51 protein-coding genes and 3 pseudogenes (2 of these 54 cut by a window edge) are annotated in these 56,544 nt (G+C 70.0%); 43 read left to right on the top strand and 11 right to left on the bottom strand.

Translation table 11 applies throughout. The annotated features are described in order from the left end of the window. The 6 genes in view from paaZ to paaE are tightly spaced (at most 10 nt apart) and all read left to right on the top strand, a layout consistent with a single transcriptional unit that may run on beyond the window. Positions 1-1,016 carry the 3' end of a phenylacetic acid degradation bifunctional protein PaaZ gene (gene paaZ, locus ACTWQN_RS24145; RefSeq protein ID WP_443205828.1) on the top strand. Its footprint begins 1,027 nt before the window's first position, so the window shows 1,016 of its 2,043 coding nt (coding positions 1,028-2,043); its start codon lies beyond the left edge, outside the window; its stop codon occupies positions 1,014-1,016. 2 nt (positions 1,017-1,018) lie between these two features. Beyond that, positions 1,019-1,987, top strand: a complete 969-nt coding sequence (paaA, locus tag ACTWQN_RS24140) for a 1,2-phenylacetyl-CoA epoxidase subunit PaaA (protein WP_443205827.1) — start codon at positions 1,019-1,021, stop codon at positions 1,985-1,987. Beyond that, on the top strand, positions 1,984-2,295 hold the full coding sequence (paaB, locus tag ACTWQN_RS24135) for a 1,2-phenylacetyl-CoA epoxidase subunit PaaB (protein WP_443205826.1): 312 nt from the start codon (positions 1,984-1,986) through the stop codon (positions 2,293-2,295). Before paaA ends, paaB begins: the two co-directional genes overlap by 4 nt. Before the next feature lie 10 nt (positions 2,296-2,305). Next, positions 2,306-3,190: a 1,2-phenylacetyl-CoA epoxidase subunit PaaC gene (gene paaC, locus ACTWQN_RS24130; protein WP_443205825.1), complete on the top strand. Its 885-nt coding sequence runs from the start codon at positions 2,306-2,308 to the stop codon at positions 3,188-3,190. Beyond that, positions 3,184-3,690, top strand: a complete 507-nt coding sequence (gene paaD, locus ACTWQN_RS24125) for a 1,2-phenylacetyl-CoA epoxidase subunit PaaD (RefSeq protein WP_443205824.1) — start codon at positions 3,184-3,186, stop codon at positions 3,688-3,690. Before paaC ends, paaD begins: the two co-directional genes overlap by 7 nt. Position 3,691: 1 nt before the next feature. After that, on the top strand, positions 3,692-4,795 hold the full coding sequence (gene paaE / locus ACTWQN_RS24120; protein WP_443205823.1) for a 1,2-phenylacetyl-CoA epoxidase subunit PaaE: 1,104 nt from the start codon (positions 3,692-3,694) through the stop codon (positions 4,793-4,795). Between the two features lie 36 nt (positions 4,796-4,831). Here paaE and ku read toward each other — a convergent pair whose 3' ends face one another. From ku to selA, 3 genes are all read right to left on the bottom strand, one after another. Continuing rightward, positions 4,832-5,791 (bottom strand): non-homologous end joining protein Ku, encoded by a 960-nt coding sequence (gene ku, locus ACTWQN_RS24115; RefSeq protein WP_443205822.1) that lies wholly within the window; start codon positions 5,789-5,791, stop codon positions 4,832-4,834. Positions 5,792-5,863: 72 nt separating this feature from the next. Continuing rightward, on the bottom strand, positions 5,864-7,657 hold the full coding sequence (gene selB, locus ACTWQN_RS24110) for a selenocysteine-specific translation elongation factor (RefSeq protein ID WP_443205821.1): 1,794 nt from the start codon (positions 7,655-7,657) through the stop codon (positions 5,864-5,866). Then, positions 7,657-8,946, bottom strand: coding sequence for an L-seryl-tRNA(Sec) selenium transferase (gene selA, locus ACTWQN_RS24105; RefSeq protein ID WP_443205820.1), 1,290 nt, complete (start codon positions 8,944-8,946; stop codon positions 7,657-7,659). The genes selB and selA overlap by 1 nt, the downstream gene beginning before the upstream one ends. 152 nt (positions 8,947-9,098) lie before the next feature. Here selA and ACTWQN_RS24100 point away from each other — a divergent pair, with 152 nt between their 5' ends. The 4 genes from ACTWQN_RS24100 to ACTWQN_RS24085 all read left to right on the top strand — a co-directional run bounded on the left by ACTWQN_RS24100 (position 9,099) and on the right by ACTWQN_RS24085 (position 13,644). Continuing rightward, entirely contained in the window at positions 9,099-10,868 is a 1,770-nt protein-coding gene (locus tag ACTWQN_RS24100; protein WP_443205819.1) for an SDR family oxidoreductase, read from the top strand. 12 nt (positions 10,869-10,880) lie between these two features. Next, positions 10,881-11,762: a metal-dependent hydrolase gene (locus ACTWQN_RS24095; RefSeq protein WP_443205818.1), complete on the top strand. Its 882-nt coding sequence runs from the start codon at positions 10,881-10,883 to the stop codon at positions 11,760-11,762. Continuing rightward, entirely contained in the window at positions 11,762-12,811 is a 1,050-nt protein-coding gene (locus ACTWQN_RS24090; protein WP_443205817.1) for a PDR/VanB family oxidoreductase, read from the top strand. The genes ACTWQN_RS24095 and ACTWQN_RS24090 overlap by 1 nt, the downstream gene beginning before the upstream one ends. A 206-nt stretch (positions 12,812-13,017) precedes the next feature. Beyond that, positions 13,018-13,644 carry a pyridoxamine 5'-phosphate oxidase family protein gene (locus ACTWQN_RS24085; RefSeq protein ID WP_443205816.1) on the top strand — a complete coding sequence of 209 codons (627 nt, stop codon included), beginning with the start codon at positions 13,018-13,020 and terminating at the stop codon, positions 13,642-13,644. 40 nt (positions 13,645-13,684) lie between these two features. Here ACTWQN_RS24085 and ACTWQN_RS24080 read toward each other — a convergent pair whose 3' ends face one another. Continuing rightward, the gene (locus ACTWQN_RS24080) at positions 13,685-14,017 is read right to left on the bottom strand and encodes a helix-turn-helix domain-containing protein (RefSeq protein ID WP_443205922.1); all 333 of its coding nucleotides are present in this window, start codon (positions 14,015-14,017) and stop codon (positions 13,685-13,687) included. A 130-nt stretch (positions 14,018-14,147) separates the two neighbouring features. Beyond that, positions 14,148-14,474: pseudogene (locus ACTWQN_RS24075) on the bottom strand (AraC family ligand binding domain-containing protein); the annotation flags it as partial. Positions 14,475-14,617: 143 nt separating this feature from the next. Here ACTWQN_RS24075 and ACTWQN_RS24070 point away from each other — a divergent pair. From ACTWQN_RS24070 to ACTWQN_RS24015, 12 genes are all read left to right on the top strand, one after another. After that, a complete protein-coding gene (locus tag ACTWQN_RS24070) occupies positions 14,618-15,028 on the top strand; it encodes a DUF2000 family protein (protein WP_443205815.1) in 411 nt (136 codons plus the stop codon). A 174-nt stretch (positions 15,029-15,202) separates the two neighbouring features. Then, on the top strand, positions 15,203-18,469 hold the full coding sequence (gene fdh, locus ACTWQN_RS24065; protein ID WP_443205814.1) for a formate dehydrogenase: 3,267 nt from the start codon (positions 15,203-15,205) through the stop codon (positions 18,467-18,469). A 5-nt stretch (positions 18,470-18,474) separates the two neighbouring features. Continuing rightward, positions 18,475-19,335, top strand: coding sequence for a 4Fe-4S dicluster domain-containing protein (locus ACTWQN_RS24060; RefSeq protein WP_443205813.1), 861 nt, complete (start codon positions 18,475-18,477; stop codon positions 19,333-19,335). Beyond that, entirely contained in the window at positions 19,332-20,237 is a 906-nt protein-coding gene (nrfD, locus tag ACTWQN_RS24055; protein WP_443205812.1) for an NrfD/PsrC family molybdoenzyme membrane anchor subunit, read from the top strand. Before ACTWQN_RS24060 ends, nrfD begins: the two co-directional genes overlap by 4 nt. Before the next feature lie 58 nt (positions 20,238-20,295). After that, positions 20,296-20,820, top strand: a complete 525-nt coding sequence (locus ACTWQN_RS24050; protein WP_443205811.1) for a PadR family transcriptional regulator — start codon at positions 20,296-20,298, stop codon at positions 20,818-20,820. Then, positions 20,817-21,512 (top strand): ABC transporter ATP-binding protein, encoded by a 696-nt coding sequence (locus ACTWQN_RS24045; protein ID WP_443205810.1) that lies wholly within the window; start codon positions 20,817-20,819, stop codon positions 21,510-21,512. The genes ACTWQN_RS24050 and ACTWQN_RS24045 overlap by 4 nt, the downstream gene beginning before the upstream one ends. Beyond that, positions 21,509-23,857 carry an FtsX-like permease family protein gene (locus ACTWQN_RS24040; RefSeq protein WP_443205809.1) on the top strand — a complete coding sequence of 783 codons (2,349 nt, stop codon included), beginning with the start codon at positions 21,509-21,511 and terminating at the stop codon, positions 23,855-23,857. Before ACTWQN_RS24045 ends, ACTWQN_RS24040 begins: the two co-directional genes overlap by 4 nt. A gap of 224 nt (positions 23,858-24,081) precedes the next feature. Then, the gene (locus tag ACTWQN_RS24035) at positions 24,082-24,930 is read left to right on the top strand and encodes a siderophore-interacting protein (RefSeq protein ID WP_443205808.1); all 849 of its coding nucleotides are present in this window, start codon (positions 24,082-24,084) and stop codon (positions 24,928-24,930) included. Positions 24,931-25,386: 456 nt separating this feature from the next. Beyond that, the gene (locus tag ACTWQN_RS24030) at positions 25,387-26,007 is read left to right on the top strand and encodes a transglycosylase family protein (protein ID WP_443205807.1); all 621 of its coding nucleotides are present in this window, start codon (positions 25,387-25,389) and stop codon (positions 26,005-26,007) included. A gap of 585 nt (positions 26,008-26,592) precedes the next feature. Next, the gene (locus tag ACTWQN_RS24025; protein WP_443205806.1) at positions 26,593-26,769 is read left to right on the top strand and encodes a hypothetical protein; all 177 of its coding nucleotides are present in this window, start codon (positions 26,593-26,595) and stop codon (positions 26,767-26,769) included. Positions 26,770-26,831: 62 nt separating this feature from the next. Continuing rightward, entirely contained in the window at positions 26,832-28,178 is a 1,347-nt protein-coding gene (locus ACTWQN_RS24020) for a MurT ligase domain-containing protein (protein WP_443205805.1), read from the top strand. After that, positions 28,175-28,900: a type 1 glutamine amidotransferase gene (locus ACTWQN_RS24015; protein ID WP_443205804.1), complete on the top strand. Its 726-nt coding sequence runs from the start codon at positions 28,175-28,177 to the stop codon at positions 28,898-28,900. Before ACTWQN_RS24020 ends, ACTWQN_RS24015 begins: the two co-directional genes overlap by 4 nt. A 32-nt stretch (positions 28,901-28,932) precedes the next feature. Here ACTWQN_RS24015 and murJ read toward each other — a convergent pair whose 3' ends face one another. Then, positions 28,933-30,561, bottom strand: coding sequence for a murein biosynthesis integral membrane protein MurJ (gene murJ / locus ACTWQN_RS24010; RefSeq protein ID WP_443205803.1), 1,629 nt, complete (start codon positions 30,559-30,561; stop codon positions 28,933-28,935). 112 nt (positions 30,562-30,673) lie between these two features. On the opposite strand from murJ, the gene ACTWQN_RS24005 reads away from it, so the two are divergent. Further along, positions 30,674-31,147 carry a YkvA family protein gene (locus ACTWQN_RS24005; protein WP_443205802.1) on the top strand — a complete coding sequence of 158 codons (474 nt, stop codon included), beginning with the start codon at positions 30,674-30,676 and terminating at the stop codon, positions 31,145-31,147. A gap of 3 nt (positions 31,148-31,150) precedes the next feature. Here ACTWQN_RS24005 and ACTWQN_RS24000 read toward each other — a convergent pair whose 3' ends face one another. Next, positions 31,151-31,582 (bottom strand): DoxX family protein, encoded by a 432-nt coding sequence (locus tag ACTWQN_RS24000; RefSeq protein WP_443205801.1) that lies wholly within the window; start codon positions 31,580-31,582, stop codon positions 31,151-31,153. Positions 31,583-31,805: 223 nt separating this feature from the next. Here ACTWQN_RS24000 and ACTWQN_RS23995 point away from each other — a divergent pair, with 223 nt between their 5' ends. From ACTWQN_RS23995 to ACTWQN_RS23985, 3 genes and pseudogenes are all read left to right on the top strand, one after another. Continuing rightward, positions 31,806-33,116: an Nramp family divalent metal transporter gene (locus ACTWQN_RS23995; RefSeq protein WP_443205800.1), complete on the top strand. Its 1,311-nt coding sequence runs from the start codon at positions 31,806-31,808 to the stop codon at positions 33,114-33,116. Positions 33,117-33,415: 299 nt separating this feature from the next. After that, a pseudogene (locus ACTWQN_RS23990) lies at positions 33,416-34,524 on the top strand (NDMA-dependent alcohol dehydrogenase). 13 nt (positions 34,525-34,537) lie between these two features. After that, a pseudogene (locus tag ACTWQN_RS23985) lies at positions 34,538-34,729 on the top strand (aldehyde dehydrogenase family protein); the annotation flags it as partial. Between the two features lie 18 nt (positions 34,730-34,747). On the opposite strand, the gene ACTWQN_RS23980 reads toward ACTWQN_RS23985, so the two are convergent. Beyond that, the gene (locus ACTWQN_RS23980) at positions 34,748-36,010 is read right to left on the bottom strand and encodes an RNA-guided endonuclease InsQ/TnpB family protein (protein ID WP_443205799.1); all 1,263 of its coding nucleotides are present in this window, start codon (positions 36,008-36,010) and stop codon (positions 34,748-34,750) included. 152 nt (positions 36,011-36,162) lie between these two features. On the opposite strand from ACTWQN_RS23980, the gene ACTWQN_RS23975 reads away from it, so the two are divergent. Genes ACTWQN_RS23975 through ACTWQN_RS23945 form a run of 7 tightly spaced genes read left to right on the top strand, consistent with a single transcriptional unit; the run spans position 36,163 to position 43,406 of the window. Further along, the gene (locus ACTWQN_RS23975) at positions 36,163-37,146 is read left to right on the top strand and encodes an LLM class F420-dependent oxidoreductase (RefSeq protein WP_443205798.1); all 984 of its coding nucleotides are present in this window, start codon (positions 36,163-36,165) and stop codon (positions 37,144-37,146) included. Beyond that, a complete protein-coding gene (locus tag ACTWQN_RS23970) occupies positions 37,143-38,261 on the top strand; it encodes an NDMA-dependent alcohol dehydrogenase (protein WP_443205797.1) in 1,119 nt (372 codons plus the stop codon). Before ACTWQN_RS23975 ends, ACTWQN_RS23970 begins: the two co-directional genes overlap by 4 nt. Positions 38,262-38,288: 27 nt before the next feature. After that, positions 38,289-39,578 (top strand): phenylacetate--CoA ligase family protein, encoded by a 1,290-nt coding sequence (locus ACTWQN_RS23965; protein WP_443205796.1) that lies wholly within the window; start codon positions 38,289-38,291, stop codon positions 39,576-39,578. Between the two features lie 12 nt (positions 39,579-39,590). Next, positions 39,591-40,184 carry a UGSC family (seleno)protein gene (locus ACTWQN_RS23960; RefSeq protein WP_443205795.1) on the top strand — a complete coding sequence of 198 codons (594 nt, stop codon included), beginning with the start codon at positions 39,591-39,593 and terminating at the stop codon, positions 40,182-40,184. Then, positions 40,181-41,278 carry a hypothetical protein gene (locus ACTWQN_RS23955; protein ID WP_443205794.1) on the top strand — a complete coding sequence of 366 codons (1,098 nt, stop codon included), beginning with the start codon at positions 40,181-40,183 and terminating at the stop codon, positions 41,276-41,278. Before ACTWQN_RS23960 ends, ACTWQN_RS23955 begins: the two co-directional genes overlap by 4 nt. Then, the gene (locus tag ACTWQN_RS23950; RefSeq protein ID WP_443205793.1) at positions 41,275-42,378 is read left to right on the top strand and encodes a zinc-dependent alcohol dehydrogenase; all 1,104 of its coding nucleotides are present in this window, start codon (positions 41,275-41,277) and stop codon (positions 42,376-42,378) included. Before ACTWQN_RS23955 ends, ACTWQN_RS23950 begins: the two co-directional genes overlap by 4 nt. Positions 42,379-42,389: 11 nt before the next feature. Beyond that, entirely contained in the window at positions 42,390-43,406 is a 1,017-nt protein-coding gene (locus ACTWQN_RS23945) for an amidohydrolase family protein (protein ID WP_443205792.1), read from the top strand. Here the strand turns inward: ACTWQN_RS23945 and ACTWQN_RS23940 are convergent, their stop codons facing one another. From ACTWQN_RS23940 to ACTWQN_RS23930, 3 genes are all read right to left on the bottom strand, one after another. Next, complete coding sequence (locus ACTWQN_RS23940) at positions 43,407-44,222, bottom strand: IclR family transcriptional regulator (RefSeq protein WP_443205791.1); 816 nt, start codon at positions 44,220-44,222, stop codon at positions 43,407-43,409. 124 nt (positions 44,223-44,346) lie between these two features. Further along, a complete protein-coding gene (locus ACTWQN_RS23935; RefSeq protein ID WP_443205790.1) occupies positions 44,347-45,012 on the bottom strand; it encodes a response regulator in 666 nt (221 codons plus the stop codon). A gap of 7 nt (positions 45,013-45,019) precedes the next feature. Next, positions 45,020-46,327 carry a GAF domain-containing sensor histidine kinase gene (locus ACTWQN_RS23930; protein WP_443205789.1) on the bottom strand — a complete coding sequence of 436 codons (1,308 nt, stop codon included), beginning with the start codon at positions 46,325-46,327 and terminating at the stop codon, positions 45,020-45,022. A gap of 592 nt (positions 46,328-46,919) precedes the next feature. Here ACTWQN_RS23930 and ACTWQN_RS23925 point away from each other — a divergent pair. The 10 genes from ACTWQN_RS23925 to ACTWQN_RS23880 all read left to right on the top strand — a co-directional run. Continuing rightward, positions 46,920-48,398 (top strand): ABC transporter substrate-binding protein, encoded by a 1,479-nt coding sequence (locus ACTWQN_RS23925; RefSeq protein WP_443205788.1) that lies wholly within the window; start codon positions 46,920-46,922, stop codon positions 48,396-48,398. Next, positions 48,395-49,411 (top strand): ABC transporter permease, encoded by a 1,017-nt coding sequence (locus ACTWQN_RS23920; RefSeq protein ID WP_443205787.1) that lies wholly within the window; start codon positions 48,395-48,397, stop codon positions 49,409-49,411. Before ACTWQN_RS23925 ends, ACTWQN_RS23920 begins: the two co-directional genes overlap by 4 nt. Beyond that, positions 49,398-50,264, top strand: coding sequence for an ABC transporter permease (locus tag ACTWQN_RS23915; protein WP_443205786.1), 867 nt, complete (start codon positions 49,398-49,400; stop codon positions 50,262-50,264). The genes ACTWQN_RS23920 and ACTWQN_RS23915 overlap by 14 nt, the downstream gene beginning before the upstream one ends. Beyond that, positions 50,261-51,358, top strand: a complete 1,098-nt coding sequence (locus ACTWQN_RS23910; RefSeq protein WP_443205785.1) for an ABC transporter ATP-binding protein — start codon at positions 50,261-50,263, stop codon at positions 51,356-51,358. The genes ACTWQN_RS23915 and ACTWQN_RS23910 overlap by 4 nt, the downstream gene beginning before the upstream one ends. After that, positions 51,355-52,425 (top strand): ABC transporter ATP-binding protein, encoded by a 1,071-nt coding sequence (locus ACTWQN_RS23905; protein WP_443205784.1) that lies wholly within the window; start codon positions 51,355-51,357, stop codon positions 52,423-52,425. Before ACTWQN_RS23910 ends, ACTWQN_RS23905 begins: the two co-directional genes overlap by 4 nt. Positions 52,426-52,684: 259 nt before the next feature. Further along, entirely contained in the window at positions 52,685-53,239 is a 555-nt protein-coding gene (locus ACTWQN_RS23900) for a UGSC family (seleno)protein (RefSeq protein WP_443205783.1), read from the top strand. Then, the gene (locus ACTWQN_RS23895) at positions 53,236-54,315 is read left to right on the top strand and encodes a hypothetical protein (RefSeq protein WP_443205782.1); all 1,080 of its coding nucleotides are present in this window, start codon (positions 53,236-53,238) and stop codon (positions 54,313-54,315) included. Before ACTWQN_RS23900 ends, ACTWQN_RS23895 begins: the two co-directional genes overlap by 4 nt. Then, the gene (locus ACTWQN_RS23890; protein WP_443205781.1) at positions 54,312-54,557 is read left to right on the top strand and encodes a hypothetical protein; all 246 of its coding nucleotides are present in this window, start codon (positions 54,312-54,314) and stop codon (positions 54,555-54,557) included. The genes ACTWQN_RS23895 and ACTWQN_RS23890 overlap by 4 nt, the downstream gene beginning before the upstream one ends. Continuing rightward, complete coding sequence (locus tag ACTWQN_RS23885; protein ID WP_443205780.1) at positions 54,554-55,669, top strand: zinc-dependent alcohol dehydrogenase; 1,116 nt, start codon at positions 54,554-54,556, stop codon at positions 55,667-55,669. The genes ACTWQN_RS23890 and ACTWQN_RS23885 overlap by 4 nt, the downstream gene beginning before the upstream one ends. A 130-nt stretch (positions 55,670-55,799) precedes the next feature. Next, positions 55,800-56,544, top strand: the 5' portion of a protein-coding gene (locus tag ACTWQN_RS23880; RefSeq protein WP_443205779.1) for an SDR family NAD(P)-dependent oxidoreductase. Its footprint extends 188 nt past the window's final position; 745 of the gene's 933 nt are visible here — the first part of the coding sequence; its start codon is at positions 55,800-55,802; its stop codon lies off the right edge, out of view.

Genomic DNA, 56,544 nt, shown 5'->3' with positions numbered 1-56,544 from the left:
GCGAAGAGGTCCGGCGGTCGCTGAAGGCGTTGCTGGAGGCCGGGAGCCTGGTGCACGGCGCTCCGGACCGGGTCGAGGTCGTCGACGCCGATCCGGAGCGCGGTGCCTTCCTGGCGCCGCTGCTGGTGCGCTGCGACGACCCGGGCCAGCCGCAGCCGCACGAGGTGGAAGCGTTCGGCCCGGTCAGCACCGTGCTGCCGTACGAGACCACCGCGCAGGCCGTCGAGTTGGCCCGGCGCGGCAAGGGCAGTCTGACCGGTTCCGTGGTGACCGCGGACCCCGCGTTCGCGCGCGAGGTGGTGCTGGGCGCGGCGTCGCGGCACGGCCGGATGCTGGTGCTCAACCGGGACAACGCCAAGGAGAACACCGGGCACGGCTCGCCGTTGCCCGCGCTGGTGCACGGCGGGCCAGGACGGGCCGGTGGCGGTGCGGAGATGGGCGGCATCCGCGGGGTGCTGCACCACATGCAGCGGACCGCGGTGCAGGCCGATCCGGCGGTGCTGACCGCCATCACCGGCCAGTGGACGGCCGGAACCCCGCGCAACATCACCGAGGAGCACCCGTTCCGCAAATACCTGGACGAACTGCGCATCGGTGACACGGTGATCGCCGGGCCGCGAACGGTGACGTTGGCGGACGTCGAGCACTTCGCCGAGTTCACCGGCGACACCTTCTACGCGCACACCGACGAGGAGGCGGCGAAGGCCAACCCGTTCTTCGACGGGCGCGTCGCGCACGGCTACCTGGTGGTGTCCTTCGCCGCCGGGCTGTTCGTCGATCCGGATCCGGGCCCGGTGCTGGCCAACTACGGGCTGGAGAACCTCCGGTTCCTCACACCGACCTATCCCGGTGACGAGCTGACCGTGACGATGACCGCGAAGCAGATCACGCCGCGCCTCGGCGCCGAGCACGGCGAGGTGCGCTGGGACGTCGACGTGACCAACCAGGACGGCGCCTCGGTGGCCAAGTACGACGTGCTCACGCTGGTGGCCAAGCGGCCGGGGGAGCAGGGGTGACGATGACGAGCACGGTTGACCGGTTGGACGACGTCGGGTTGCAGCAGCACTTCGACGACCGGATCGCCCACGACCAGCGCATCGAACCACGGGACTGGATGCCAGAGGGGTACCGCAAGACCCTGGTGCGCCAGATCGCCCAGCACGCGCACTCCGAGATCATCGGCATGCAGCCCGAGAGCAACTGGCTGGGCCAGGCCCCGAGCCTGCGTCGCAAGGCGATCCTGCTGGCCAAGGTGCAGGACGAGGCCGGGCACGGGCTCTACCTGTACTCGGCGGCCGAAACGCTCGGCGTGGACCGCTCGGAGCTGACCGAGAAGCTCATCACCCGGCGGCAGAAGTACTCGTCGATCTTCAACTACCCGACGCTGACCTTCGCCGACATCGGCGTCATCGGCTGGCTGGTGGACGGCGCGGCGATCTGCAACCAGGTGCCGTTGTGCCGCAGTTCGTTCGGGCCCTACGCGCGGGCGATGGTCCGGATCTGCAAGGAGGAGTCCTTCCACCAGCGGCAGGGCTACGAACTGCTGCTGACGATGATGCGCGGTACCGCCGAACAGCGGGAGATGGTGCAGGGCGCGACGAACCGCTGGTGGTGGCCGTCGCTGATGATGTTCGGCCCGCCGGATGTCGACTCGCCCAACACCCAGCAGTCCATGGCGTGGCGGATCAAGCGGCACACCAACGACGAGCTGCGGCAGCGGTTCGTCGACATGACCGTGCCGCAGGCCGAGGCGCTCGGTGTCACGCTGCCAGACCCCGCGCTGCGCTGGAACGAAGCCCGCGAGCACTACGACTTCGGCGAGCCCGACTGGTCGGAGCTCAAGCGGGTGATCGCCGGAAACGGGCCCTGCAACGAGGAGCGCCTGGCCCGGCGCCGCGCGGCGCACGAGGAGGGGCAGTGGGTGCGCGATGCGGCCGCCGCCCACGCCGCCAAGCAGGCCGCCCGAGAGACGGAGGTCGCGCGATGAGTTCGGAAAACAGCGCGGGCGCGCCGCGGTCCTCGTGGCCGCTGTTCGAGGTTTTCGTCCGCGGCAAGCGGGGTTTGAACCACGTGCACGTGGGGTCGCTGCACGCCCCGGACGAAGAAATGGCGCTGCACAACGCGCGCAACCTGTACACCCGGCGCAACGAAGGTGTGAGCATCTGGGTGGTGCGGGCGGATGCGATCACCGCGTCCAGCCCGGACGAGAAGGACCCGTTCTTCGCGCCCAGCGGCGACAAGGTGTACCGGCACCCCACCTTCTACCGCATTCCCGACCACGTTCCGCACATGTGAGGTCGGCCTGATGTCGTTCGACAACGCCTACGAAGCATTGACCGCCGTCGAAGGAGAATCCCGCTGGGCCTTCGGTACCGGTTTCGACGATCCACTGTCCGGAGTGGACACCGCCCTGCCCGACGGGGTGGACGGTGCCGCGCTCGGCAGGTACTGCCTGATGTTGGGCGATGACGCCCTGATCGCCGCGCAGCGGCTGATCGAATGGGTGACCCGCGCGCCGGAGCTGGAGGACGAACTGGCGTTGGCCAACATCGCGCTGGACCTGCTCGGCCAGGCGCGACTGCTGCTGGCTCGGGCCGGTCAGGCCGACGGCAGCGGGCGCGGCGAGGACGAACTGGCGTACTTCCGCGACGAGCGGGAGTACCGCAACGTGCGGCTGGTCGAGCTGCCCGGTGGCGACTTCGCCCAGACCATCGCCCGGCTGCTGGTGTTGGCCACCTGGCGCCTCGCCCTGTTCGCCCGGCTGGCCGAGTCGCGGGATCCGGTTCTGGCGGCGATCGCGGCCAAGGGCGTCAAGGAACTGGCCTACCACCGCGAGTACGCGGCGCAGTGGACGACTCGGCTCGGTGATGGCACCGAGCTCTCGCACGCTCGGATGCAGCGCGGACTCGACGAGGCGTGGCCGCTGGTCGACGAGCTGTTCGCGCCGAACGCCACCGACCGCGAGATGGTCGCGGCCGGGGTCGGCGCGGATCCCGCGCAGACCCGTGCCGAATTCGACGACGTGCTGGCGCAGGTCGTCGCGGCCGCGACGCTGCGACGCCCCGAGACGTCGGCGCTGGCCGGGGTCGCCGGGCGGCTGGGCCGCGACGGCATCCACACCGAACACCTGGGCCATCTGCTCGCCGAGATGCAGATCCTGGCCCGAGCGCACCCGGAGGCGACGTGGTGACGGGTACCAAGTACGCACGTGCGGTCGCGGAGTCGGTCACCGATCCGGAGCTGCCGGTGTTGACGCTGGCCGACCTCGGGGTGCTGCGCGATGTCGAGCTGACCGACGATGGGGTGGTGGTCGTGTCTATCACGCCCACCTATTCCGGTTGCCCGGCGATGCACGAGATGCGCAGCGACCTCAACAGTCGGCTGCACGAAGCGGGTTTCGCCGACGTCGAGGTGCGCACCGTGCTGGATCCGCCGTGGACCACCGACTGGATCAGCGCGATGGGGCGGCAGAAGCTCGCCGACTACGGCATCGCCCCACCGGGCGCCGCACCGCAGCGGGCATCCGGTCCGGTGCCCCTGACGTTGACCCCGCCACGCGCCCGAATCCGCTGCCCGCAGTGCGGTTCGCCGGACACCGAGCAGGTCTCGCGGTTCGGCTCGACCGCCTGCAAGGCGCTGCGCCGCTGCCGCTCGTGCCGCGAACCTTTCGAGCACCTCAAGGAGATCTGACGTGGTCCGTCCCGCCCCCATCGACGCGCCGACCCCGGTGCGGCGCCGTCGCACGTCGTTCCACCCGTTGCGGGTCAGCCAGGTGGAGCGGCTGTGCGAGGACGCGGTCGCGGTGCGCTTCGACGTACCGCCGGAGCTCGCCGAGGAGTTCTCCTTCCGGCCGGGCCAGTCGTTGACGCTGCGCCGCCGGATCGACGGTCGCGAGGAGCGCCGGTCCTACTCGATCTGCGCCCCGCACGGTTCGGCGCCGCGGATCGGTGTGCGACACGTGCCGGGCGGGGTGTTCTCCACCTGGCTGGTGCGCGAGATCAAGCCCGGCGACGAGATCGAGGTGCTGCCGCCCACCGGCGGTTTCACCCCGGATCTCACCGCGCACGAACGCCACGTGTGCATCGCCGCCGGCTCGGGCATCACCCCGGTGCTGTCCATCGTGGCATCGGTGCTGCGGGAGACGAATGCGACGGTGACGCTGCTCTACGGCAACCGCCGCAGCGACACGGTGATGTTCACCGATGAACTCGCCGATCTGAAGGATCGCTACCCGGCCCGGTTGGAGCTGGTGCACGTGCTCTCGCGGGAACCGCGCGAGTCGGAGCTGTTCACCGGCCGGTTGGACGCGGCGAAAGTCCGAGCGATGCTGTCCGCAGTGGTCGATGCCGACGAGGTCGACCAGTGGTGGCTGTGCGGGCCGTACGGCATGGTCCGCGACGCCCAGGACGTGCTGCGGGAAAGCGGCGTGCCCACCGAGCGGATCCACCGGGAGTTGTTCTACGTCGAGGACGTGCCGCCGGAACCGGCGCGCCACGACGAACCGGCGATCGAGGGCCCGACCAGCGAGGTCACGGTGCTGTTGGACGGTCGTTCGACGTCGATGCCGCTGCCCCGCGACGTCCCGATCCTCGACGCCGCCCAACGCGTCCGACCCGACCTGCCGTTCGCCTGCAAGGGCGGCGTCTGCGGCACCTGCCGGGCGAAGCTCACCTGCGGCGAGGTCCGGATGCGCCGCAACTTCGCGCTGGAGGAGTCCGAGGTCGCCGAGGGCTTCGTCCTGACCTGCCAGTCCCTGCCGGTCACCGACATCGTCGCGGTCGACTACGACGCCTGACCCGAGGTCCCCAAACCAGTCCAGAGTGGACGGTTGTCAGGATGCCTTGCGGGAGCGGCGGCCCCGGGTGCCGATGGACTCCTGGCTGGCTGCGGCGACGGCTTCCTCCAGCTCCGCCCGCTTCATCTTGGAACGGCCCTTGATGTCCAGTTGCTTGGCACGATCGTCGAGCTCGGCCTTGGTCAGCCCGGACAGGTCTTCGGTCGCCCGCTTGCGGCCCTTGCGGGCCTCGTCGACGCTGCGGCGCAGCGCCTCGGTGAGGTCGATGACGTCGGTCGGCTGCGGCGGTGCTTCCGCTGCGGCCACCTCGCCGCCGCGCGCCTTCTCCGCCAGCAACTCCTCGACCTTCGCGGTGTAGGTGTCCTCGTATTCCTCCGGCTCCCACGGCCCGCTCATCGATTCGATGATCGTGGTGGCCATCTGCAGTTCCTTGTCGGACGGCTTCGCCTGCACGTCCGCATCGCCGACCAGCTCGCTCGGATCCCGGATCTCGTCGGCGAAGTACAGGGTGTTCAGCGCCAGCACGGTGTCGTCGGCGCGCACCGCCGTGAGGTATTGCTTGCCGCGCAGTACGAACGTGGCGATCCCTGCCTGACTGGTTTCGCGCATCGCTTCGCGCAGCAGGTTGTAGGGCCGGAAGTGCTCCTTGCTGTTGGGCGCCAGCCAATAGGTCTTCTGGAAGTGCACCGGGTCGATCTCGCCGAGGTCGACGAAAGTGGTGATGTCGATCGTGCGGGAGCGACCGGGGGCGATCTCGTCGAGTTCGGACTGCTCGACGCTGATGATCCCGCCGTCGACCTCACGGCCCTTGACGATGTCGCCGTAGCCGACTTCCTCGCCGGTGCGTTCGTTGACTCGGCGGTAGCGGATCCGGTCGGTGGTCCCGCGCGCGTACTGGTGGAATTGGATGGTGTGATCCTCGGTCGCGGCGTAGAGCCCGACCGGAATGGTCACCAGACCGAAGTTGATCGAGCCGGTCCAGATCTTCCGCGGCATGGCTGCCTCCCATCGCCGAGCACCACCGATGTTCACCATGCGGTGGTGTGCGCAAGATCGCAGAACTCCCGCTCATCGCCGTGGCGTCCAGTTGCCCTCGGTATTTCCCGAGGCGAGGGGTTGGGAAACGAGGCGGTGGGTCCCGTCGGGTAGGCGCTGCGTTCGGCCGTGGCGAGCGAGCAGTTCCAGCAAGGGAACCGCAACGCGACGCGAGGTGTCCAGTGCCCGGCGGGCTTGGCTGGGTGTGAAGGGCTCGGGCAGCGTCGCCAGGCGCGGCAGCGCGGCCTGCTCGGCGTCCGGCAGCAGCACCAGACCGGGAGCCAGCCGCAGTAGCGCGCCGATGCGTTCGGCGGCCGCGAGTTCCTTGTCGCCGAGGCCGAGCGCGGCGAGTTCCTCGGCGGTCGGCGCCTGGAACGGGTGGTCGGCGAGTGCTCGCCTGATCTGCTCGACCGCGTGGTGCACGTTCGCGGGCAGCGGTGCCGGTCCCCGCCGCAGCCGTCCGGCCCGCAGAGACGCACCGGCGACCGGCGCGATTTCGGACAGCAGTGCGGGATCGGGCAGGCCCAGTGCTCGGCGCGCGGCTTCGGCGGGCATCCCGTCATCGAGCGGGTTGCTCCGGTGGTGCTGCGCCAGCAACTCCGCGAGCCGGTCGCCGAGATCGGTTCGGTGCGCTTCGTCCAACAGCCACGGCCCGGGACCGGGCGGGGTGGCTCCCATCGCGCGCAGTTCATCGGCCCGGATCAGGCGCCGCCGCCGCAGTTCCGCCGCGCCGTCGGGCCGACCGTCGATGGTGGCCAGTTCCACCGCTCGCGCGCGGGCCGCGCCGCGCCTGGTCAACTGCGGTGGACGCACATCGAGCACGATCAGGCCACCGCAGATGCGCTGGCTTCCCGGGTCGCGCAGCAGCGCTCGGTCGCCGATGCGCAGCGGCAGCGGCGCGCGCAGCGCGAGTCGGGCGGTGTCGTGACCGAGTGGGCGGACACGCGCGCTGACGGCCGCCGCGCCGATGTGCAGCATGAGCTCGCGCGGCAGATCGGCGACCGGTGTGCGGAAGATCCGGGCATCGAGGACATCGGTGCTCAGCCAGCGCTTCGGGGTGAGCAGTGCGCTGCCGCGCCGCACCTGGTCGAGGTCTACACCGCGCAGGTTCACCGCCACCCGCGCGAGCGCACCGACCTGTCGTTGGGTCGATCCCAGCGCCTGCAAGCCGCGAACCGCCGCTTCCGCGTCGGCTGGATGCAGGTGCAGCTGGTCGCCGTGGCGCAGGGTGCCAGCGGCGAGGGTGCCGGTTGCGATCGTTCCGGCGCCGTGGATGGTGAACGCGCGATCCACCCAGAGACGCACGTCGGCATCCCGGTCCGGCTCGGGCAGCCGGTGGATGAGTTCGTCGAGCTCGTGCCGCAGTTCGCCGATCCCGGCGCCGGTGCGGCCGCTGACGTGCACCGCGGGTATGTCGGCCAGTCCGGTGTCGCGCAGCCGGTCGCGGGCCTGTTCGGTCGCCGACCGCGGATCGGCCAGGTCGCAGCGGGTGATGGCGAGCAGCCCGTGCCGCACGCCGAGGCCGTCGAGGGCGTCGAGGTGTTCGCTGGATTGCGGCATCCAGCCTTCGTCGGCGGCGACGACGAACAGCACGGCGGGCACCGGGCCGACCCCGGCCAGCATGTTGGGCACGAATCGCTCGTGGCCGGGTACGTCGACGAACGCTGCGGTGCAGCCGTCGGGCAGCCGGGTCCACGCGAACCCGAGGTCGATGGTCAGGCCCCGGCGACGTTCCTCCGCCCAGCGGTCCGGCTCCATCCCGGTGAGCTGGCGGATGAGCGTGGATTTGCCGTGATCCACGTGCCCGGCGGTGGCGATGACGTGCATCAGGTGACCGCCAGCACCGCGCGCCGCAGGTCCTCGTCGTGCTCGGGGGCGAGCGCAGCGAGGTCCAGCAGGCAGTGCTCGTTTTCGATGCGGGCGAGCACCGGTGGGCGCCCTTCGCGCAGCAGTTCGGCGAAACGCACGGGCAGTGCGACTGCCGCACTGGGCAGCACGACGCCGGGCGCACCGCCGCCTCCCACGGTCGCCTCGCTGGGCTGCACTGACGCCGCGACGCCTGCCGCGCCCAGTGCCGCCGCGAGTCGCTCGGCGCGGTGCCGCAGCCGCGCTTGGTCTTGGCGCAGCGCCAACGCGGTCGGCGTGCTCGGGCCGCGCAGGGTGGCCTCCAGCGCGGCGAGGGTGAGCTTGTCGACGCGCATCGCGCGAGCCAACGGGTGCCGCCGCAGCCGGTGCACGATTTCGGTGCTGCCCAACAGCAGTCCCGCCTGCGGGCCGCCGAGCAGCTTGTCGCCGCTGGCGATGACCAGATCGGCGCCGTCGGCGAGCGTGGTGGCGGCATCGGGCTCCTGCGGCAGCACCGGATGCGGCCGCAGCAAGCCCGAACCGATGTCGGCCACCACGGGCGCGTCGAGTTCGCGCAGCGCGGCGACCGGGACGGCCGCGGTGAAGCCGCTGATCACGAAGTTCGACGGGTGCACCTTGAGGATGAATCCGGTATCCGGCCCCAGTGCCGCCTGGTAGTCGTCGAGCCGGACCCGGTTGGTGGTGCCGACCTCGCGCAGCCGTGCGCCGGTGGCGGTGAGCAATTCGGGAACGCGGAAGCCGTCGCCGATCTCGATCATCTCGCCGCGGGCCAACACGATTTCGCGCCCCTGCGCGAGCGCGGTCGCGGCGAGCGCCAGGGCGGCCGCGCCGTTGTTGACCACGTGCGCCGCATCCGCACGCGGCACGGCCGCGAGTAGCGCCGAGACGGTGGCCGCACCGCGCTGGCCGCGTCGACCGGTGCACAGGTCGAGTTCGACATCGGTGGTTCCGGCGGCTTGTCGCAGGGCGTCGATGGCTGCTTCGGACAGCGGTGCGCGACCGAGGTTGGTGTGCAGCAGGACGCCGGTCGCGTTGAGCACCGGCCGGATGCTCGACGCCGCATCCGGCAGTGCGGCCAGGGTTGCGGCGACGACTTCGGTCGGCCCGATCTCGCCGGTGCGAGCCCGGTCCTGCGCGGTGTGCACGGCCTGCTTGACCAGCCGGTGCCCCAGGTGTGCCGTCGCGGCGGCCACCTCGGGCTGGGCCAGCACCTGGTCGGTGCCCGGCACTCGCTGCCGCGGGTCGGCCATGACCCGCACTATAGGTCCGCGCCGCTGGACGGGCCGGTCAAGTGGTTGCGTGCTGTTTCGCCTGCTGTGATGCCCGAAACGGGCAGCATCAACCATTCTGGAACAAGTCGACTGTGACAATGTTCGTTGACAAGGTTAGTACGCTGCGGGGTATGGCCCGCACACCGCGAGAAGCGGACTCCGCCAGGTGGCTCGACACCGCTGATGGCCTGCGGTTGGCCGTGTGGGAACACGGCGATCCCAGCGCCCCGACGGTGCTGGCGGTGCACGGCTACCCCGACGACCACGGGGTCTGGGACGGCGTGGTGACGGCGCTGGCCGCGAAGTACCACGTGGTCACCTACGACGTGCGCGGGGCGGGGGAGTCGGACCAGCCCCAGCCGGTCGAGGCCTACCGGCTGGATCGCCTCACCGACGATCTCGGCCGGGTCATCGACGCGGTCAGCCCGCACCGGCCGGTGCACCTGCTCGCCCACGACTGGGGATCCGTGCAGGCCTGGCACGCGGTCACCGAGCCCCGGTCGACCGAGCGGTTCGCGTCGTTCACCTCGATCTCCGGGCCGTGCCTGGACCACGTCGGCCGGTGGATGCGCGCGAAGCTGCGCCGACCGACCCCGCGGGCCCTGCGCGAGCTGATCACGCAGCTGATCTGCTCCGGCTACATCGGTTTCTTCCAACTCCCGGTGCTGCCCGAACTGGTCTGGCGAACCGGACTGCTGCCGAAGCTGATCACCAGGTTGGAGCGGTTCGACCCGCATTCCGCGGCGAATCCGGCGCGGCCCGCGCTGTCCGACGGCCTGCACGGATTGCAGCTGTACCGGGCGAACATGGGTGCGCGCATGACGAAACCAGGGGAGCGCCGCACCGACCTTCCGGTCCAGGTGCTCGCGCCCAACGGCGATCCGTTCGTTTCCGCGCCGCTGCAGACCGAGATCGCGCCGTGGGTGCCGAACCTGCGGGTGCGCAGCCTGCCCGGCGGGCACTGGCTGCCACGCGCCCGACCGGAACTCGTCGCGCGGTGCACCTCGGAACTGATCGAGCACGTCGAAGGCGGCCCGGAGTCACGCGCCCTGCGGCGCAGCCGGGTGCGGCCGGGACGGCACTTCTTCCAGGACCACCTCGTGGTGATCACCGGTGCGGGCAGCGGGATCGGCCAGGCCACCGCGCTGGCCTTCGCCGCGCAGGGGGCGCACGTGGTCGCCGCCGACATCGACGGATCCGCCGCCGAACGCACCGCCGAGCAGATCGCGCGCACCGGCGCGGGCGCCACGCCCTACCGCGTCGACGTCGCCGATCAGGCGGGCATGGCGCGCTTCGCCGAGCACGTGCACGCCGAACTGGGCACCCCGGATGTGGTGGTCAACAACGCCGGGATCGGCATCGCGGGCTCCTTCGTGGACACCGCGGTCGCCGACTGGGAACGGGCCATCGACATCAACCTGTGGGGCGTCATCCACGGCTGCCGGTTGTTCGCGGCGCAGATGATCGAACGCGGCGAAGGCGGCCGGATCGTCAACGTCGCATCGGCCGCCGCTTACCTGCCCTCCCGCGTGCTTCCGGCCTACAGCACCACGAAGGCCGCGGTGCTGGCGCTCAGCGAGTGCCTGCGCATCGAACTGGCCGCCGAGGGCATCAGGGTGACCGCGGTCTGCCCCGGTCTGGTCAACACCGGCATCACGACCAGCACCCGGTTCGTCGGCGTCACCGATGCCGAGCAGGACCGGCGCCGCGGCGCCGCCGAGCGGCTTTACCAGCGGCGGAACTTCACGCCGCAGCGCGCGGCGGCCGAGATCCTGCGCGCCGTGCGGCGGGACGTCGCGGTCGCGCCGATCACCGCCGAGGCCCGGGTCGGGTTGGTGCTGTCCCGCCTGACCCCCGGCCTGCTGCGCGCCGCAGCCAGGGCCGATCTGACGCCGCGCTGAAGGAGGTGGGGCATGTCCCACGTCGATCCGGGGGAGCCGGACCGCGTCGCGCTGCAGGCGCGCGATGTCGAGTTCGACTGGTCCCGACTGCCGATGCACTGGATCCCCGGCGAACCGTTCGCCACCCACGTCGTCAACTTCCTGCACCTCGTGCTGCCCGAAGGCGAGCGCTGGTTCATCGAGGTCTTCAAGCAGGCGCTGCCGCTGATCAAGGACGACCGGCTGCTGGAGGACGTTCGCGGCTTCGTCGGCCAGGAGGCGGTGCACGCCGAATCGCACCAGGGCGTGCTGGACCACTTCGACGCGCACGGGCTGGACACCCGGCCGTTCGTCGCGCAGGTCGGCTGGATGTTCCGCAAGGTCCTCGGCGACCGGCCGCACGGCGGCGTGCGCGCCGAATCCTGGCTGGTCCAGCGGCTTGCGCTGATCGCGGCGATCGAGCACTACACGGCGTTCCTCGGCCAGTGGGTGTTGGACGCGGCGGAGTTGGACGCGGCCGGTGCTGATCCGACCATGCTCGATCTGCTGCGCTGGCACGGTGCGGAGGAGGTCGAGCACCGGTCGGTGGCCTTCGACGTGTACATGCACGTCGACGGCGGTTACCTGCAACGCAGCCGGGCGATGGTGATCGCGATAGCGGTGCTGGCGATCCTGTGGGTGCGCGGGGTGCGATTCCTGATGGCCGCCGATCCGGTGCTGCGCGGTAGGCGCAAGCCCCGCTGGCGGGACCTGCTGCGCACCGGTCGACTCGGGTTGACACCGAGCTACTGGCAGCTGCTGCGGGCCGTGCCCGCCTACTTCCGCCGCGGCTACCACCCTGCGCAGCACGGCTCGACCAGCCAAGCCGTGGCGTACCTGGCGAAATCGCCCGCCGCGCGGGCGGCCGAGCGCTGATGGCCGATCGCACGGTCCCGCCAGCGCTGAACCGACCCGGTCCGGACCGCTTCCTGTGGACCCTGGACAAGTTCACCTCCGGCATGGAGTGGCTGCACCGCAACAGCCGACGAAACCACCCGCCAGCGCGGCCGGTGGATCGCGACATCCCGTTGGTGGTCTCGGAAATCCAGGCGGCGGTCGATGAGGTGGTCAGCCTGCGGCTGACCGATCCGGGCGGCGGAGTGCTTCCGGCCTGGCAGCCCGGCGCGCACCTGGACGTCCTGCTGCCCTCGGGCCGGAAGCGGCCGTACTCGCTGTGCGGGGAGCCGGGTGAGCGCGGGTACTACCGGATCGCGGTTCGGCGGCTGGCCGACGGTGGCGGCGGATCCCGCGAGATCCACGACCTGCGACCTGGTAGCCGGATCACCGCACGCGGACCCCGCAACGCGTTCCCGTTCATCACCGCACCGCGCTACCTGTTCATCGCGGGCGGTATCGGCATCACACCGATCCTGCCGATGGTGCGCACCGCGGCGGCGCGTGGCGCGGACTGGCGGCTGGTCTACACCGGACGGTCGCGGGAGTCGATGCCGTTCGTCGACGAACTGCGGTCGTTGGCCCCGGAGCGGGTGTGGATCCGGCCGGACACCGAGTTCGGCATCCCGGCATCCGGTGCGGAACTGCTGGAGCACGCGCCGAGGGCCGCGACGGTGTACTGCTGCGGGCCGGTCCCGATGATCACCGGAGTTCGGGTGGACCTGCCGGGCAGCGGGGCGGATTCGCTGCACTGGGAACGGTTCTCGGCGCCGCCGATCGTCGGCGGTCGCCCCTTCGACGTGGAACTCGCCCGCACCGGCATCCGGCTGCGGGTGCCCGCGGACCGCTCGGCGCTGGAGGTGATCGGCGAGGCGGTACCGGAGGTGCCCTACTCGTGCCGCCAGGGCTTCTGCGGCACCTGCCACGTCCGAGTCCTCGCCGGTGCGGTCGAGCACCGGGGCCGAGCGGCCGATGGCCGGATGGCGATCTGCGTCTCCCGAGCCGCCGACCGCGTGGTGCTGGACCTCTGAGCACGCCGGAGGAGGTCGGCGTCCGCCCCACCTCCGCGCGGTGGGTGAGGTAGCGGTCGTGACCCGCGCCAGCCACCGACACCAGTTCGGTGTTGGCGCGGGAACAGCAAGCGTCGATCCGACCAGCCCGAGATGTGAGAAACCGACTACCGGTGGTGGCCGCTCGCGGCCTAGTGTCGAGCGCATAGCTGAGCTCGGGAGGACGCATGGAACTCGCCGGTCTGGTCGAGGTCACCTCGGCGGCGGAACTCCGGGAAGTGGTGGGCGAACCGCTGCCCCGGGTTCGGGAGAAGGAACGGAAGAAGCTGCACGAGATGGACCGGAAGTGGCTGGCGGCATCGCCGTTCTGCCTGATCGCCACCTCCGCCGCGGACGGCACCTGCGACGTCTCGCCCAAGGGCGACCCGGCGGGGTTCACGCTGGTGCTGGACGAGGCCACCATCGCCATCCCGGAGCGGCCGGGCAACAAGCGGGTCGACGGTTTCCGCAACGTGCTGTCGAATCCGCACGTCGGGTTGATCTACTTCATCCCGGGCCGCGGTGACACCCTGCGGATCAACGGCCGCGCCCGGCTGGTGCGCGACGCGCCGTTCTTCGACGACATGGTGGTGAAGGGGCATCGGCCGGTATTGGCGCTGGTCGTGGAGATCGAGCAGATCTTCCACCACTGCGCCAAGGCCTTCCTGCGCTCCGGGCTGTGGGAACCCGAGACCTGGCAACCGGATTCGGTGCCGTCCCGGGCGCAGATCGCCAAACTCCTGGAACGCGCGCAGGATTCGCTGACCGAGTTGCAGCGCTACTACGGCGACCAGTACGCCAACCACCTCTACTAGTCGTGAGCGGTTGTTCCGGTGCGAACCGGGATTTCCCCTGCTACGCCGCGCGGTCGAAGCGATCGGCGCCCTGGAACGTGCCGGGCGTGATCCCGTAGTGGCGGCGGAACCAGCGGGTGAGGTGGCTCTGGTCGGCGAAACCGGATGCGGTGGCAGCCTCGGCCGGGGTGCTGCCCTCGGCCAGCAGGCGGCGCGCGTGGCGCAGCCGGAGCTGGCGCTGGTACTCGCTGGGAGTCAGCCCGTGCACCGCGCGGAACCCGCGGGTCAGCGCGAACCTGCTGCGGGAGCTGACCTCGGCGAGCGCTTTCGATGCCGAGGTCGTCGGCGAAGCGCGCGTGCAGCAGGTCGCGCACCCGGCGCAACCCGGGGTCATCACGCCGCGCATCTGGTGCCCAGCCGGGCGGCGCGGGACGAACCGCGCCGCGCTGCACCATCGCCCGCACGGCCTGCTGCAGGGCCTCGTCCTGGGCCAAGGAGCTCTCCTGTTCCGCGAGCGCGGTGCACAGTAGGTCCAACGCGGTCGCCAAGACGGGATCGTGCAGGACGGGCTCGGCGAACAGCGGTGCGCCGACCGGTAGCTGTGCCGCATCGGCGAGCACCCCGCGGATCAGTTCCGGTCCGATGTGGACGATCCGGTAGGTGAACCCGCCGTCGAAGGCCGCCCGGCCGTCGTGCGGGTCGTCCGGGTTGAACGCCATCACCATGCCCGCGGTGCTGGTGCGTCGTGCGCCTCGACAGCGGAACGTCTGCGCGCCGACCTCGGTGATGCCGAACGAGTAGGCGTCGTGGCTGTGCAGGTCGTAGGTGTGGCGTTCGAAATGCGCGCGCATCGCCTCGACCGGCAACCGGCCGGACCGCCAGTACCGCGACCACTCGGAGCGCTCGGACATGCCGCCATTGTCCCTCCGGCCCCGAGGTGCCGGGTGCACGAGCGTTCAAGACAGGTGCTCGACGCGGCGGTGAGGATGCGGGCATGGCAACCCGGACGAAGATCGCTGTCGTCGTGCGCAAGGACCTGGCCGAGTGGCAGAAGCTGAACGTGACCGCGTTCCTGATCAGCGGTATCACCGCGGCGAACCCCGACCTGGTCGGCGCCGACTACGTCGACGGCGACGGAGTTCGCTACCTGCCGCTGCTGGGGCACCCGGTGCTCGTCTTCGCCGCCTCCGCTGACGAGATCGCGCGGGCCCACGCCCGAACCGTCGAGCGCGGCATGGCGTCGGCGATCTACACCGAGGACATGTTCGGTACCGGCAACGACGTCGACAACCGGGCCGTCGTGGCGGCCAGGGCGACCGGCGAACTGGACCTGGTGGGATTCGCCGTCCACGACGCGCGGGGCGCCGTCGACAAGGTCTGCAAGGGACTCGTCCTGCATCCCTGACGGCCAAATCGACCAGACCGGCGGAGGCCGTCCCGGTCAGGACCTCGGCGCCCTGCTGCGCTCGGGCGGACTGTCGCTGGCCGCACCGATCGCCCGGATCTGGCTGCCCAGCGCTGAGCTTGCGGCTGCGCGTCGCCGGGTTTCTCCTGGGGGCACGGGGTTGGGAGACATCCGATGGTCGAGTGGCTGCGATGGCCGGTGGCGCGCCAACTGGCCGGGGCCGATCCGCTGGGGCGGGGCACGGCGGCCCGGTCGGAGCGCACCGACGCCCGGCGGGCGCGCACCGAGGACGCCGACGAAGTGGTCGGGTCGGTGTGCCCGTACTGCGCGGTGGGCTGCGGCCAGCGGATCTTCGTCCAGGACGGCGCGGTCACCCAGATCGAGGGCGATCCGGATTCGCCGATCAGCCGCGGCCGGTTGTGCCCGAAGGGCTCGGCCAGCCGTGAGCTGGTGACCTCGCCGCTGCGGCAGACCAAGGTCCGCTACCGCCGCCCGCACGGCACCGAGTGGGAGGACCTCGACCTCGACACCGCGATGGACATGATCGCCGACCGGGTGCTGGCCACCCGGGCCGCCACCTGGCAGGACACCGACGCCGACGGCCGACCGCTGCGGCGCACGACGGGCATCGCGAGCCTCGGAGGAGCGACCCTCGACAACGAGGAGAACTACCTCATGAAGAAGCTCTACACCGCCCTCGGTGCCATCGAGGTGGAGAACCAGGCCCGCATTTGACACTCCGCCACGGTGCCCGGTCTGGGTGCCTCCTTCGGGCGCGGCGGCGCCACCACCTTCCAGCAGGACCTCGCCAACGCGGACTGCATCCTCATCCAGGGGTCCAACGCGGCCGAGGCGCACCCGGTCGGTTTCCAGTGGGTGATGGAAGCCAAGCGGCGCGGTGCCACGATCATCCACGTGGACCCGCGGTTCACCCGCACCTCGGCGCTGGCACACCGGCACGTGCCGCTGCGGGCGGGCAGCGACATCGCGTTCCTCGGCGCGCTGATCAACCACGTGCTGAGCAACGACGCCTACTTCCACGACTACGTCGCGGCCTACACCAATGCGGCGATGATCGTCGGCGAGGACTTCCGCGATACGGAGGACCTGGACGGCGTCTTCTCCGGCTTCGACGCGGAAGTCGGCACCTACGACACCACCAGCTGGCAGTACGAGCGCTGCACCGCGGTCCCCTCGGATGGTGATCACGGCCCGGCCCCCACGACGGTGTACGGCCGCGAGCGCGACACCAGCCGCTGCGAACGCACCGGATCCGGTGGTGCGGTCTACCACGGCCGCCCCGAAACCGACCCGACCCTGCGGCACCCCCGCTGCGTTTTCCAACTGCTCAAACGGCATTACGCCCGCTACACCCCGGAAATGGTGGAGCGGGTCTGCGGTGTCCCGCGCGCGGATTTCCAGTGGGTGGCCGAAAAACTGGTGGCCAACTCGGGCCGGGAGCGCACCACGGCCATCGCCTACGCGGTCGGCTGGACGCAGCACACCGTGGGCTCCCAGTACATCCGCGCCGCATCGATCCTGCAGCTGCTGCTGGGCAACATCGGTCGGCCCGGCGGCGGAATCCTGGCGTTGCGCGGGCACGCCAGCATCCAGGGCTCGACCGACATCCCGACGCTGTTCAACCTGCTGCCCGGCTACATCCCGATGCCGCACGCGCACGCCGACTTCGACCTGGATTCCTTCGTCGCCGAGGACGAACTCGCCCGCGGTTACTGGGCGAACATCCGCGCCTACCTGGTCAGCCTGCTCAAGGCCTGGTGGGGTGAGCACGCCACCGCCGACAACGACTTCTGCTTCGACCGGCTGCCGCGGCTGACCGGCGACCACGGCACCTTCCAGACCGCGGTCAACCAGATCGAAGGACTCGGCAAGGGCTACTTCGTCGTCGGTGAGAACCCGGCGGCGGGCACGGCCAACGCGCGCCAGCAGCGGATGGGCCTGGCCAACCTGGACTGGCTGGTGGTCCGCGATCTCAACATGATCGAAACCGCCACCTTCTGGCGGGACGGCCCCGAAATCGAGACCGGCGAGATGCGCACCGAGGACATCGGCACCGAGGTGTTCTTCCTGCCCGCCGCCGCGCACACCGAGAAGGACGGCAGCTTCACCAACACCCAGCGGCTGCTGCAATGGCACCACAAAGCCGTCCAGCCGCACCGAGATCAGCGCAGCGACCTGTGGTTCTTCTACCACCTTGGCCGACGCTTGCGGGAAAAGGCCTCGGCGGACGACGCCCGGAACCGGGCGCTGCTGGAGCTGACCTGGGACTACCCGACCGAAGGAGAACTGGACGAGCCGAGCGCGGCAGCGGTGCTCCGCGAGATCAACGGCGTCGACGCCGACGACAACCCGCTGACGTCCTACACCCAGCTGCGCGCCGACGGTTCGACCCGCTGCGGCTGCTGGATCTACTGCGGCGTCTTCGCCGACGGGATCAACCAGGCGGCCCGGCGACGTCCCGGACAGCAGCAGTCGTGGGTCGCGCCCGAGTGGGGTTGGGCCTGGCCCGACAACCGGCGGCTGCTCTACAACCGGGCATCGGCCGACCCGGACGGTCGGCCCTGGAGCGACCGCAAGGCCTACGTCTGGTGGGACGAGCAGCGCGGTGCGTGGATCGGTCACGACATCCCGGACTTCGACCGCGACAAGCGCCCGGACTACCTGCCCGCGCCCGGCGCCACCGGCCCGGAAGGCATCGCGGGCAGCGAACCGTTCATCATGCAGACCGACGGCCGCGGCTGGCTGTACGCCCCTGCCGGAATGGTCGACGGGCCGCTGCCCGCGCACTACGAGCCGCAGGAATCACCGCTGGAGAACCGGATCCACACCGCGCAGCAGCGAAATCCGGCGCGGCAGGTGCGTTCCCGGCCGGAGAACCGGTACCAGCCCAGCGGCGGCGAGCCCGGCAGCGAGGTCTTCCCGTACGTGTTCACCACCTTCCGGCTCACCGAACACCACACCGCGGGCGGCATGAGCCGATGGCTGACGCACCTGTCCGAACTGGCCCCGGCGATGTTCCTGGAGATCTCGCCGGAGCTGGCCGCCGAACGCGGGCTGCGGCACCTGGGCTGGGCGACCGTGGTGACCGCCCGCAGCGCCATCGAGGGCCGGGTGCTGGTGACCGCCCGGATGCGGCCGCTGCGGCACGGCGCGCGCACGATCCACCAGATCGGCATCCCGTGGCACTGGGGACCCAACGGCCTGACGGTCGGCGATGCTGCCAACGAACTGGTCAACGTCGCGCTGGATCCCAACGTGCACATCATGGAGACCAAGGCGGGCAGCTGCGACGTCCAGCCGGGACGCCGCCCGCGCGGTCCCGCGCTGGTCCGCTACGTCGAGGAGTACCGCAGGCGCGCGGGCATCACCGAAGACACCGGCATGGAGCACGCCGACGATCCACGACGGGGAGGGGAGTGAGGCTCGTGACCCGGAACCGGTTGAGCGGCCCGCTGGCGGATCCGGCGGCGGAGGCGGGATATCCACCGGATCATCCCGAGCGCGTCGGATTCTTCACCGACACCAGCGTTTGCATCGGCTGCAAGGCCTGCGAGGTCGCCTGCAAGCAGTGGAACCTGTTGCCCGAGGACGGCCTCGACCTCACCGGGATGTCCTACGACAACACCGGTGCGCTCGGCGCGACGACCTGGCGGCACGTGGCGTTCGTCGAACAGCCGAACTCCACTGTGGACCTGGGCATGCCGGGGATGGGCGGGGACCAGGTGCGCTGGCTGATGTCCTCGGACGTCTGCAAGCACTGCACCCATGCGGCTTGCCTGGACGTGTGCCCGACCGGTGCGCTGATCCGCACCGAGTACGGCACCGTGCTGGTCCAGGACGACGTGTGCAACGGGTGCGGCTACTGCGTGCCCGCCTGCCCGTACGGGGTGATCGACGTTCGCCCCGACACCGGCGGCGCCGCGAAGTGCACGCTGTGCCAGGACCGATTGGGGGCGGGGCTGATGCCCGCCTGCGCGACGGCGTGCCCGACGGAGTCCATCCAGTACGGTCCGCTCGACGAACTCCGCGACCGCGCCGAGGGGCGCGTCGCCGAACTGCACGACCAGGGCGTCACCGGTGCGCGGTTGTACGGCCACGACCCAGCCGACGGGGTCGGCGGCGATGGCGCGTTCTTCCTGCTGCTGGACGACCCCGAGGTCTACGGGCTACCGCCGGATCCGGTCGTGACCACGCGCGATCTGCCGTCGATGTGGCGGCACGCGGCAGGCGCGGCGCTGACTGCGGCGGCGATGATCGCCGGGTGCTTCCTCGGGGGCAAGCGGTGAAGCGCGGCGATCGGCTGATGGTGCCGGAGGCCGAGTTCCGGTCCTACTACGGTCGGCCGGTGCTCAAGCAGCCGGTGTGGAAGGTGCCGGACGTGCCCGCGTACCTCTACCTCGGGGGCATGGCCGGGGCGTCGTCGACGATGGCGCTGTGCGCGGATCTCACCGGGCGTCGGCAGTTGGCCCGCGCGGGTCGGTGGGCCGCGGCGGTGGGGGCGACGGCCAGCGTCGCGGCGCTGGTCCACGATCTCGGCCGCCCCGCGCGGTTCCTGAACATGTTGCGGGTGCTGAAACCGACCTCGCCGCTGAGCGTCGGGTCCTGGATCCTGGCACCGTTCTCGGCGCTTTCCAGTGCGGGCGTGGCCAGCGAGCTCACCGGCTGGCTGCCGACGCTCGGCCGGGCGGCCAGCACCACGGCCGGGGTGATCGCCCCGGCGATGACGACCTACACAGCCGTGCTGCTGGCCGACACCGCGGTCCCGGGCTGGCACGAAGCCCACCGCGAACTGCCGTTCCTGTTCGCCGGGAGCGCCGTGTCGAGCGCCGGGGCGGTGGGAATGCTCGCCGCGCCGGGCGAATCCGCACCGGCCCGGCGGATGGCCATCGCCGGTGCGGCGCTGGAGTTGGCGGCGGGCCAGCGCATGCACCGGCGGATCGGCCTGGTCGGTGAGGTCTACCGGCAGGGCCGCGCGGGCGCGGTGTTGCGCACCGCCCGCGCGCTGGCGTGCGTCGGCGCGGGCACGGCGCTGCTGGCCGGACGCTGTCGCGGCGCGGCGATCGCCTCGGGGCTGTGCCTGAACGCCGCGGCCGCCGCGACGCGGTACGGGATCTTCGAGGCCGGGCGCGCGTCGGTCCGCGATCCGCGCTACACCGTCGTGCCCCAGCGAAACGGCCTGCCCAGCTGATCCACCAGATCCGGGGATCTATACACCCGGTATATACATCGTGTGTATAGTCGTCTCCATGTCGATCAGTCTCACCATGCTGGGGCTGCTGGAAAGCGGCCCCAGCTATGGATACGACTTGAAACGGGCCTACGACGCGAGCTTCGGGCACGCGAAATCGCTGGCCTACGGGCAGGTCTACGCGACGCTGTCCCGGCTGCTGCGGGACGAACTGGTCGAAGTGGACGGTGTCGAGTCCGGCGAGGGACCCGACCGCAAGCGCTACTCGATCACCGACGCAGGCAAGCGGCGGGTCGAGAAATGGTTGTCCACACCGGAGAAACCCGTCGCGGAGCTGCACAACACCCTCTACGCCAAGGTCGTGCTCGCCGTTCGCTCCGGTCGCGATGCCACGGAGGTGCTCGACCGGCAGCGCGGCGCCCACCTGGCCCGCATGCGCGAACTGACCCGCCGCAAGGCCGAAGCCGAACCCGGCGAGCAGTTGGTGCACGACTACGCCCTCTTCCACCTGGAGGCGGACCTGCGGTGGCTCGAACTCGCCGTCACCCGCCTCGAACCGTTGTCCCAGGAGGTTTCCCAGTGACCGATCGGTCAGCGACCGAGCCACTTCTCGTCGGTACCGACCTGCACCTTTCCTTCGGTCCCACCCCGGCACTGCGCGGCGCCGCGCTGTCGGTCGAAGCGGGGGAGATGGTCGCGGTGATGGGTGCTTCCGGCTCCGGCAAGTCGACCCTGCTGCACTGCCTGGCCGGGATCCGGCTGCCGCGGTCCGGTCAGATCCACTACCGCGGCACGGAGCTCACCGGGCTTTCCGACGAACGGCGCAGTGCCTTGCGGCGCAAGGATTTCGGCTTCGTCTTCCAGTTCGGGCAGTTGGTGCCGGAGTTGACGGTGCGGGAGAACATCGCGCTGCCGCTGCGGCTGGCCGGGGTCGGGCGCCGGGAAGCCGAGGCCAAGGCGGCGGGCTGGCTGGACGAGTTGGGCATCGCCGGGGTGGCCGATTCGCGACCCGGCGACATCTCCGGCGGGCAGGGCCAGCGCGCGGCGTTGGCCAGGGCGTTGGTGGCCGACCCCGCGGTGATCTTCGCCGACGAGCCGACCGGCGCGCTGGACTCCACCGGCGGTGAACAGGTGATGAACCTGCTGACACGGGCCGCGCGGGAATCGGGTGCGGCAGTGGTGCTGGTGACCCACGAAGCGCGGGTCGCCGCCTACGCCGACCGCGAGGTCGTGCTCCGCGACGGCCGCGCCCAGCTCGCCGAGGTGGCCCGATGACGACTGCGCGGGATTGGTTGCGGAACCTGGCCTTCGGGTTCCGGCTGGCGATCAGCGGCCGACGGCCGTGGGGGCGGCTGGCGGTCACCGGCGTCGGCATCGGGCTCGGCGTGGCGTTGCTCTTGGCGGCGGCCGCGATACCGCACGCCTACGAAGCCCGTGCGGCGCGCGAGAACACCAGAACCGCGAGTACCGATGGGACGGACCCGTCGGCCGGTGTGCTCGTCGCGCATACATCTGTGCAGTACCGGGGCGAGGGGATCGGCGGCATGCTGGTGCAGAACCGGCGTGCGGACGCGCCGGTACCGCCTGGTCTGACCCGCAATCCCGGACCGGGCGAGATGGTGGTCTCCCCGGCACTGCGGGAACTGCTCGAAAGTCCCAGCGGTGAGCTGCTGAAACCGCGGTTGCCAGCCCAGATCGTCGGTGTCATCGGCGATGCGGGCCTGGTCAGCCCCGACGAGTTGCTCTACTACGCCGGGACGGATGCGCTCTCGCCGCAGAGCGCCCGCGTTGGCGGGGTCGTCGAGCACTTCGGCGAAGGCGGCGTTCGCGAACCGCAGTCGGCGTTCCCGACCGACGCCTGGTTCGTGCTCGCGCTGGGTCTCGCGGCGCTGCTGGTGCCGGTCGTCGTTTACGTGGCGGCGACCGCAAGGCTTGCCGAGACCGCGCGGCAACGCCGCCTGTCGGCGTTGCGGCTGATCGGGGCCAGCGGCAGGCAGGTCCGCCGGATGGCGGCTGGCGAAGCACTGGCGGGAACGCTGCTCGGGGTGGCACTGGGGTGGGTGCTGTTCTTGGGTGCACGCACCGCCGCGACCGATCGGCCCCTCATCCAGTCCGCCGTCTTCGCCTTCGACATCCAGCCCGTCTGGTGGCTCGCGGCGCTCGTCACGCTGGGCATCCCGGCCCTCGCGGTACTGGTCACGACCGCTTCGCTGCGGCACACGATCACCGAACCGCTGGAAGTCACGCGCCGAACGGTGTTCCGGCCGCGGCGGCTGGCCTGGCGTCTGGTGCCGCTGGTGATCGGTGCGCTCGGACTGCTGTGGCTCGCCGTCGACCAACCGGGCCGATCGAACCTGCTGCCGGTGTTCATCACGTCGGTCGTGCTGGTGCTGGTGGCGATTCCGGTGCTGTTGCCGTGGTGCGTCGAACGCGCGGTGGGCCGGTTGCGGGGCGGTGCGACGGCTTGGCAGCTGGCGGTCCGGCGACTGCAGTTGACCAGCGGCACGGCCGCGCGGTCGGTCAGCGCGATCGCCGTGGTGGTGACCGGGGTGATCGGATTGCAGACGGTGGTGGCGACCATCGACCGCGATCTCACCGCCTCGGCCGAACCCGTGCCACAGCCGCGTGAGTGGGGCAACGCGTCGATCATCACGGCACTGCCGACGAGTGCCGCAGCCCGCCAGCAGGCGGAACGCGAGCTGCGGGCGCTGCCCGGCGTTGACGATCTGCGCTCCGCGGTCCTCGCCGATTCCGAATACGACGACGCCACGATGCGCAGCTGGACGGTGGCCATCGGGGAGTGCGCTGAACTGGCGCGGTTCGTCGAGGTGCCGGATTGCCGCGACGGCGATGCGTTCGTGCCACACCTGCCCGACGGAGCACCGCGCCCCGGCGAACGGATCCGCCTCGCGAACGCCCAATACGACAGCGAGACTCCCGCGACCGACGGTCCGAGTTGGGAGGTCCCGGCGCAACTGCGCCCGGTGGCTGCCGTGGACGTGGTCCAGTACCGGGAAGTGGGACTGCTGCTGACACCTGCGGCGGCCACCGGCATCCCGGACGGCTCCCGCTACGTCGCCGTGCAGCTCAGGATCAACCCGACGGCCTCCCCGGACTTGATCGAGCACATCCGCAACATCGCGGCGGTGCGCCTGCCGGATTCGACGGTGGAGAACCAGACCGGTACGTCCTCGGCATCGAGGTCGGCAGCGGTGCCGTGGCTGGCCGCGGTCCGAGCCGCACTGCTGGCTGGCGCGTTGCTCACCTTCGCGCTGATCGGCTGCAGCCTGTTCGTCTCGGCAGCCGAACAGATCCAGGAACGGCGGCGTCCGCTGGCGGTGCTCGGTGCGGTCGGGGTGCGCCGCCGGACCCTGTGGTGGTCGCTGCTGCTGCAGAACGCGGTGCCGATGCTGGTCGCCACCGCGTTGGCCTCGGCCACCGGTGTGCTGCTCGGGGTACTGGTCGCAGCGGCCCTAGAAGTCGCCGACCAGTTGGCGTTCGACATCCCAGGCATGCTCGGCCTGTTCACCTTCGCCACCGCCGCGGTCCTGGTGGTAACAGCCCTGACCCTCCCATCGCTGAGCCGCGCCACCAACCCAACGGGCCTCCGCACCGAGTGACCCGCGGAGCTTCCCACTGAGTGAAGGGCACCTTTGACCGACATAGCCGGTCAATGGTGCCCTTCACTCGGTTTGTTGTACCTATGGTTTCAGTGGTGATCGAAGTTGGGCTTCATTCGGCGGTGGCGTGGGGCTGCAAGGTCTCGGGTTAGTGGTTAGGTTAGGCTTCGTTAAAGCGTTGATCGTTTTGCTGCGCTGACGAGTGCTCACCCGGAGTTCCCCGTATGACGATCTTGAGTCCGCCGCGGCCCGACCTGACCGAAGCTTCGCCGTTCCGGCTGTTCCGGATCGAGGTCGCCGAGGTGTGGCGGTTGAGCCGACACCTCGTCCGGATCACCTTCACCGGCCCCGAGTTGTCGGCGATGACCAGCGGCGGGCTCGACCAGCGCGTCAAGATGATCTTCCCGTTGCCGGAGCAGTCGGAACCGGTGGTGCCAAGCGGCACCCGGCCGTATCAGGCGCTGCGGGAGCTGCCGCCGGAGATCCGCCCGAAGCTGCGCAGCTACACGGTGCGCGCGCACCGGCCCGAGCGCGGCGAGTTCGACGTCGACTTCGTGCTGCACGGCGACATCGGTCCCGCCTCGGCGTTCGCCGGGCGGGCCAAGCCGGGGGACCGGCTGGTCGTGTACGCGCCGAACGCCGAATGCCCGGCTTCGCGGCGCAGTGGTGTGGAGTTCCGACTCGACGCGCTGCGCGGGTCGGCGCTGCTCGTCGGTGACGAGACCGCGTTGCCCGCGATCGGCGGCATCCTGACCGCACTGCCGGTTGGCGTGCGGGCCGCGGTCTACGTCGAGATTCCGGACGCGTCCGACGCGCAGCACCTCGCCAGCGCGGCGGACGTCGAGGTGCACTGGCTGCCGCGTGGTGATCGCCGCCCTGGCGCCGTGCTGCTGCCCGCCATCCGGGCGGCCTCGCTGCTCGGCGGCGATCGGTACGCCTGGCTCGCCGGTGAGTCCGCGATGGTCACTTCGGTCCGGCGCCACCTGCTCGACGAGCGGGGGTTCGACCGGGCTGCCGTGACGTTCATGGGTTATTGGCGCTACGGCAGATCCGAGGACGAACCGAGGGACTGAGCAACGGGCCGCGGAGATCATTTCCGCGGCCCTTTTCATGCGCTGACCAGAACTGATCGAGTCTGGCTCGTAGCTCTCCGTAGCCACCCAAAAGTGTGAGAGGTGGCTTATATCTCACTCTAGGTGATCGACTTTCGTCGGTAGTTGATTCATCGATCAAGATATGAACTGGTGAAACGACGCAATCGCGGCGATCTTGTCGATGTTTCTGTGACGATGGCCACTTGCTCACGGTTTGGTCTCAGGATTCCCGCTACGTAGCGTGGCCCCCCGTCGGCACCCCGAGCCGGCGAAGGCAACACCGGAAGTCCGCTACGCCGAACCCTGCCCCGCGGGCTTTCCGACCCCCGACAACGCGCATCGGGGCAGGGACCTGACGACCACCGGCGAACCCGGCGTCCGATCGAGACCGGACGGCCGCGCCGACGTCAGCGCAGGCGTTGCTGGAGACGAAACATGGCTAGCTCCCGAGGCAAGCACCGCAAGATCGCCACCGGCCGCAACATCATGCGGGTGGCCCTGGCCGGCGCCGTGGTCGCCGCGCCGTTCGCCCTGACCCTGCCGGCCAACGCGGCTTCGGAGTCCACTTGGGACGCTGTCGCGAAGTGCGAGAGCAGCGGCAACTGGAAGATCAACACCGGCAACGGCTACTACGGCGGCCTGCAGTTCAGCCAGTCCACCTGGTCCAGCTTCGGTGGTACCAATTACGCCTCGAACGCCGCGCAGGCCAGCCGTGAGCAGCAGATCGCGGTCGCCGAGCGGGTTCTGCAGGAGCAGGGGCCGGGCGCCTGGCCGGTGTGCTCGAAGAAGGCGGGCCTGACTGCTAGCGGCGGTGCGCAGCACCAGGACGTCTCGTCGGGCGGTGCCGCCAAGCAGGCCACCCCGAAGAGCGAGACCAAGACCGAGATCAAGAAGACCGTGTCGGTCGAGGGCACCTACACGGTGCAGGCCGGTGACACGCTCAGCGCCATCGGTGCGAAGTTCGACGTGAGCTGGCAGTCGGTCTTCGAGAAGAACCGCAACGCCGTCCGCGACGCCAACCTGATCTTCCCCGGTCAGCAGCTGACCGTGAAGTGACCCGCTCGGTCCGCGCGACCGGGCGATACGCAAGGGACCCCGCCTGCCTCTCTCCGGCGGGGTCCCTTGTTCTTCCTGATGGACGCCGCGGGTCACTTGAGCTTGCGGCGGCGCAGATCGCTGCGGATGTCCCAGGCGGTCCAGCTGATGCCCCCGACTGCGAGTCCGGTCATCAGGATCAGCACCAGAGCTTCGGTCACGGCGAGCTCCCTTCGGGTGGTGCAGTACCGATCGGGATCGTTCTGAGCCTAGCGACGGCTTCGATGATCGCCGTGCGTATTGCGGCATTGAACCTGATGAGGGGAAGCAGGCAAAGCGGAGTGGCGGCTTGACAGTGCTGAATTCCCTGTGCAGAAACCGAATTGACGCGCAATCTCAATCTGCCGCGACACTTCTGCTGATCCGACGCATTCACATTCCGTGTCAATGACTCAGCACTGAGGGTGAATGGTTCTCAGCGGGGTGATTCGTCGGCATGTTGGGACCGGGATCGACCCGCGGTGCCCTGGATCATGGCCGTGATCGAGTTCCGGCGCGCCTTCCGATGCCGGGATCGCCCCGAAACCGCAGAAAGGGGGCACCACGATGTCCTCCGGCCAGCACACCGAATTGGTCGAGCTTTCCACCTTGCACGGCTGGGTGGGACCGACGGCGATCGTCGCCGGTGTCCTGCTGTTGATCGTCGCGCTGTTTCGCCGAACCCGCGCCACACTGGCGAAGAAGCGACGGGCGGCGCGACCAAGTGCGGCCGATTGGTGGTGATGCGCCGCCCCGAGCCGACCTAGGCGCGCCGCGTGCGGCGTGCGCTGCGGGGGAGGGGACGCATGACCGACACCACACGAGACCCCGGCGAAGTGGCGGCGGCCGGTACATCGACCCGACGACCACCGGCCAGCCAGCGCTGGCGGGTGGTTCCCGGCCCAGCCGCCCCACCGACCCGCCGCACCCATCGGCTGGACCTGCGAACCACGATCGCGGTGGATCTGGGACGGCTGGCTTCGTCGATGTCGCGACGTCTCGGCCTGGGCAGTGGCGGGATGATCGGCGGTAGGTTGGCGCTCAGCGTACAACCGCGGGTGCTGCACCGGTTGGCGATCGGTCGGTGTGTCGTGATGGTCACCGGAACCAACGGCAAGACGACGACCACGCAGATGGTGGCCGAGGCGCTGCGCTCCCGGGCGCCGGCGGTCAGCAACGGCACCGGTGCCAACATGCTCGACGGTCACGTCGCCGCGCTGATGACCCGGCCGGACGCCCCGTTCGCCGCGCTGGAGGTCGACGAGCTGCACCTGGCGCGGGTGACCGGGGAGTTCGAACCCGCGACGATCCTGCTGCTCAACCTCAGCCGCGACCAGCTCGACCGGGTCGGCGAGATCCGCACCGTCGCCGCGAGTCTGCGCCGTGCGCTGGCACAGGCTCCCGGCACGCACGTGATCGCCAACCGCGACGACCCCAACGTCGTTTTCGCGGCCGCCGATCACCCGTCGGTCACGTGGATCTCCGGTGGGGTGCGGTGGAAGGACGACGCGTTGAACTGCCCGAGCTGCGGCACGTTCATCGGCGACATCGACCGGGCTTGGCGCTGCGCCTGCGGTCTCGCGCGTCCCGAGGCGGACTGGACGGTCACCGACGGCGCGGCGGTGGCCGCCGACGGCACCCGCGTCGAACTGGACCTGGCGCTGCCCGGTCACGTCAACCGGGTCAACGCGACCTTCGCGCTGGCCGCGGCGCTGCACCTGGGCTGCGACCGGGAGTCCGCGCTGGCGCGCATCCGCCGGATCTCGCAGGCCGCCGGGCGCTACGGCACGGTGCGGCTGGCGGGTCGGCCGGTGCGGCTGCTGCTGGCGAAGAACCCGGCGAGCTGGTTGGAGATGCTCGATCTGGTCTCCGGCGACGACCATCCGCTGGTGCTGGTGGTCAACAGCCGGGAGGCCGACGGGCACGACGTGTCGTGGCTGTGGGACGTCGACTTCGAGATGCTGCGCGACCGGCCGGTGCGGGTGGCGGGGGATCGGGCGCTGGATCTGGCGGTGCGGTTGCGCTACGCGGGGGTGCCCGGTGCGGTGGCCACCAGCGTGGACGACGCGCTGACCGGATCGGCCGGTGGCGTCGCGCACGTGATCGCCAACTACACGGCGTTCCGCGACCTCGTCGCCAGGAGTCGGCGATGACGCGCGATCGGGTCCGCCTCGCCCTGGTGCTACCGGACCTGCTGGGCACCTACGGCGATCGCGGCAACGTCATCGTGCTGGCGCAGCGGCTGAAGTGGCGCAACATCGACAGCGAAACGGTGACGGTGCTGTCCTCTTCGGACGCGGTGCCGGAATCCTGCGACCTGTACCTGATCGGCGGTGGTGAGGACGTCGCGCAGGTCGCGGCGGTGCGGTTCCTGCACCGCGGCCCGGGACTGCGGCGCGCGGTGGACCGCGGCTGCCCGGTGCTGGGCATCTGCGGCGGGTTGCAGGTGCTCGGGACGAGCTTCGTCACCGGCGACGGCGCGCGGCACGCCGGACTCGGCCTGGTCGACGCGGCCACCGAGCCCGGCGACGGGCGCGCGATCGGCGAGGTGACCACGCAGTCCACTGTGGGCGGTGTCGGCATGCTCACCGGATTCGAGAACCACCTCGGCCGAACCCGGCTCGGACCCGATTCGCAGCCGCTGGGCCGCGTGGTGCGCGGCACCGGAAACGGTCACGACGACGCCGAGGGTGCGGTCAGCGGGCACGTCGTGTGCACCTATCTGCACGGCCCGGTGCTCGCGCGCAACCCGAAATTGGCGGACCTGCTGCTGGAGTGGGCTCTCGGGGAGCCGCTGGAGCCGGTGCCGGACCCACCGGAGCTGCGGGCGCTGCGCGCCGAGCGGACTCGCCTGCACGTCCGAAACCGCAAATAGCATCGCCAGTCGCGGTTGGGGGGCAGCGGAACTCAGCGGCGGCCAGCGATGCGGGCCAACCGGTCGAGCGCCGGTTTGAGCTCTGGGGCGCGGACCAGCGCCAGCACGCCGAAGCTCACCGCCAGCACCACGACCGTGTGCACGACCAGCGAGAGCCACGCGTCGGCGATCGGTTCGAGCGGGCCGAGAGCGCTGTGCAGCCCGATGATCGCCAGGACCGAGCAACCGCAGCCGAGCAGGGTGGCGACGAGTGCGCGCAGGATGCCGACCAGCGTGCGCCAGGTCCGCAGCCGACCGACCCGGTGCCGCAGCCAGACCTGGCCGACGATCGCGCCGACCACGAAACTGGCCGACATCGCAGCGGTGACCCCGATGACCAGGTCGCGCGGATCCAGCACGGCGAGGGCCGCGTAGCACAGCACGCAGCGCACCGCCACCATGATCACGTTGATCCAGGTCGGCGTGCGGGCGTCCTTCATCGCGTAGAAGGCGCGCAGCTGAAGCATCGTGATCGCGAAGGCAACGACGCCGAGCGCGGCGGCCGCCAGCGCCCAGCCGAGCCGGTCGGCGGCGGCCACATCGCTGGCGCCCAGCGAGAAGAACGCCACGCCGATCGGACCGCCGGCCACCACCAGCAGCGCGCTGATCGGCATCAGCAGCACCGCGCTCATCCTGGTGCCCAGCGACACGTCGCCGACGAATTCGCCGGTGTCCCCGGCCGCGGCGGCTCGGCTGATGCGGGGCATCAGCGCGGTGAGCAGCGAAACGCCGAGCACTCCGTAGGGGACCTGGGACAGCAGCCAGGCGTAGTTGAAGGTCGTCACGCTGCCGGTGGTGCCCTGTCCGGTGACACGGGTGATCACCACCATGCCCACCTGGCTGACCAGCGTGTAGAGCACGACCCAAGCGGCGAGTCCGCCGAACTCCGACAGCCTGCGGTCCCAGCCCCACCGCCAGCGGAACCGGAATCCGCTGTGGCGCAGCGAAACGGCCATGATCAACATCTGGGCGGCGATGCCCAGCGCGGTACCGATGCCGAGAACCAGCAGCTTCGGCTCGCCCATGCGCACCGGGTGGGTGGAGATCTCGCCGGGCAGCAGCGCGTACACCACAACTGTGGCGATCACGACGACGTTGTTGAGCACCGGAGCCCAGGCGGGCGTGCCGAACACGCCGCGGACGTTCAGGATCGCCTGCAGCAGCGCGGACAGGCCGTAGCAAATGATGCCGGGCAGCAGCAGGTAGGCGAATGCGGTGGTCAGCGCCGCGTTGGCGCGGGTGTCGGGGCCGAGGTAGAGCTCGGTGAGCAGCGGAGCGGCGGCCACTGCGGCCGTGGTGGCGACGAGCAGCAGCACCCCACCCATGGTGATCATCCACTGCGCGTACGCCTCGCCCCGCCGACCGCCCTCCTGTTGCGCCCGCACCAGCAGCGGCACCGCGATGCTGGTCAGCACGCCTCCCAGCAGCAGTTCGTTGACCACGGTCGGCAGCGTGTTGGCGACGGTGTAGGAGTCGTTGACCATGCCCAGTCCGAGCACGGCCACCAGCAAGACCTTCGCCAGCAGACCGCTGATCCGGCTGACCGCGGTGGCCACCGCCATCGCTGCGCTGGCACGGGCCAGTGAGGTGCCGCGAACCCGCGATTCGGCCTGATCGACCACGTCGCTCCCCAGTTCTCAAAGCCTGCGCCGACCGTGCCACGAAATGACCGCCATCGCCGTGCGAGGCCGACTCGTGGCAACCTGATCACACCGAAGGGGAACGGAGACGGCGATGATCGTGGTCGGCGGGCTGCTGCTGGTGGCCGGGTTGGTCGTGGCGGTTGTGACCGGTGGGGACGTCGCTGGCGGCTGGTTGCTGCCTGTCGGTCTGATCGCCGCTGGGCTCGGCGCGCTCGTGGCTGGTGTTGTCGCGGCGGCTCGGCGCCGCGTTCCGATGCGGGCGGCGATCCGCGCGCACCGGGCGGCGCCGGTGGGCAGCCCCGTGCGGCGCGCCCGCGCGGTCCCGGCGATGGTGTTGGCCACCGCCCGAGGGCGCAATCCCGCGTTGCCGCGCTACCAACTGGTGCTCTGGCTGGTGGCGGTGGCCTACCTGATCTCGCCGATCGATTTCATCCCGGAGTTCCTGCCACTGCTGGGCATCGGCGACGACATCGGCGTCGGTACCTGGCTGCTGACCAGCATGTACGCCGAAGCGGGCAACTACCTGGCGGTTCGGGATTCCTCCCGCGAGGTGGACGCGGGGTAGCCGTCACGCGGCGGCGGCAGTGGGTTGGGCCGCGGCCCGGTGGCGTCCGAAGAGGGCGTGGTCGATCGACCAGTTGCCGCCGTTGAAGCCCAGCGCCAACGCGGCGACGCCGATGGCCAGCACCAGCTCGAAGCCCGTGGGCGCGAACAGTCCGAAGGGCAGGTGCACCAGGAAAAGCGCGCCCGCCATCTCGACGGCCACCAGCACGCCGACCAGCGGCAGCAGCAGCCCGACGATCAGCATGGCGCCGCCGACGAGTTCCACCAGGGCGGCGTACCAGGCGGCGACGTGCGGCAGCGGGATGCCCAAGCTGGTGAAGCCCTGCGCGACACCGGCCACCCCGAAGTCGACGATCTTCTGCCAGCCGTGGGCGAACAGGATGACTCCGATACCGAGCCGTCCGATGAATGCGAAGAAATCGCGAACGACGTTCATGGTTCCCCCCGTGTCATGCGCAGACCTCCCGACGGGGCGAGGTCGGTACCACCAGTGTGGTGCTCGGCCGAGCACCAGTCATCTCGATGCTTCGCGGCAGCGAGCGCCAGGGTTTCTGCCGATCCAGGGCTTGGTATATCAAGATATGATATCTCAGAATGACTCATCGGCCCGTGCGCCGACACCGCAGTCGAACCAGCAGCGCCGCTGATCGGGGACCACGATGAGCCAGCAGTTGTCCAGCGACGATTCCCAACGACCGGCCGAGCCCGACCTGCCCAAGGGGTTCTTCTCCTACCTGCGTTCCTTCGGCCCAGGCATCGTGGTCGCGATGAGCTGGGTCGGCACCGGCGACCTGATCGACAACTCGGTGGCGGGCGGCAACTACGGATACGCCCTGCTCTGGGTGCTGCCGCTCGCGGTGGTCCTGCGATTCGTCTTCGTCAACGCGCTGGGCAAGTACGTGCTGTTCAACGTCCGCGACGATCCGAGCCTCATCCGCGGCTTGGCGCGGCTGCACCCGGCGATGGGATGGCTGCTGCTGATCTCCTTCGTGCTCTACACCCACCTGCTCATGTCGTTCAGCCTCAGCGCGGTGGGCGTGGCCGTCAGCGGTCTGACCGGTGGCGCGGTGTCGCCGTTCGTCGGGGCGCTGATCGGCGCCGCCTCGGTGTTCCTGGTGACCGCGCGAGGCGTCTACCAGGTGTTGGAGAACGTGCTCAAGGGCGTGCTGGCCATCAAGGTGGTGACCTTCATCGTGGCCATCGCCCTGGTCGGCGTCAGCTGGAAAGCGATGCTCGGCGGTCTGGCGTTCGACTTCCCGGAGCGCAGCGGCCCGTTCGACGCCACGCTCGTGGCGGCCAGCCTGGTGCTGGCCACCATCGGGTCGATGGCCAACCTGTTCTACCCGGAGTTCCTGCGCGAGAAGGGCTGGCTGGCACCGCGTTATCGGCGGTTGCAGCAGTACGACCTGCTGTTCGGTTCGATCGTGGTGCTGTTCCTCGGCGGAGTCGTGTGGGTGCTCGGGGCCGAGGTGCTGCACGGCGGCCAGGGCGTGTCGGAGGCATCCGACATCGCGGATGCGCTCGCCTCTGCCATCGGCCCGGTGGGTGCGTTCATCTTCTACTTCGGACTGTTCGGAGCGGGCTGGACGGTCGTGGCCGGCTCGGTGTTCGCGCTCGGCAAGATGGTCGTCGAATCGCTGCATGTGGTGCGTCCGCAGCGAGAGGGCCGCTATCCGGAACGCGGCAAGGATCCGGTCTACATCGCGGTGGTGATTTGGGGGCTGTCGGCCGTGCTGTGGTCCCTGCCCGGCGGGCCGGGATTCATCCCGCTGGTGGTGATCGCGCACGTGCTGACCGCCCCGTTCCTGGTGCTGATCGTGATCGGGGTGATCACGCTGCTCAACAGCAGGCACTCGATGGGACCGCACCGGAACTCCTGGAAGGAGAACATCGCCCTGGGACTGGTCGCGGCGCTGGTCTGCATCGCCGCCGTGCAGGGCTTCGTCCAAACCTTCGCCCCGCTGTTCTGAAGCCCCCCCGCCCGGTATGGGCGCTCTCCGATCAGGTGAAGAGTGAAGGGCACCATTGACCGACTATGCCGGTCAAAGGTGCCCTTCACCTCGTCCGCATCGTTGTGGCGGGGTGGGTGTGGGCCTGGCTTCCGTGACGTGAAAGCACTCTCGCTTGGTTGCGGTGCCGCGCGGCATCGTGAGAGCTGCCGCGGGTCAGCGCGATCACCACGGTTCTGCGGCGCCCGCGCAGTCCTTTCCCGCGCCGACCGGAGCATCCGGGCGTCGCGAACAGACCCGATCACAGGAACGGGGCCTCAATGAGCATGACCACGCGTGCTGCCATCTGCCGGGAACCCGGTCGCCCGTGGGAGATCACGGACATCGAGCTGGACGAGCCGAAGGCCAACGAGGTCCGGATCAAATTTTACGCGGCCGGGTTGTGCCATTCCGACGACCACATCCAGAAGGGCGACGCGCGGATGCGTTTCCCGGTGGTCGGCGGCCACGAAGGTGCCGGTGTCGTCGATGCGGTGGGCGAAGGCGTGACACGGTCGCGGTCGGCGACCACGTGGTGTGTTCCTTCATCCCGGCCTGCGGCTCTTGCCGCTACTGCTCGACGGCGCGGCAGAACCTCTGCGACTCCGGGAAGAACGCCGCCACCGGCATGTTCCTCGACGGGACGTACCGGTTCCACCTCGACGGCGAGGACCTCGGCGGTCTCTGCGTGCTCGGGACGTTCTCCCAGTACGCGGTCGTCTCCGAGTTCTCCGTCATCCCGATACCCGACGACATCCCCTTCGAGATCGCCGCGCTGGTCGGCTGCGGCGTACCGACGGGCTGGGGTTCGGCGGTGCACGCCGCAGGAGTCCGGCCCGGCCAGACCGTGGTGATCTACGGCGCTGGTGGAGTCGGCAGCAATGCTGTGCAGGGTGCGCGGTTTGCTGGGGCGAAGAATGTTGTGGTGGTTGATCCCGTGGAGTTCAAGCGGGATATGGCGAAGGTTTTTGGTGCTACGCATGCGTTTGCTGATGCGCAGTCGGCGCACGAGTTCGTCGTGGAGACCACCTGGGGCGAGCTCGCCGACCACGCGATCATCACCGTAGGGGTGCTGCACGACGAGGTCATCGAACGCGCCATCCAGGTGGTCGGCAAGAGCGGCCAGGTCACCATCACCGCGGTCGGCAACGGCTCGATCTCCGGTCCCGCCGGGATGTTCATCGGCTACCAGCGGCGCGTGCAGGGCGCGATCTTCGGTGCCTGCAACCCGTTGTTCGACGTTCCCCGGCTGCTGGGGCTGTACCGCTCCGGTGATCTCAAGCTGGACGAGCTGATCACCCGCAAGTACCGGCTCGACGAGGTCAACCAGGGTTATCAGGACATGTTGGACGGCAAGAACATCCGTGGCGTGATCATCCACGAGCACTGAGGAGCCAATCCAGGTGGATCCGGGAATGCGGATCGCGCAAGAGGAAATCTTCGGTCCGGTGCTGTCGGTGATCCCGGTCGACGGCGAGGAGGAGGCGTTAGCGGTGGCCAACGGAACGAACTACGGCCTGGTCGCTTCGGTGTGGACCCGAGACATCGGCCGGGCGGTGCGCATGTCGCGCGGGCTGCAGGCCGGACAGGTCGCGTTGACTTCCTCTCCACGCCTAAAGGCGGGGGATTCCAACCCTCACAGGTTGGGTTTCCTGCTTCGCAGCCGACTGCGTGCGAGCAAAATCGCTCCGACTTACACCGGCTCCGCAGGCATCGCCGGGGGTTTGCCCGGCTACGGCAAGACCTGCCGCAAGGATGTTCTTCGCGGCGTTGTGGTCCCGGTCGTGCCGGGTGCCGCAGTCGGGGCACGTCCAGTGCCTCACCGACAGTGTCAGGTTGTTCAGCAGGTTCCCGCACGCGGAGCACGTCTTGCTGGACGGGTACCAGCGGTCGATCACCACGACGCGCTTTCCCGCGCGTTGGGCCTTGTACTCAAGTTGGCGCCGGAACTCACCCAGCGCGGCGTCCATGATCGCACGGTTGAGGCCGGATTTGGCGCGGACGTTGCGGCCGGGCTTGTCGACGGTGCCCTGGGCGCCGTGGGTCATGCCCGCGACGTTGAGGTCCTCAATTGCGATGAGGTCGTGCCCACGCACCAGGCGGGTGCTCGTGCGGTGCAGGAAGTCTTGGCGCGCGGCGCGGATCTTGCGGTGGGCACGGGCGACCTTGTTCTTGGCTTTGCGGCGATTCGCCGACCCGCGCTGTTTGCGGGCCATCCGGCGCTGGTAGCGGGCGAGGTTTCGGGCCTTGCGTTTCAGATTCCGGGGGTTGGCGATCTTCTCCCCGGTGGACAAGGTGGCGAAGTCCTTCACTCCGAGATCCACACCGACCACGCTGCCGATCTCCGCCAGGGGGTCGGGGTCGTCGGTATCGACAGCGAACGACACGTACCAACGCCCGTCCGGTTCCCGAGACACGATGACCATTGTCGGGTTCAGGGTCGCCAGGGTCTCGGTGTCCCAGGACCACACGAACTCAAGCGGTTTCGCGTGTTTGGCAAGCGTCAACCGGCCGTCACGCAGGCTGAACGCCGAACGGGTGTAGTGCGCGCACTGGCGCCCGTTGCGGGATTTGAAACGCGGGTACTTCGCGCGTCCGGCGAAGAAGTTCGCGTAGGCGGCGTGCTGATGCCGCAACGTCTGCTGCAACGGCACGCTCGACACCTCCGACAGAAACGCCAGGTCCTCGGTCTTCTTCCACGCCGTCAACGCGGCGTCGGTCTCCCTGTAGGACGTCTTGGTGCCGTGGGCGTGGTAGGCGCGGTGCCGCTGACTGAGGGTCTTGTTCCAGACCAGGCGTACACAACCGAACGTGCGGCCCAGCTGGGCCGCCTGCTCGGAGTCCGGGTAAGCCCGAACCTTGTACGCCGTCCTCATACAGATCATTTTCCAGGTAGTACCGACACGAGTAAGGAACGGGCTTGATGGTTACCGCTGGGCGCGTGAGCAGGAACTTGACGTGCTTCCTCCCCACGGATAAATCCGGGGGCCTCCGCACTACGGATTTTCGGTGAAGACGGTGTCGATCCGTGGCGCCGCGTGACGGAGACGGGATCCGGATGCGGGTGCTCATGGAGCCCCGGCACGGATCCCGCTACGACGACATCCTCGCCCTCGCGTTGGCGACCGAACAGGCGGGTTTCGAAGCGTTCTTCCGCTCCGACCACCTCTTCGGCGTCGACCCCGACGACCGGACCTACCGGCCGACCGACTGCTGGACCACCCTGGGCGGATTGGCCCGCGAAACCAAGCGGGTCCGGCTCGGATCGCTGGTCACCGCATCGACCTTCCGCAACCCGGGACTGCTCGCGAACATCGTCGCCTCCGTGGATGAGATGAGCGGCGGCCGAGTGGAGTTGGGCATCGGAACAGGTTGGTACGCCCGCGAACACGCCGCGTTCGGGATGCCCTTCCCCACGACCGGCGAACGGTTCGACCGGTTCGAAGAACAACTGGCCATCATCACCGGACTCTGGCGGACACCGCCGGGGGAGGATCCGGGATTCTCCTTCGACGGCAAGCACTTCCGCGTCGAATCCAACCGAACTCCGCCACAGCCGACGCAGTCCCCGCACCCGCCGATCATCATCGGCGGCACCGGACCGAAGCGCACCCCGGCCATCGCGGCCAAGTACGCCAACGAGTTCAACGGCGCACTGGGCGGCGACCTGCGCGAGCGGTACGCGATCTTCGGGAGGGCCTGCGAGGCGATCGGCCGCGATCCGGACGAGGCGCGGCGCTCCGCCGTGCTGCCGGTGGCGTGCGGATCCGATCTCGACGAGGCGCGGCGTCGGGCATCGATCATCGGCTCGGAGCGGATGCGCGCCGAGGCGGCGATCGGATCCCCGGAACAGGTCACCGAGCGTGTCATCGGGCTCGGCGAGGCTGGCGCCGACACCGTCTACCTGCACATCTACGACATCCACGACCTCGACCACATCGCGCTGCTCGGCGCGGAGGTTCTGCCGCACGTCACCGGTGCGGCTCGGCAGGAAACGGGGGCCACCACATGAGCATCACAACCCGTGCCGCCATCGCACGCGGCCCGCACCTGGGATGGGAACTCACCGATCTGCAGCTCGACCCGCCCAAGGCGCACGAGGTGCGGGTGAAGTTCGCGGCCTCCGGCCTGTGCCATTCCGACGACCACATCACCCAGGGCGACGCACCGGTGCGCTTCCCGATGGTCGGCGGACACGAGGGCGCGGGCGTGGTCGATGCCGTGGGTCCGGACGTGCGCCGGGTGAAGCTCGGCGACCGCATCGTCTGCTCCTACATCCCGGCCTGCGGTGCCTGCCGACCGTGCTCGACGGGGCACCAGAACATGTGCGTCAAGGGACTCAACGCGGGCACCGGCATGTTCCTCGACGGCACCTTCCGGTTCCACCTCGACGACGAGGACCTCGGCGGGTTCTGCTCGCTGGGCACGTTCTCCCAGTACGCGGTGGTGTCGGAATGGGCCTGCGTCCCGCTCGCCGACGACATCCCCTTCGAGATCGGCGCGCTGGTCGGCTGCGGGGTGCCCACGGGTTGGGGTTCCGCGGTGTACGCGGCCGAGGTGCGGGCTGGTGACACCGTGGTGATCTACGGTGCTGGTGGGGTGGGTAGCAATGCTGTGCAGGGTGCGCGGTTTGCTGGGGCGAAGAATGTTGTGGTGGTTGATCCCGTGGAGTTCAAGCGGGATATGGCGAAGGTTTTTGGTGCTACGCATGCGTTTGCTGATGCGCAGTCGGCGCACGAGTTCGTCGTGGAGACCACCTGGGGCCAACTCGCCGACCGCGCCATCTGCACTCCGGGCGTGGTGACCGAGGAGATCGTGAACTCGGCCGTGCAGGTCGTCGGCAAGGGCGGCAAGGTCGTCATCACCGCCGTGAGCAAACTCGGTGACAACGCGGTGCACGTCCACGCGGGGAACATGATCAGCTACCAGCGGCAGGTGCGCGGCGCGCTGTTCGGCGACTGCAACCCGCTCTACGACATCCCCCGCCTGCTGGGGCTGTACCGGTCCGGTGATCTCAAGCTGGACGAGCTGATCACCCGCAAGTACCGGCTCGACGAGGTCAACGATGCCTATCGGGATCTGGCCGACGGCAAGAACATCCGCGGCGTCGTCGTGCACGAGCACTGAGCGTCCCTCGCATCCTGGAGGAATCCGTTGGTCACACCGAGCTTCGTCGCCGTCGAGGATCAGGATGCCGTCACCGAGCTGCTCCGTGCGCAGCTCGACGGGCTGCCCGCGCGATCCCCGGTCTATGCCGATCTCTTCGCCGAGCACGGGGTGACGCCGTCGACGTTCGCATCGCTGGACGACCTGGCGAAGTTTCCGTTCACCACCAAGCAGATGCTGCGCGATTCCCAGGCGGACGCCCCGCCGCTGGGCAGGCATGCCGCCGTGGACATGACCGAGGTCATCAGGGTGCACGCCTCCACCGGCACCACTGGCAAGCCGAGCTGGGTCGGGGTGACCCGCCGGGACGCTGCGGCCTGGACCGACATGGTCACCCGCGCATTCCGGACCATGGGCGCAAGTCGCGAGGACGTGGTGCTGCACGCCGCGGGACTGACGCTGTTCGTCGGCGGTCTGCCGATCCGGGACGCCTTCGAGCGGATCGGGGCCACCTTCGTCCCGATCGGCACCGGCGCGTCGGAGAAGGCGGTGCTGGCGTTGGAGACGTTGGGCGTCACGGCGCTGCACTCGACGCCCTCCTACGCCCGGTACCTGGCGGAGTACCTGCGCGCTCGGGGCCGGGATCCGAAGGAGTTCGGCCTGCGCAAGATCTTCGTCGGCGGCGAGCCCGGCGGCGGGGAACCGGCGTTCCGCCAGCACGTGGAGCAGGAATGGGGTGCGCCGGTCGCCGAAGGGCTGGGCAACGCCGACATGGCGCCGGTGCTCTTCGGTGAGGTACCTGGCAGTTCGGGCATGCGCTTCACCGGCGGACGGCACGTCTTGGTCGAGTTGATCGACCCGGAAAGCGGCGCACCGGTCGCGGCCGAGCCCGGCGCCACCGGCGAACTCGTCTACACCTCGGTCGACCGGGAATGCTGCCCGCTGGTGCGGTTCCGCACCAGCGACCGGGTGCTGGTCACCGGGCTCGCCGACGACGGCGCCCCGCTGATCCGCTGCTTCGGCCGCACCGACGACATGCTCATCGTGCTGGGCGTGAACGTCTTCCCCTCCGCGATCCGCGACATCATCCAAGCCCTGCACCCGCGCACCACCGGAGCGATGCAGATCCTGCTCTCCGAAGAAGGTCCGCGCGTCGAACCGCCGCTTCGGGTGGAAGCCGAGTGGGGCGAGCAACCCGGCGACCGGGACGAGCTGGTCCGCGAGCTGGAGACGCTGATCCGCTCCCGCCTGTCGGTGCGCGCGGCGGTCACGCTCGTGCCGCCCGGTTCGATCGAGCGCTCCGAGGCGAAGACCCGTCTCACCCGGCGCACGAGCTGAAGGAGGTAACCAATGCCCAACGCCATCCTCGACCCCACCGGGCGGGCTGCCACCCAGGCCACCGCGGCGACCGCGACAAGAGCTCCCACGACAAGGGCCCCCATGACAAGGGCCCCCATGACAAGGGCGCAGCGCCGCCGAAACCTCGCGGGCGCCCGGATCGGCCTGCTGGAGAACACGAAGCAGAACGCCGCGCTGCTGCTGACCGAACTCGGCGAGCTGCTGGTCTCCGAGCACGGTGCCAGCGCGGTGGTGCTGATGCGCACCAAGACCGCGTTCGCCCAGCCCGCACCCGCGGAGCTCATCGCCGAGTACGCCCGCGAATGCGATGTGGTGATCACCGGCGTCGGCGACTGCGGATCGTGCAGCGCATCGGCCGTGGCCGACGGAATCCTCTTCGAGCGGGCGGGCCTGCCCGCCGCGGTCATCTGCAGCGACGCGTTCATCGCGACGGCCGATGCGATGGCCGAGCTGCGCAGCGCACCGGGCTACGAATACGTCACCACCGAGCACCCGGTCGCGATCCTGACGCAGCAGCAGGTCCAGGACCGCGCGAAGGACGTGCTGCCGGGTGTCGTCGCACTGTTCACGGCGGCGGGATCGTGACCGCCGCGCACGACCCGGACCTCGCGCAGGCCGCCATCGAGTACTGCTACGAACAGGACTGGTCGGACGGCCTGCCGCTGGTACCGGCCTCGCAGCCGCTGGTGGACCGGTTCCTCGCCACCGTCGATCTGCCGCGCGACGCGGTGATCGGGCGGCTGCCGCAGCTCGACCGCGTGGTCACCGTCGAGCTGGCCGCGATCAACGCCGCCATGGCGGGCTGCAAACCGGAGTACTTCCCAGTGGTGCTCGCCACGTGGGAGGCGTTGATGCGGGAGCGGGCCGCCAGCGGCGGCGGCTGGCAGTCGACGAGCGGACCGGCCCCGCTGATCATCGTCAACGGACCGGTCCGCGAGAAGCTCGGATTCAACTCGACCGGCGGGGTGTTCGGACCGGGATTCCGGGCGAACGCCACCGTCGCGCGGGCGATCGGGCTCATCGTGCGCAACGTCTTCGGCATCCACCCGCACGTGCTGGAGCAGGCCACCCAGGGACTTCCCGGCCGTTGGTCGATCTGCCTGGCCGAGAACGAGGAGGAGAGCCCGTGGGAGCCGCTGGCCGAGGAGGCCGGGCTGCCCGCCGGGACTTCGGCGGTGTCGGCGACCCTGCTGCGCACCTGCGAGTTCGTGGACAACCGGCACACCAGCAGCGCCGAGCAACTGCTCGCCGACTTCGCCGACACGATTTCCCGCACCGGCGCGTGGATCTTCCGGCACGCCTCGGCGGGCATCGTGTTCTGCCCGGAGCACGCCCAGTTGCTCGCCGGTGCGGGATTCGGCCGCGCCGAGGTGCGCGGCTGGCTGTCCGACCACTGTGGACGGACGGTGGACGAGTTGGCTTCGGTCGGCAAGGACGGGCTCGGTGACAACGGGGTCCGGCACGCCAGCGGAACGCGCAGCGCCGACTTCGACCGGCTGCTGCCGTCTGCCGACCCGAAGAACCTGCTCATAGCCGTGTCCGGGGCGCGAAACGCCGGGATTTCCATGGTGGTGCGGCTGTTCGCCGATTGGTCCGGCACCGCCGTCGGGATCGAGTCCGCCACCACGGCCACATCCGTTGCCCACGACGCAGTAGGCACCACGAAGGAGACCCGATGAGCGACATGGTCCGAGCCGCAGTCCAGGTCGGCCCCCGGCAGATCGAGCTGCGCGAGTTCCCCCGGCCACGGATCGGGGACGACGACGGCCTGCTTCGCGTCGAGGCCAACGGCATCTGCGGCAGCGACGTCGAAATGTACAAGGGCCATCTGCGGATGGGCCAATACCCGGTGATCCCGGGGCACGAGCCGCTGGGCATCATCGAGGAGATCGGCGAAACCGCCGCGAAGCGGTGGGGCGTGCAGCCCGGCGACCGGGTGGCGCTGGAGGTCATCGTGCCGTGCCGGGTCTGCCACGACTGCCTGATCGGGCGCTACCAGTCCTGCCGCAACCGCACCATCGGCCACGGGGTGACCGGGCTGGGCACGCCGCCCGGCCTGTGGGGCGGGCTGGCCGAATACCTGTACCTCACGCCCAACGCCATCCTGCACAAGGTCGACAACCGGCTGCCCGCCGAACTGGCGGTGATGTTCAACCCGCTCGGCGCCGGGGTGCGCTGGGCAGCCCACCTCGGGGACGTCCAGCTCGGCGACACGGTGGTGGTGCTCGGCTGCGGCCAGCGGGGGATCGCCTCGGTGATCGCCGCCCGCGCCGCCGGTGCCGGGACGATCATCATCACCGGCCTCGCCTCCGACGCGCACAAGTTGGCGCTGGCCAAGGAATTCGGCGCGGACCACACCATCGTCGTCGACGGCGACGAGGCGGAGGACACCGTCGAGCGGGTCCGCGAGATCACCGACGGCGCGATGGCCGACGTCGTCCTCGAACTGACCCCGATGGCCACCGGACCGGTCACCGACGCGCTGCTGGCCGCGCGGCACGGCGGCCGCGTCGTGCTGGCCGGGCTCAAGGGCAACCGCGACGTGCCGGTGCGCACCGACCTCATCATCAACCGGGCCCTGCACGTCATCGGCGCCTTCGGCGTCGACGCCGGGTCCTACGCCGAGGCGATCGCGATCATCGAGTCCGGGCGTTTCCCGCTGGAGAAGCTGCACACGCATTCGTTCGGCCTGGACGACACCGCGCTGGCGATGGACACCCTCGCCGGTGACGTGGCAGGCGATCCCGCGGTGCACGTCTCGGTTCATCCGCACAGCTGACGGAGGTCCGCGTGCTCGTCGACGCCCACGCCCACCTGTTGCCCTACGACTACCCGGCCGACGCGCCCGAGTGCTTCCCCCGGATGCAGCCGGTCGACGGCGACACGGCCCGGACGTTGCTGTTCGGGGCGACCAAGTTCCGCGCTCGTGACGTGTTCTTCAACGCCGAACGCCGCATCGAGGCGCAGGACGCCTCCGGCGTCGACGTCGAGGTGCTCACGCCGATGCCGCCACTGCTGCGCTACGACCTCCCCGCCCGGGACGGGGCGTCGCTGGCCCGGCACGTCAACGAGTTCACCGCGACCCTGTGCGCCGCCCACCCGAGCCGCCTGATCGGCTTCGGCATGGTCGCCCTGCAGGATCCGGACACCGCCGCCAAGGAGCTGACCGCGATCCGGGACCAGGGCCTGCGCGGTGTGGAGATCGCCTCCAACATCGCCGGTGCCTCGATCGGCGACGAACGGTTCCTGCCGTTGTTCGCCGAGGCGGAGCGGCTGGGACTGCCGATCTTCGTGCACGCCATGCCGACGGCGACCGACCGGCTGCCCGCGGGCGCGATGGGCACCTACGTGGTCGGCATCGAAGGCGCGCTGGCGGCCGCTTCGCTGGTCACCGGCGGAACCGCCGCGAAGTGCCCGGAGCTGCGCATCGCGTTCAGCCACGCGGCCGGCGGATACCCGTTGATGCTGCCCCGCGCCCAGTACTTCTGGGGCGGTTCCTGGAACGAGGAACCGCCGGTGCCCGAACGTGCCGTCATGCCGGATGACGGTCCGTCACCGCTGGAGTACGCGCGCCGCTTCTACTACGACTCGCTGGTGTTCGACCGGCGCGCCCTGCGGTACCTGATCGACCTGTTCGGGGCCGACCGCCTGCTGGTCGGCTCGGACTTCCCGGCCATGCCGCGCGAAGACCCCGCCGGGGCCACCCTGCGGTCGATGGATCTTCCCGAGGACGTGCTGGCGAACATCACCTGGGACAACGCCTTCCGATGGCTGGGGATCGACCCGGTGCGATCCCCAGGCAGGTGATCACACGCGCGGCGTCGGCCGCTCCGGTACGGCCTCGACCTGCCGGTGCGGCCGAAGTGCGCGTGAGATCGATCGGGAGGCCTGGGTGAGCAGGGCCGCCAGCTCGCGCGGGCGGGCGTCCTCGGTCTCCACCACGACGCTGATCGCCGCGGTGATCTCGCCGTCCGGGCCGAGCACGGGCACCGCGACCACCAGGTCGGGCAACGTGATCTGCCCGCGCGCCACCGCCACACCGGTCTGCCTGACGTGCGCGAGCCTGCGGCGCAACTCGGCCGGATCGACCACGGTCAGCTGGGTGAAGCGCTCCAGCGACGACTGGAGCACCTGCTCCTGCAGATCGGCTGTGGCGTGGGCGAGGAGCACGAGACCGGTGCCGGTGGCGTGCATCGGCCAGCGGTCGCCGACGCGGCTGCTGACCGGATTGCGCACCCGCGCGCGCAGCGCCTCGACGTAGACGACCTCCAGGCCGTCGCGCACCGCGAGATGGACGTTGCCCCGGGTTATCTGGTGCAGATCTTCGAGGTAGGGGAACGCCGCCTCGCGCAGCTCCAACCCGCGCGGCGCGAGGGCGGACAGTTCGAGCAGCCGCAGCCCGACGGAATAGCGGCCGTCGGCGCCGCGCTCCAGCGCTCCCCAACCCACGAGTTCCCGGACCAGCCGGTGCGCGGTCGGCAGCGTCAGCCCGGCCCGGCGGGAGATCTCGCTCAGCGACAGGGTGCGGTGCCGTGGCCCGAACGCGTCGAGCACGGCCAGCACCCGACCGGCCGCCGTCTGCCGCGGCGCTTCCGGTGGGTCAGTCGGCGTGGGTGTCCTCATCTCGGGTATCACTGCCATTCGCACCTCCGGGTCACCGGCGCGGGATATTGGGAATCGGTCGCACTCTCACTCGACTGATGGGCTCGACTCATGGGCTCGACTGGCGGGTCGTCCAAGGGCGCGGCTAGCTGGGTGGCGCGATCAGTCCTTCCCGGATGGCCACCAGCGCCGCTTGGGTTCGCGAGGACAGCTGGAGCTTCGCGAGGACATGGCTCACGTGGGTTCGGGCGGTGCGCTCGCTGATGTAGAGCTCCGCGGAGATCTGCCGGTTGGACATGCCCTGCGCCACGAGCGCGAGGATGCTGCGTTCCCGGAGGGTGAGGGCGGCCAGCCCGGTCGGCGGCGAGACGAGCCGACGGGTCAACCGACCGGCGACCGCCGGATCGAGCAGCACCTCGCCCCGCGAGGCGGCCCGGACGGCGGTCGCGATCTCGTCCGGGTCGGCGTCCTTGAGCAGGTACCCGGCGGCGCCCGCCCGCAAGGCGGCGTGCACCCGTTCGACCTCACCGAAGCTGGTCAGCACGACGATCCGCACGTCGGGGTAGCGCTCGACGATGGCCCGGATCGCACTGATGCCGTCCATCTGCGGCATCAGCACGTCCATCAGCACCACCTGGGGCGGTCGCTGTTCCTCGGCCAGCCGCGCGAGTTGTTCGAGGGCTTGTGCACCGTTGGCCGCCTCGGCGGCGAGTTCGATGTCAGGGGTGCTCTCCAGGTAGGCCGCCAACCCGCGGCGCACCACGGCGTGGTCGTCGACGACGAGCACGCGGATGAGTTCTGGCTCGGTCATGGTCGACTCACCGTCCGCCGCCGTGCGCAGCGGGTAGTCGGACCCGCACCCGGCAGCCGCGGTCCGCGTTGTCGATCTCCATGTGGCCTCCCCACCGTTGTGCCCGTTCTGTCATCGACACCAGGCCGAGTCCGCCGCGCCGTTCCTGCTTCGGCTGCCACCCCTTGCCGTCGTCGGAGATCTCCACCAGGAGGTGGTCGCGCCCCGACCCGTCGACGGTGTTGATGCGTACCACAGCACGATTCGCGCAGGCGTGTTTGACCACGTTGTGCAGTGCTTCCTGGACGATGCGGTAGAGATCCTCCTGCAGCTCGGTGGGCAACTCGGGGATCAGCCACGGTTCGTCGATGACGACCTCGACGGTGAGGCCGGTGGCCGCCTGCACGGATTCGGCGTGCTCGCGCACCGCGGCGACGAGGCCGCGCCCGACGAGTTCGGTGGGGTGCAGCTGCAAGACCAGGCCGCGCAGGTCGGCGAGCGCGTGCTGGGCCAGGCCGAGCAGTTCGTCGGCCACCGCCCGCACCCGCTCCGGGCTGCTCGTCCGACCAGGCTCGACCTGGGCGCGCAGCGCCTTGGCCTGCATGCGCATCGAAAAGACGTGCTGCACCACGGAATCGTGCAGTTCGCGGGCCAGCCGGGCCCGCTCGTCGAGTTGGGCGTCGCGGCGGCTGCGCACCAGCAGGTCGGCCGAGTCGACCGCGGTCGCGGCTTGGTCGGCCATCGCTTCGAGGAATTCCAGCGCGCTCGCCCCGGGAATCTCCCCCGGCTCGTAGTAGGCGTTGAGCACGCCGACCGCCCGGCCGCGCACCACCAGCGGCACGGCCACGAAGCTGTCCCACTCCGGCGCACCCATGATCGCGTGCAGCGGGGCCCAGGTGGGGTCGTCCAGAATCGCTTTCTTGCGGTGCGGCACCACGATCCGCCGCCCGGTCCGGAACGCCTCGACGAACATCATGCGGGCACCCAGCTTGCGGCACTCCTCAAGCCGATCGAGGAAGTCCTCGGCGTCGGTGAAACCGGCCTTGCCGAGGATCTGCATCGCGTCGTGCTCGACGCGCAGGATCTGGGCGGCCGCGATGTGCTCGGCCTGCACGACCTCCCGGGCGACCACGTCCAGGGTGACGCTCAGCGATCCGGCGTCGGCCACGCTGGAGGCGGCCCGCGCGATCGCCGCCAGCCGGCGCTGCTCGTGCCGGGCGTCGCCGCCGGTGCCATCGGCCTTCGCCGCACCACCGCCGGTCGGCTGTCCGCAGGTGGGACAGCAGTCTGGCGTGCTCGGCTGGCGCTGCTCGCCCGCGGTCGCCCGTTCGCTCACGCCGACCCCTTTGTCAACGTTGTTGGTTGTTGCAAGGTGGGGGCAGGTCGCCCACCGGATCGGCTACAGTCTCGCCAGCGGACGGGACGGCCACAAGGCCTCCGGGCAGGTTCGCGCTGGTCGGCCGCAGATGCCCATGTCGACCGCGACAAATGACGTAGCCCGATCGCGGCCGCCGGGTTCCGCCTGCCGATCGGCCCCGCTGCGTCGACTGCGCTGCGCCCGGCGTCCGCCGAACACCGCAACCGCCCGGCGAGGCGTGAACTTGTCTTTCGCCCGGCGAAATCCGCCTGCAGGACAGTGCTCCTCACTCGCGAGGCTGTAGCCGCGAGAAAGTGAGCCCAGTCACTCGGAATGCGGGCAGTGTGCACAACCCGCCCCGGGGACTGAGCGCTCGCCCCCACGACGGATCGGCACCGGAGCCGGCTTCGGTAGCCGCGCCGATCGCTACCGAAGCGGGAGTACGCACGTGAGAAGCAGGTTGCGAGCACTGTCCCTCCTCTTGGCGCCGCTGCTGTTCGCCACTGCTTGCGGGGGTGGCGGCAGTTCGTCGAATGCGCAGGCCGCCGGGCCGCCCCAACGCGGTGGCGAGATGACCGTCTTGGAAGACGTCAGCTTCGCCGGCGGCTGGCCCACCGGGCTGGACCCGGCGACGAACACCACCGGAGGCGCCAACATCTCGCAGATGATGGCCATCTACGGCGGCCTCTTCCTGCTGCACGCCAACGACGACGGTACCGGCGCCGAGGTGGTGCCGAACCAAGCCGAGAGCTACGAGCTCCTCAACGGCGGCAACGAGGTGCGGATCACGCTGCGGGACGGGATCCGGTTCAGCGACGGCACTCCGCTGGACGCCGAGGCGGTCGCGTTCAACCTGCGACGGGCGGTCACCTCGCCCTGCACCTGCCGCCCGACGTGGCCGTTGGCGGAAAACGGCATCATCGCCGAAAGCCCGCGCACCGTGCTGCTCCGCTTCACCCGGCCCTACGCCGCCGTGATCAACTCATTCCCCGCGTCCAACGCCAACTGGATCGCCTCGCCGACCGCGCTGCAAAACCTCGGCGGGGAGCAGTTCCGGATCAAGCCGGTGGGCGCCGGGCCGTTCACCGTGGAGTCCAACAAGCTCAGCTCCGAGCTGGTGCTGAACCGCAATCCCGGCTACTTCAAGCAGGGACTGCCCTACCTGGACCGGTTGACGTTCAAATCCATCGGCGGTGATCAGCCCGCCTACCAAGCGCTGCTCGCCGGGCAGGCGCAGGCCTACGAGGGCCTGAACACCACGCCGCTGCTCGAACAGGCCAAGTCCAACAACCGGCTCGTCGTGGCGGTGCAACCGCCGACCTCGCCGTACGTCGTGCAGCTCAACACGAAAGCCGGGCCGTTCAACGACCAGCGGGCGCGCGAGGCGATCTACCACGCGACGGACTTCAAAGCGATTTCGCAGGGCCTCTTCCGCGGCGAGTACCCGGTCAGCGAGACGTTCACCGGCGTGGGCGGGCTGTTCCACCACGACACCGTCGACGGGTACCCGGCCTACGACCCGGCGCGGGCCCGGCAGCTGGTGAACGAGCTCGGCGGGCTGACCGTGGAGCTGGGCACGCTCGGCAACTACGTGGCCGAGCAGGTCATGACCGCGCTGCAGACGCAGTGGCAGCAGGCCGGTATCAACGTCAAGGTCACCAAGTACGAACTGTCCACATTGGTGCAGCAGTTCCAGTCCGGCAAGTGGCAGTCGATGCTGCAGACCGCCGGGGCGTGGGATCCGGCCTCCGGGGTGGGCGTCAGTTTCCGGTTCTCGTCCACCTCGCCGTTCAGCGGGGTCAACGATCCGCGGCTCGACGAGCTGCTCAACGCGGCCGCCGCCACGATCGACCCCGCCCAGCGCGACGCCCTCTACCTGCAGGCCAGCAAGCACATCAGCGACAACGCCTACGCACCGTTCGGCCTGGCGTTCGCGGCGGCCAACATCTCGACCACCGACGTGCACGGCCCCGGCCTGACCACGAAGATCCCACCGATCGTCGTCAACAGCGGGATCCTCTGGGATGAAGTGTGGAGGGCCCAGCAGTGACGACAGTCTCCGCGTCGCGTCCGCAGGGCTCCCGCGTGGCGCGGCTGGCCGCCTCGCCCAGCGTTCGCCTGATCGGCAAACGGCTGCTGATGGCGGTGCCGATCCTCCTCGGCGTGAGCATCCTGACCTTCTGGGTGCTCAACCTGATCCCCGGCAACGCCGCCCAGCAGCTGCTGGGCGCCGAGGCCACCCCCGAGCAGGTCCGGGCCCTGGAGCTCCAACTCGGCCTGGACCAACCTGCGGCGCTGCGCTACCTGAGCTGGCTGGGTGCCGCGGTCACCGGGGATCTGGGCACCTCGGTGGTCAGCGGCCAGCACGTGACCGACCTGCTCTGGGAGCACCTGGCGGTCAGCGGCGAGCTGGTGGCCCTGGCGTTCATCATCTCGCTGGGGCTGGCGATCCCGGTCGCGCTTCTGGCCGCCTACAAGCCGAACGGGCTTTTCGACCGGGTCAGCATGGTCGTCAGCATCACCGGGCTGTCCGTGGCGAACTACGTGCTGGCACTGCTGCTGGTGCTGGTGTTCGCGGTGAACCTGGCGGTGTTCCCGGCCATCGGCTACGTACCGCCGTCGGAGAGCCTGGGCGAGAACCTGCATTCCATGGCGCTGCCCGCGGTGGCGATCGCGTTCCCGCTGTTCTGCTTCTACACCCGGTTCCTGCGCGGTGACCTCGTCGACCAGTTGCGCGGCGAGGACTACATCGTGGTGGCCCGGGCCAAGGGCATCGGGCCGTGGCGGGTGTTGCTGCTGCACGCCTTCCGCAACTCGGCGTTCGGGCTGATCACCGTGGTCGGCCTGAACCTGGGAACCTTGATCGGCGCCACCGTGATCATCGAGCAGATCTTCGCCCTGCCCGGACTCGGCCAGCTCATGCTGCAGGCGATCAACACCCGAGATTTCGTCGTCGTGCAGGCGTGCGTCGTGGTGTTCGCCGTCGTCACCGTGCTGGCCAACCTGATCGCCGACCTGCTCTACACCGTGCTCGACCCGAGGATCCGCTATGGCAGTCGTTGAGGCAGCACACACCTTCGTCCGGGACACGCCCACCGCGAGCCGGGCGTGGCTCCGCCACCTGGAGATCATCCTGCCGACGGCGGTGCTGGCGATCATCGTGGCCGCCTGCTTCGTCGGGCCGCTGATCCTGCCGGTCCCACCACCGATCGGCGGCAACGTCCTGGAGTCCTACCTGCCCGCGTTCTCGCCGGGCCACCTGCTCGGCACCGATCCCAACGGCAACGACATCTTCGCCCGGATCCTGCACGGGGGGCGTTCGTCGCTGACGGTCGCGGTGGCGGTGAACCTGCTGGGGCTGGCCGTCGGCGGAACGCTGGGCGCATTGTCGGGTTACGTGGGTGGGCTCACCGACACGTTGATCATGCGCGTCCTGGACGTGCTGATCGCCTTCCCGTCGCTGGTGCTCACCCTCGCGGTGGCGCAGAGCCTGGGGCCCAGCCAGACCAACACCATCCTGGCGCTGGCGTTCTTCAGCATCCCGGCGTTCGCCAGGATCTCCCGGGCGGCCACGCTGCGGTTGCGGGAGCAGCCGTTCATGGCCGCGGCCGAACTGTGCGGGACGTCGGGGCAGCGGGTGCTGCTGCGCCACATCGCGCCGAACATCATCCCGCAGCTGACCACCTTCGCGATGCTCGGGATGGGCATCGTGATGGTCATCGAAGGAGCCCTCAGCTTCCTGGGACTTGGCATCCCGCCACCGGCGCCGAGCTGGGGAAACATGATCGCGCAGGGACAGCAGAGCCTGTCCGCGACGCCGATGCTCGTCGTGTGGCCCTGCGCGGTGCTGCTGGTCACCGTGCTCGCCTTCAACCTGCTCGGTGAGACCCTGCGCGCCCGATGGAGCGGCCAATGACTACCGACCGCACGACCTTCGCCACCGAGGACGTCTCCGCCACCGCAGGGACCGCGCAGCCCACCGGGCCTGCCGAATCGGCCACCGCACCACTGCTGCAAGTGCGGGACCTGCGCGTCCGGTTCGCCCAGCGCGGCCGTCGCGTGCATGCGGTCAACGGGCTGTCCTACGAGCTCGCGCCCGGTCGGATGCTGGCCATCGTCGGGGAGTCGGGGTCCGGCAAGAGCGTCAGCGTCCGGGCGTTGATGGGGCTGCTGCCCCCCAGCGCCCAGGTGTCGGGTTCGGCGCGCTTCGACGGCACCGAGATGGTCGGCATGCCGGAGCGGGAGATGCGGCGCCGTCGCGGTGCCGAGATCGCGATGGTCTTCCAGGATCCGGCGCGTTCGCTCAACCCGACGATGCGGATCGGCAGCCAGATCACCGAGGCGGTCCGGGCGCACGCCGACATCGACCGCGCCGCGGCCAAGCAGCGCGCGGTGGAACTGCTGCGGCTGGTCCGGCTGGCCGCCCCGGAGCAGCGGTTCTTCGAGTACCCGCACCAGCTTTCCGGCGGCATGCGGCAGCGCGTGATGATCGCGATCGCGCTGGCCGCCGAGCCGCGCCTGCTGATCGCCGACGAGGCCACCACCTCGCTCGACGTGACCACCCAGGCGCAGATCATGGAGCTGCTGCTGGAACTGCAGCAGCGGCTGGGCATGGCCGTCATCCTGATCAGCCACGACCTGGGACTGGCCGCGAGCTACGCGCAGGACGTGATCGTCATGTACGCGGGTCGGGCGGTGGAGTACGCATCCGTGAGCACGCTGTTCGGGCACGTCCGGATGCCCTACACCCGGGCCCTGCTCGGGGCGATCCCGCTGGTCGAGCGGCCGCCGCACACGTTGCTGCCGGTCATCCCGGGCCAGCCGCCCGACCTGGGTTCGCCGCCGACCGGCTGCGCGTTCCGGCCGCGCTGCGACGCGGCGACCGAGCAGTGCACCGAGGCACCGCCCTTCGCCGAGCACGAGCCCGGGCACTGGTGGGCGTGCTGGCATCCGGCCCCGGACGACAGCGCGGGCCCCCAGGACAACGCCGAAGATGGAGCGCAGCGATGACAGCAGTCGACGAGCGCGTGGACGATCCGGCCGCGCAGACCGCGGAGCCGCTGCTGCGGGTGCGAAACGTCGTGCAGCAGTTCACCTCGCGGGGCGCGGGCGGGCTCAAGGGCGGCGTGGTGCACGCCGTGTCGAACGTGTCGCTGGACATCCAGCCCGGCGAAACCCTCGGCGTGGTGGGGGAGACCGGTTCCGGAAAATCCACCCTGGCCCGGTCCATCCTGCAGGCACCTCGGCCGAAATCCGGCGAGGTGTTCTTCCAGGGCACCGACCTGATGCGGCTGCGGCGGCGCGAGCTGGTGGAGGCCAGACGGCAGCTGCAGATGGTCTTCCAAGACCCCTTCGGTTCGCTCAACCCGCGCTGGCGGGTCGTCGACCTGGTGGAGGAGCCGCTGCTGGGATACGGCGTGCGCGGTGCGGAACACCGGCGCGAACGGGTGCGGGAACTGCTGGATCTCGTCGGGCTCAACCCGGGCACCTTCGGCAGGCGGCGCCCGCGCGAACTCTCCGGCGGGCAGTGCCAACGGGTGGCCATCGCCCGCGCGATCGCGCTGAACCCGGCGCTGGTGATCTGCGACGAGGCGGTGTCATCGCTGGACGTGCTGGTCCAGGCCCAGGTGCTCAACCTGTTCGAGCAGCTGCGCCGCGAGCTGGGACTGTCCTACCTGTTCATCTCGCACGACCTCGCGTTGGTCAAGCAGGTCAGCGATCGGGTCGCGGTGATGCACCTCGGCCAGCTCGCCGAGGTCGGACCGGCCGAGCGGCTCTACCGGCAGCCCCAGCACCCCTACACCGCGGCGCTGCTGGCCTCGATTCCGGGGCTGGCGCCCGGTGCGGGCCGGACGCGTGGTCCGGCGCCGCTGAGCGGTGAACCGCCGTCGCCGCTGCATCCGCCGAGCGGCTGCCGGTTCCGCACCCGCTGCCCCCGCGCCCAGCAGCGCTGCACCGAGGAGGAACCGGCGCTGCGCGAGCGCGCCCCCGGCCATTACGTGGCCTGCCACTTTCCGCTGGAGGCCGCCGGTTCCGGGCGAGCTCAGGACGCGGTGGGCACCGCGTCGACCACCTGACCGAAATCCTTTCAGTCCAAAGTAGACACGGTGTCGAAGTGGTTGGTGCAGGCCGAATGATCGCGGGGCGTTGTTTCCGCGACGCGAAAGCCCCGTAGCGACCCGGTTCACCCCGACCGTACCGTTCGATTAGGCCGTCGGCTGCGGCTTGCGGAGCCGACGGTATCCACGACGTTTCGACGTCGCCGTGTCGGCCGTCGAGCCACCGCGTTTGCGCGGCGCACCCGTCGGCAGCGCGATCCGACCGAGGGAGCCCCCGATGTTCGAGGCGATGATCGATCCGACTGCCCGCCCGGCCGCCAGCTCCGAATCCGGTGTCCGGGCCCCGCGGCCCGCCGAGCTGAGCGGACTGACCGTCGGATTGTTGGCCAATACCAAGAAGAACGCCGAGCAGTTCCTCGACGCGGTGGCGGAGTTGCTCGCCGCGCAGCACGGGACGGCGGGTGTGGTTCGCCGCAAGAAGCTGAACATCGCCGAAGCGGCGCCCGCCCCGATGCTGGCCGAACTCGTCGACTCCTGCGACGTCATCGTCGTCGGAGTGGGCGACTGCGGATCCTGCAGCGCCTCGGCCGTCGTCGACGGGCTGGCCGCCGAGGCCGCCGGTCGCCCGGCGGTCGTGATCTGCAGCGACGCGTTCCGGCTGAGCGCGGACGCGATGGCCCAGGCCCAGGGCGAGCCCGGCTACACCTACCTGACGACCCCGCATCCGGTGGCACCGCTGGTCGCCGACGAAGTGGACCAGCGGGCCCAGGCCATCCTGCCCGGAATAGTCGGGATGCTCACCACGCCGTCGAACGCGACGGTCGTAGCGTGACCGGCGAGGTCGAGCGCGACGCCGAGCGGCTCGACTACGCCCGCCGCGCCATCGAGCACGCCTACGCCCAGGGGTGGACCGACGGCCTTCCGGTCGTGCCGGTCACCGCCGCGATGGTCGAGGAATTCCTCGCCGCCACCCCGCGAGCACGCGACGAGGTGATCGCCTCGGTCCCGCACCTCCGCCGGGAATGCACGGTCGAGCAGGCCGCGGTGAACGCCGGACTGGCCGGATGCCTACCGGAGTACTTCCCGATCGTGCTCGCCGCGTGGGACGCCCTCATGCAGCAGAAGATCGTGACCGGCGGCGGTTGGCAGAGCACCAGCGGACCCGCGCCGCTGCTCGTGATCAACGGCCCGATCCGCACCGAGCTGGGCATCAACTCCACCGGCGGGGTGCTCGGGCCCGGATTCCGGGCGAACGCCACCATCGCACGCGCCATCGGTCTGGTGGTGCGCAACGTCTTCGGCATCCGACCGCAGGAGCTGGAGCAGGCCACCCAGGGGATTCCGGGTCGCTGGACGCTGTGCGTCGGGGAGAACGAAGAGGAGAGCCCCTGGGAACCGCTGTCGGTGGAGCTCGGCCTGCCGCCCGGTACCGATGCGGTCTCCGCCCTGCTGCTGCGCACCTGCGAGTTCGTCGACAACCGGCACACCCAGGACGCCGAGGAGGTGCTCTGGGACATCTGCGACACCGTTGCCCGCACCGGCGCGGCGATCGGCTCGCATTCCTCGGCAGGACTGGTGCTGGGTGTCGAGCACGCCCAGCTGCTGGCCGACGCCGGGTTCGGAAAGTCCGATGTGCAGCAGTGGCTCGCCGAACACGCCGTGCGCAGCCACGCCGACCTGCGGCGGGCCGGTAAGGCCCTCAACGCGGGCGAGTTCCCGAACGTCGACGAGGACGGACTGCACGCGGTGCCCAACCCGGAGCAGATCCCGATCGTGGTCGCCGGTGCCCGCAACGCCGCGATGTCGATGGTGGTGCGGCCCTTCGGCTTCGCGGGCTGGTCGCGCACCGCCCATCCCGTCCAGCGGACCACCGCGCCGCGCGAACAGATGCAGGAGGTGTTGGGGTGACCATCGACGAGTCCGCATTGGACAACTTGCGCAAGACCCTGGCCGCCGACGATTACCAGCTGGCCGTCGCCGAGTTCGGCAGCGAACTGCGGGTGAGCATCACCGCCGGGCCGCAGGCGTGCGACGAGTGCCTCGTGCCCAAACCGCTGATGCGCGGTGTCCTCAACAGCGCGCTCGGGGTGCCCGAGGAGCGGATCACGCTGATCTACCCGGGCGAATCGGAGGCAGGTGGCAACGCATGACCGAGACCGCACGCGCCGTCGTCCAGACCGCCGCGAGAACCCTGGAAATGCAGGAGTTCCCGATCCCGAGCACCGGCGCGGACGACGGGCTGCTGCGCGTCGAGGCCTGCGGGATCTGCGGCAGCGATGTCGAAACCTACCGGGGCGCGCTGGGCGGGGACCGCCCGCCGTTCGTCCCCGGACACGAGATCCTGGGCCGGATCGAGAAGATCGGCGACGCGGCAGCGGCGCGCTGGGGCGTGCGACCGGGCGACCGGGTGGCCGTCGAGATCCTGCTGCCCTGCCGCGCCTGCCAGCACTGCCTGACCGGCGGCTACATGTCCTGCCCGAACAAGCGCACCAGTTACGGGGTCACCCCGGTCGACGTGGCCCCGCACCTGTGGGGCGGGTACGCCGACTACCTCTACCTGCATCCCAACGCGATTCTGCACAAGGTCCGCGGCGACCTGCCCGCCGACCTCGCGGTGATGTTCAACCCGCTGGGCGCCGGGGTGCGATGGGCACTGCACCTGGGTCAGGTGCGGCTCGGCGACACCGTGGTCGTGCTCGGCAGCGGACAGCGCGGTATCTCCGCGGTGATCGCCGCGCGCACCGCGGGCGCCAGCAAGATCATCGTCACCGGTCTGGAACAGGATGCCGAAAAGCTCGCACTGGCACGGGAGTTCGGGGCCGACCACACGCTCGTCGTGGACGGCGCGGATGCGGTCGACGTCGTTTCGGCGGTGCACGATCTGACCGGCGGACGGCTGGCCGACGTCGTTCTCGAACTGACTCCGATGGCGCATCAGCCCATCACCGACGCGCTGGGCATCGCCCGGCACGGCGGGCGCGTCGTGCTGGCCGGGCTCAAGGGCCGCGCCGCGATTCCAGTGGTCACCGACGAGATCATCGGCAAGGGGCTGACGGTGGTCGGTGCCTACAGCGTCGATGCGCGCGGCTACGTGGAGGCGATCCGGATCATCGAATCCGAACAGTTCCCGCTGCAGAAGCTGCACAGCGCCACCTTCGGTCTCGAAGATGCCGAGCAGGCCATCCGCACCCTGGCGGGCGAAACCGATGTCGCGGGTGCCACGCACGTGACCATCTCGCCGACTGCCCCGGGCCGGAACTGACCGGGAGGGCGTGTTGTGAGTCCCGGTTCTTGCTGAAACAACCACTCACGACCCCGGACACCACGCACGCCGATCCGCGCAAACCTTCAACGCTGGAACCAATAACGCCGGAACCAATACGGGAGTACAGGTGGACATCTCGCTGGAAGGCAAGGTGGCGCTGGTCACCGGTGCTGGCCCGAACATCGGCAGCGGTATCGCGCTCGCCCTCGCGCGCTACGGCGCGAAGGTGGCCTGCAACGACATCGACGTGGACGCCGCGAAAACCGCGGCCGAGCGCATCGAGCGCAACGGCGGTACCGCGATCTCGGTGCCCGGCGACGTCACCGACGAAGAGCAGGTGATCGGCTACGTGCAGGCCGTCGTCGAGCGGTTCGGCCAGATCGACATCCTGGTCAACAACGCCGCCCTGCTCGGCGGCAAGGGCGTCCTCGACGAGAGCGCGGAGTTCTTCGGCCGCGCCGTCGAGGTCGCCGCGCTGGGCAACTTCCTCAACACCAAGCACGTCGGGCGGCACATGGCCGAGAACGGCATCCGCGGCTCGATCGTGGCGATCTCGTCGTCCAACGGCTGGTCCGGTTCGGCCGGTGTGATCGCGTACGCCTTCCACAAGGGCGGGGTCAACAACTTCGTCCGGGCCGCCGCAATGGACCTGGCGCCCTACGGAATTCGAGTCAACAGCTTCACGCCTACCGCGCCGACCCCGGACAACCCGGACCTGATCGCCGAGCGGGGTGCCGGTGGTGTGCTCGAACGGCCGCACCGCCACGGCATCGGCGGCGAGTCCGGGACGGAGTCGTGGCGCCGCCCGGCGAGGTGGACCGGACAGCGCCCACCGATGGTCCCGATGGGCACCACCGGAACTCCGACCGACA

Origin of the sequence: Saccharopolyspora antiqui, assembly GCF_052246905.1 — a bacterium.
In the GTDB taxonomy this organism is placed as follows: domain Bacteria; phylum Actinomycetota; class Actinomycetes; order Mycobacteriales; family Pseudonocardiaceae; genus Saccharopolyspora.
The sequence above is the reverse complement of the archived record's forward strand: the minus strand, read 5'-3'. Positions and strand labels throughout refer to the sequence as shown.

Excerpts from the sequence above, each read along its gene's own strand:
- paaA (WP_443205827.1), top strand. The coding sequence starts at position 1,019 with ATGACGAGCACGGTTGACCGGTTGGACGACGTCGGGTTGCAGCAGCAC.
- paaB (WP_443205826.1), top strand. The coding sequence starts at position 1,984 with ATGAGTTCGGAAAACAGCGCGGGCGCGCCGCGGTCCTCGTGGCCGCTG.
- paaC (WP_443205825.1), top strand. The coding sequence starts at position 2,306 with ATGTCGTTCGACAACGCCTACGAAGCATTGACCGCCGTCGAAGGAGAA.
- ku (WP_443205822.1), bottom strand. The coding sequence starts at position 5,791 with ATGCCGCGGAAGATCTGGACCGGCTCGATCAACTTCGGTCTGGTGACC.
- selB (WP_443205821.1), bottom strand. The coding sequence starts at position 7,657 with ATGCACGTCATCGCCACCGCCGGGCACGTGGATCACGGCAAATCCACG.
- selA (WP_443205820.1), bottom strand. The coding sequence starts at position 8,946 with ATGGCCGACCCGCGGCAGCGAGTGCCGGGCACCGACCAGGTGCTGGCC.
- ACTWQN_RS24100 (WP_443205819.1), top strand. The coding sequence starts at position 9,099 with ATGGCCCGCACACCGCGAGAAGCGGACTCCGCCAGGTGGCTCGACACC.
- ACTWQN_RS24095 (WP_443205818.1), top strand. The coding sequence starts at position 10,881 with ATGTCCCACGTCGATCCGGGGGAGCCGGACCGCGTCGCGCTGCAGGCG.
- ACTWQN_RS24090 (WP_443205817.1), top strand. The coding sequence starts at position 11,762 with ATGGCCGATCGCACGGTCCCGCCAGCGCTGAACCGACCCGGTCCGGAC.
- ACTWQN_RS24085 (WP_443205816.1), top strand. The coding sequence starts at position 13,018 with ATGGAACTCGCCGGTCTGGTCGAGGTCACCTCGGCGGCGGAACTCCGG.
- ACTWQN_RS24080 (WP_443205922.1), bottom strand. The coding sequence starts at position 14,017 with ATGACCCCGGGTTGCGCCGGGTGCGCGACCTGCTGCACGCGCGCTTCG.
- ACTWQN_RS24070 (WP_443205815.1), top strand. The coding sequence starts at position 14,618 with ATGGCAACCCGGACGAAGATCGCTGTCGTCGTGCGCAAGGACCTGGCC.
- ACTWQN_RS24050 (WP_443205811.1), top strand. The coding sequence starts at position 20,296 with ATGTCGATCAGTCTCACCATGCTGGGGCTGCTGGAAAGCGGCCCCAGC.
- ACTWQN_RS24040 (WP_443205809.1), top strand. The coding sequence starts at position 21,509 with ATGACGACTGCGCGGGATTGGTTGCGGAACCTGGCCTTCGGGTTCCGG.
- ACTWQN_RS24035 (WP_443205808.1), top strand. The coding sequence starts at position 24,082 with ATGACGATCTTGAGTCCGCCGCGGCCCGACCTGACCGAAGCTTCGCCG.
- ACTWQN_RS24030 (WP_443205807.1), top strand. The coding sequence starts at position 25,387 with ATGGCTAGCTCCCGAGGCAAGCACCGCAAGATCGCCACCGGCCGCAAC.
- ACTWQN_RS24025 (WP_443205806.1), top strand. The coding sequence starts at position 26,593 with ATGTCCTCCGGCCAGCACACCGAATTGGTCGAGCTTTCCACCTTGCAC.
- ACTWQN_RS24020 (WP_443205805.1), top strand. The coding sequence starts at position 26,832 with ATGACCGACACCACACGAGACCCCGGCGAAGTGGCGGCGGCCGGTACA.
- ACTWQN_RS24015 (WP_443205804.1), top strand. The coding sequence starts at position 28,175 with ATGACGCGCGATCGGGTCCGCCTCGCCCTGGTGCTACCGGACCTGCTG.
- ACTWQN_RS24005 (WP_443205802.1), top strand. The coding sequence starts at position 30,674 with ATGATCGTGGTCGGCGGGCTGCTGCTGGTGGCCGGGTTGGTCGTGGCG.
- ACTWQN_RS24000 (WP_443205801.1), bottom strand. The coding sequence starts at position 31,582 with ATGAACGTCGTTCGCGATTTCTTCGCATTCATCGGACGGCTCGGTATC.
- ACTWQN_RS23995 (WP_443205800.1), top strand. The coding sequence starts at position 31,806 with ATGAGCCAGCAGTTGTCCAGCGACGATTCCCAACGACCGGCCGAGCCC.
- ACTWQN_RS23980 (WP_443205799.1), bottom strand. The coding sequence starts at position 36,010 with ATGAGGACGGCGTACAAGGTTCGGGCTTACCCGGACTCCGAGCAGGCG.
- ACTWQN_RS23970 (WP_443205797.1), top strand. The coding sequence starts at position 37,143 with ATGAGCATCACAACCCGTGCCGCCATCGCACGCGGCCCGCACCTGGGA.
- ACTWQN_RS23960 (WP_443205795.1), top strand. The coding sequence starts at position 39,591 with ATGCCCAACGCCATCCTCGACCCCACCGGGCGGGCTGCCACCCAGGCC.
- ACTWQN_RS23950 (WP_443205793.1), top strand. The coding sequence starts at position 41,275 with ATGAGCGACATGGTCCGAGCCGCAGTCCAGGTCGGCCCCCGGCAGATC.
- ACTWQN_RS23940 (WP_443205791.1), bottom strand. The coding sequence starts at position 44,222 with ATGAGGACACCCACGCCGACTGACCCACCGGAAGCGCCGCGGCAGACG.
- ACTWQN_RS23935 (WP_443205790.1), bottom strand. The coding sequence starts at position 45,012 with ATGACCGAGCCAGAACTCATCCGCGTGCTCGTCGTCGACGACCACGCC.
- ACTWQN_RS23925 (WP_443205788.1), top strand. The coding sequence starts at position 46,920 with ATGACCGTCTTGGAAGACGTCAGCTTCGCCGGCGGCTGGCCCACCGGG.
- ACTWQN_RS23915 (WP_443205786.1), top strand. The coding sequence starts at position 49,398 with ATGGCAGTCGTTGAGGCAGCACACACCTTCGTCCGGGACACGCCCACC.
- ACTWQN_RS23910 (WP_443205785.1), top strand. The coding sequence starts at position 50,261 with ATGACTACCGACCGCACGACCTTCGCCACCGAGGACGTCTCCGCCACC.
- ACTWQN_RS23905 (WP_443205784.1), top strand. The coding sequence starts at position 51,355 with ATGACAGCAGTCGACGAGCGCGTGGACGATCCGGCCGCGCAGACCGCG.
- ACTWQN_RS23900 (WP_443205783.1), top strand. The coding sequence starts at position 52,685 with ATGTTCGAGGCGATGATCGATCCGACTGCCCGCCCGGCCGCCAGCTCC.
- ACTWQN_RS23885 (WP_443205780.1), top strand. The coding sequence starts at position 54,554 with ATGACCGAGACCGCACGCGCCGTCGTCCAGACCGCCGCGAGAACCCTG.